Here is a 50,717-nt window from a genome sequence, read left to right on the forward strand (position 1 = left end):
GAAGGCCTCGGACGGGGTCATCTTCTGTTTGCCCTGCACGACATGGCGGGCGTCTTGGTTCTCTGGGGTGCTCATCGGGGTCCTCCTCGGCGATCGCCGAAACGTTTTATGGTACGAATGGTCTCGTTTTTAGAAACCTGAGCAAAATCTAGCTTCCTACCCACAATGTCGTCAACACATATCTCGAAAAACGGTACGATTTGATCAATTATAAGAAATATGTATAGACTAGGGTCAGCCCCCTGGCATATTTCACCGCCAGACCTTCATGGACCAAAACGGGTCAGACCCAACGGCAACCTTGCCGAGGAGGCAGCAATGACTGACTTGATGAACGCCAAACCCGATGTGATGCGCTCGGCACGTGAGCTTTTCGGCATTGATAGCGACCTGCAGGTGCCTGCCTTCAGTAAACGCGATGAGTACGTGCCCGAGATCGATGAGGTGTATCGCTTCAATCCAGACGTCACGCTTGCGATTCTGGCCGGCTTTACCCGCAATCGCCGTGTGATGGTCCAAGGGCTGCATGGAACCGGGAAGTCGACCCATATCGAGCAAGTAGCCGCTCGCCTCAACTGGCCTTGCCTGAGGGTCAACTTGGATGGCCATATCAGCCGTCTCGACCTGGTGGGAAAGGACGCTATTGTGATACGCGACGGGATGCAGGTGACCGAATTCCAAGAGGGCATCGTGCCCTGGTCACTTCAGCGGCCGGTCGCGCTGATCTTCGACGAGTACGACGCCGGGCGACCAGACGTCATGTTCGTTATCCAGCGCATCCTCGAGCGGGACGGCCACTTCACCCTGCTCGACCAGAACCGGGTAATCCATCCCCACCCGCATTTCCGCCTGTTCTCCACCGCCAACACCGTGGGGCTAGGTAACCTGACCGGGCTCTACCAGGGCACGCAGGTGCTCAACCACGCCCAGATCGACCGCTGGAACATTGTCGCCAAGCTCGGCTACCTACCTCGCGATGAGGAGGCGGCGATCGTGCTTGGCCGGGTGCCCACCAAGGATAACGAGAAGGGCCGCCAGCTAATCGCCTCAATGGTCGCGGTCGCCAACCTGACCCGCCAGGGTTTCGCCGCCGGAGACCTGTCGACTTTGATGTCACCTCGCACGGTGATTACCTGGGCAGAGAACTGCGAGATTTTTCGCAATCCGGCGCTGGCCTTCCGCCTGTCTTTCCTCAACAAGTGCGACGAGGCCGAACGGCCTCTGGTCGCCGAATACTACCAGCGCTGCTTCGGCGAAGAGCTCGACGAATCCTGGATGCTTGAGGCGAATCCGTCATGACCGCAAGCGCACAGCAGCAGGCTCGCCGGCAGCAACGGATTGAGGAGCTGTGCGCGGCCAGCCTGCGTGCGATGACCGGCCACCTCGATCTGCACTATCGCGGGCGGCGCCTCTACCAGGGCGAAGCGCGCCTGCCGACCCATGCACCGCACCTGCGAATTGATCCCGGCCAGGACGACTTCGCCGACTGCCGCGCCGTCGCCGACGGCATTGCGCTGCGCCTGCTGCACTCTGATGCGAGCCTCCACCGCCAATGCTGCCCGAAAGACCCGGTCGAGCGGCTGGTCTTCGAACTGCTCGAGCAGTTGCGAGTGGAGACCCGCACGCCCGACGTCATGCCGGGCATGGCCGACAACCTGCTACATCGCTTTGAGCGCTGGTCGCGCGACTTCTACCGCTCCGGCCTCACCGAAGGCAGCATTGGCCTACTGCTCTATACCGTGGCCCAGATGTGTTGGTCGCGGCTGCACGCCCGCCCGGTGTTGGAGGAGACCGAGGACTACATCGAGGGCACCCGCGCCTCCTTGGTGGGCGAGCTAGGCACTGCCCTGCATGGCCTACGCCGCCAGCGTCTCGATCAGGCCGCCTACGCCGAGCATGCTCTGGCGATCGCCCGCATCGTCGGCGAACGGGTGCGTGCCGAACGAGCCCAGACCGAAGGAGACGACGAGGCCGCCGTACAAAAAGATGAGGTCACCGACGCCTTTGCCCTGCTACTCGATTTCGAAGACAGCAACGGAGACGATGGAGAAATCGCCGCTGCCAACACCGGGCGCAGCAAGGTCTTCGAGGACAGTGCCCAGGCCTATCATGTCTTCACCACCCGCTTCGACCGCGAGGTCGCGGCCGGCAGCCTGGTACGCCGAGCCCTGCTGCGCGAGTATCGAGAACGGCTCGATCAGGCGACCGTCGAGCGAGGCATCAACCTGCCTCGCCTGGCCCGTCGCCTCGGCAGCGTGCTCTGGGAGCCACGTCCCGACGGCTGGGCTTTCGGCGAGGAGGAGGGCCGTATCGACGGGCGTCGCCTCGCCCAGCTAGTCAGTTCGCCCACCGAGCGCCGCCTGTTCTATCGCGAGCAGGTCAAGCTGGGCACCGACTGTGCCGTGAGCCTGCTGATCGACTGCTCAGGCTCGATGAAGCACCACATCATGCCCGTGACGATGATGGCCGAGAGCCTGATTCGCGCCCTGGAAATGATTGGGGCGAGTACCGAACTGCTAGGCTTCACCACAGGCGCCTGGAACGGCGGCCGCACCTACCAGGTGTGGACGCGCGGTGGGCGCCCCCGCAGGCCGGGGCGCCTCAACGAGGTCTGCCATATGGTGTTCAAGGACGCCGAGCACAGCTGGCGACGTGCCCGCACCGACATCGCCGCCCTGCTCAAGCCCGACCTGTTCCGCGAGGGCATCGACGGCGAGGCGGTGGAGTGGGCCTGCGAGCGCCTGCTCGCGCGCCCCGAGACCCGACGCCTGCTGATGGTAATCTCCGATGGCTGCCCTGCCGACAGCGCCACCAACCTGGCTAACGACGCCTACTACCTGGACAACCACCTCAAGGAGGTGGTCGCCCGCCGCACCCGGGAGGGCCAGGTGGAAATCCTGGGCCTGGGCGTGGGCCTGGACCTCAGCCCCTTCTACCGTCGCTGCCTGGCCACCGATATGGCCCAAGCACTGGACACCCACCTGTTCGACGAGATCGTCGAGCTGATCGGCGGCCGTCACCGACGCTGATGATCGCACCACTAGGCACAACATTGCGTGCCACTTCCGAGGAGACCGCTATGGCCAAGACCCGCCTGGTACACCAGTTCGGTATGGGCAGCTCGATCCGCAGCCGCAACTATACGGAGGCCGCGGCTCGCGCCATTCGCGATGCCCTGTGGCACAACTCGCTGAACGTTGCCGACGCCTTCGGCTTTCCCAAGGCGGCCATGCTGATCGACGTCGAGATCGGCGTGCAACAGCCCGAGGCCGTGGATACCGCGGCCCTGCTAAGCATCTTTCCGTACGGCCAGCCGCGAGTCTCGGTGGTCAGGGGCGGGCTCGACGTGGACAAGCCCGGCGGCGGGGGCACCACGGTGATCGCCAATGCCGCCGTCATCGTCTCCTTCGAGATGGAGCGGAACCATGACTGAACGACGCATCATCCTCGAAATGGGCACCGGCAACGACCTCTACGGCGAGGACTACACCAAGGCGGCCTGCCGCGCCGTGCAGGACGCCCTGCACCACTCCTCCATCGTACTGTTCAAGTCACTGGGCATCGACCACCGCGAGATGCGCGTGCAGGTCACCATCGGTGTGCAGCAACCCGATCGTGTCGACGTAGACGTGGTCACGGCCGAACTGCCCCGCGGCCGGGCCGAGGTCAACATCGTGCACGGCGGGCTCAACGTCCACGACACGGACAACGACACCACCCATGTAATTGCCACGGCGGCAATCGCGGCTCTGCTGCCGATCGATCCCGCCCAATGGCGGCTAAACAAGATGGCGAGGCCTGATCGTCCGATGGGCTGACGCCGCCGGTTTCCGCCTCCGCCATTCATTGCCGGCCACAGGTCCCATTATTATCTCCCGACTGGCCCCAACGGTTAGTGAACCAGCCCTGCTAGGGTCATAACTAGTGACAAGCAATAGACGGAAACGCCGGGGCCAGAGGCAAGCGTCCCGTGCCCACGGTTTTCCCGATAACAACCACAAGGCATTCGTGAGCGTCCCATGTCCAAGCGCGTTTCTCTGCCACGCCGAGCTCGGCTCCTGGCCGGGTCGCTGGCCCTGCTGCTGAGCGCGGCCTCCAGCGCCCAGGCGGCCAGTATCGACCAGGCCGTTGAGACCCTCATCGCCCCCGTCTCGCAGTTCACCTCCGCGTTGATCTTCTTCACCCTGCCCCTGTTCGGCGCCGAGCTGCCGCTGGTGGTGCTGTGGCTCATCGCCGGCGCGGTGTTCTGCACCGTCTATTTCAACTTCATCAACGTGCGTGGCCTAGGCCATGCGTTCAGGCTGGTGCGTGGCGACTATGCCGACCCCAAGGACAAGGGGGAGGTCTCGCACTTCCAGGCACTGGCCACCGCGGTCTCCGGGACCGTGGGGATCGGCAACATCGGGGGGGTCGCCATCGCAATCTCGCTGGGCGGCCCCGGCGTGCTGTTCTGGATGGTGCTGGCCGGCTTCCTGGGCATGTCGACCAAGTTCGTCGAATGTGCCCTGGCCACCCATTACCGCCGCCAGAATGCCGACGGCAGCGTCTCCGGCGGGCCGATGTTCTATCTCGCCCATGGCCTGGCCGAACGCGGCCTGCCGCGCCTGGGGCGCGCCCTGGGTAAGTTCTACGCGGTGGGGATCGTGATCGGTTGCCTGGGGATCGGCAACATGTTCCAGTCCAACCAGGCCTTCATGCAGTTCGTCAATGTCACCGGCGGCGCCGAGGCCAGCTGGTTTGCCGACAAGGGCTGGCTATTCGGCCTGATCATGGCCGCGCTGATCGGCATCGTAATCATCGGCGGCATCAAGTCGATCGCCCGGGTCACCGAGAAGGTGGTGCCCGTCATGGCCCTGCTCTACTGCAGCATGGCACTGCTGGTTCTCGCCATGAACGCCGAGGCCATCCCCTACGCCATCGGTGCCATCTTCCAGGGCGCCTTCACCGCCGAAGGGGTCGCCGGCGGTACCCTGGGCGCCATCATCATCGGCTTCCAGCGGGCGGTATTCTCCAACGAGGCCGGTATCGGCTCATCGGCCATCGCCCATGCCGCGGTGCGCACTCGACAGCCGATGACCGAAGGCTATGTTTCGCTGCTCGAGCCCCTGGTCGACACCATCATCATCTGCAGTCTGACCGGCCTGGTAATCGTCACCACGCTCTACTATGACCCGGCCCTCACCAATGGTTCTAGCGGCATCGAGATGACCTCACGGGCCTTCGAGCGCAACGTGGCCTGGTTTCCGCTGCCGCTGTCGGTGGCGGCCCTGCTGTTCGCCTTCTCCACCGCCATCTCCTGGTCCTACTATGGCCTCAAGGGCTGGAGCTACCTGTTCGGGGAGGGGCGACTGGGACGCAACCTGTTCAAAGGGCTGTTCTGTACCTTCATCGTGATCGGCTCGATGATCCAACTGCAGTCAATGCTCGACCTCTCCGATGCCCTGGTATTCGTGATCTGCGTGCCCAACATCCTCGGCATTTACCTGCTGGCACCGGTGATCAAGCGGGAGCTGAAGCGCTACCACCGAAAACTGGCCAGCGGCGAGATCCTCGATCATCGCGCTCGCGCATCGCTGTCGCCGACCACTACCACATCAACGAAGGCCTCTGACCCGGCCAATGGCTGAATCCACTGGCCAGGAGCCTCAAGCCAGGACATTTCAAGAGAAGGCTCCCATGACCAGGTCGTTGCGGAACGCCGTCAGCACGGCTAAGGCGATACGGCAGCCCGAGGTGGCAGCGTCCCCACTCCCTTTAGCGCTTGTTTCGCTCGCCAACATATAACCGTACAATCTATTAATTCTTCTATTTATTCCTTTTCATCGATCATTGGCTCTTTATACTGCGGAGATAACCTGTATGACATGGGAGGCTCGACGTCTCCCAACCTGTCTTCCAGTATCTGGTATCTGGTAGCCGGAGGCACGAGCCATGATCGAACCACAACGGACAATCAGCCGTAGTCAGTTGGAAGAGCGGATCGCCTACCTGCAGGTGACACTCGCGGCGCTGACCGCGCAGTTGGAGAGCCAGCGCCAACTCGATAAGGCCGCAGGAACAGAATCCGTCCACTCACCTCTAGACACTCCCTCACCAGACCCGATCGAAATTCCCTTGCCGATCGCGGCCGGCTGATTCACCGTCGACTGGCATACGACCGCGCCGAAAAGGCACGACCTTAGCTTCTCGTGCCTTGCGTTCGGGTTTTTTATGGGCCGGACGAGTCGCTGCCCAAGCGACGCGAAAGACTCGCCAGTGCCTCGTCCGTCGAGGTAAAGCAGTTCGTCTCGGTGAGCGTCTCGCAATAGCGGGTCTGGCGCAGCAGCGTCAGCGCCGACGGCTTGAAGCTGCAGAAGTACAGCTCGCCGCCCAGCGCCCTCAGCCGATCGACCTCGCGGGCCAGCAGTTCCGCACCGGCAAAGTCGATGAAATTGACCCCCTGACCAACCAGCACAATGTGCCGATAACCATCGGCGGTCTGCTGGTGCAGCGTCCATTGCACATGATCCACGGCGCCGAAATACAGCGATCCCTCGAGTCTGAGTACCTGCACCTGGCCATCGGGTAGCCGACCGGGAGCGGCCGGCACCGCGTACGGCGCGCCGGCGCACGACTCGGGAGCGAGCGGCACCAGCGGCGGCTGCGCGGTGCGCTTGAGGTAGAGGACGAGCGACAGCAGTACACCCAGGTAGATGGCGAACTCCAGGGCCAGCAACAAGGTCGAGGCGAAGGTCACCCCCAGGATAGCTGTCTCGCTGCGGCTGATACTCACCAGGTCACGGATCTCGTGCCAGTCGATCAGGTTCCAAGCGATCAGTAACACGATGCCCGCCATGGCCGGCATCGGCAGGTGTCGGGTAATGCCCGGTGCCAGCAGCAGGGTCCCAACCAGGATGACCGAGGCGAACACTGCCGCCAGCGGCGTGCGAGCCCCGGCATCGTAGTTGGCACCGCTGCGGGTGAAGGAGCCGGACCCGGCATAACAGGAGAAGAAACTGCCCACCACGTTGGACAGCCCCTGCCCCACGAACTCCTGATTGCCGTCGATGCGCTGGTGAGAGCGCATGGCCACGGCCCGGGCGATGGAGACCGCCTCGATCAGCGCGATGATGGCCACGGCCAGGGCCCCGGGGGCCAGCTCGCGCAGGGCCTCGAGGGACAGGATCGGCATCGAGGGCGGCGGCAGTTGAGCGGGCATGGCGCCCACCATGGGCACACCACGCTCGGCTCCGCCGATCCCCCAGGCAAAGAGGCCACCCACCGCCATGGCGAGCAACATGTAGGGCCAGCGCGGACAAAAGCGCCGAATCAGGAGTGCACTGCCCAGGGTCACCAGGCCGACGGGCAGTACGGCGAAATTGGTCTCAGGCAGAGCCTTGGCGACGTCGATCAGGGACGGGATGAATGCCTGGCCCGAGGGCAGCTCGAGCCCGAGGAGATGCCGCAGCTGGCTGGTGGCGATGAGCACCGCGGCACCGGCGGTGAAGCCGATCACCACCGTATGAGAAATGAAGTTCACCAGCGTCCCGAGACGCACCAGCCCCAGCGCCAGTTGGATGAGCCCCGTCAGCAGGGTCAAGGTAATCACATAGGGGATGAACTCGGGGCTGTCCGGAGAGACCACGCCGGAGACCACACTGAACACGACGATAGAGATCGCCGCAGTGGGCCCTGATACAAGATGCCGCGACGAACCGAACAGGCCGGCCACGATGGCCGTGACAATCGCCGTATAGAGCCCGTACTGGGGCGGCAGACCCGCAATCAAGGCATAGGCCACCCCTTGCGGCAGCACGATCACCGCCCCGGTCAGACCGGCCAACAGGTCGGCGCGCAGGGAGGTTCGATCCACCCCGGGGAGCCAGGTCAGAAAGGGGAAGAGTCGCGGCAGCCGCGGAGAGGAGGTGCGTTTCATGAGGCCTCCCATTCCCGGCTCAGCACTGTCAGCACTGCTGGCGACCGTAATATAGATTAACCACGTGACGCGCCTCGGCGAAGAACAGCCAGCGCTCCGCCAGTAATCCGACGATCACCACCAAGGGCGCCAGAAGCGCCACCATGGCGATATCTGTCCTCAGGAGTACCACCAGCATCAGGAATGGCAGGATGAAGCCACAGAGATGAACGACCAGACGTAGTCGCAGGATCCGTTCAGCCGCCGCCTGGAAGCTGAATTCACGGTTGAGGAAACTGTCGCTGCTCTGGCCCGGCTCGAGCATCTTGATACGCGAGCGCGTGATGCCCAGCGCGGTATTGATGGTGGGCCCCTGGGGCTTGCCGATCCAGAAGTAATAGACGCCCTTGGCGATCCCCGCGATCACCAGCAGCACCAGCGCCATCGTTGCCACGGTTTCCGCGCTCCCCCCGAATGCCACTGTCAGGGCGGTCAGAATAACCGCCCCGGAGGCGAGCCCGAGCAGCAGGTAGTTGGCAGGCACCAGTGGGCTGTTCCACTGAGGGATGGTGCGCAGGCTGGCGTAGATCATCCCGGTGGTGAATACCGTGGCGAGCGCCAGCAGCATCGCCAGGGTGCCGGCGATCGCCGACCACCAGGCCAGCTCGCCTCCGAAGAGCCACAGCCCCAGCGCGTAGAGCATCACGCACGGGTAGAACAGCACCGAGAAGACCGCCTCGCGCGACAGCCAGGAGGTGCGGAAGCGGAAGAAGGCACGCCAGGCATTCTTGGGGTTGGCGAGGTGCAGCGTGGACGCCAGCAGCCCCAGGGTGGCCAGCACGATGCCGACGAGGATCGCCGCCAGGGTGCCGGAGCCTTCCATGCCCGGCACGCCACCCAGCAGGTGAAGCGAGATCGTGAGCATGACCAGACCGAAGCCGGCGCCGGACGCGACGGTAAAGAAGATGACGGACAATGCAGGATGCATGTAACTCTCCTGTTAGCGCGAGACGCTCTTGCCGATCCAGCTCTTGAAGCGCTCGGTCAGCGATGGCAGGGGGGTACCCGACGTGGTCTCCGCATGGGGCTTGTGGCGTGGCGGCAGGTAGTGATTGACCGGGTTGTAGCCGAGTTCGGACATGGGTTGGTAACCATTACGTTCCCGCACCAACCGGCTGACCTCGGAGTCCGGGTCATCGAAGTCGCCGAACACCCGCGCACTGGTGGGGCAGGTAAGCACGCAGGCCGGCTGCCGATCGGCCTCGGGCAGCAACTCGTCATAGATGCGATCCACGCACAGGGTGCATTTCTTCATTGTCCCGACGGCCTCGTCCAGCTCGCGTGCGCCATAGGGACACGCCCAGGCACAGAGGTTGCAGCCCATGCACTTGTCCTGGTCGACCAGCACGATGCCGTCCTCCTCGCGCTTGAAGGAGGCGCCGGTGGGACACACCGTGACGCAATCCGCCGTTTCGCAGTGCATGCACGACATGGGCATGTTGATGGTCTTGTTGTTGGGGTAGGTGTCCACCTCGTAGGTACGCACCCGGTTGAAGGCGACGCCACTGGGTTCCTTACCGTAAGGCTGGTAGTCGGTCAGCGGGCCCAAGGTCCCTGAGGTGTTCCACTGCTTACAGGCCACCACGCAGGCGTGGCAGCCCACACAGGTGTCCGTATCGATGACCAGGCCGAGTTTCATGTCTACCTCCGCTTGATGATGTCCAGGAGAGAGCGACGCAGGGGCACCGCTTCATGGGTCTGATAGCGAAGCTGATCGGGTGGGGACGTGGCGCCGGGCAGCGGCTTCACGGTGGCGAAATGCGGCCAGCTGCTGCCCGCCTCGTCCGGCTCGGCCGGGGTGATGCTCACTTGGAGGTCGTACCAGGCGGCCTGGCCGGTGACCGGGTCGGAGTTGGTCAGGCGCCGCTCGTCATCGGCGGCCGGCAGCAGCTCCGAGATCAGGTGGTTCATCAGGAAGCCGCGCTGCGATTCGGGGGCATCCGCTGACAGGCCCCAGGCCCCGCTCTGCTTGCCGATCGCGTTCCAGGTCCACACCGTGTCCTCCTGGCAGCCCTCCATCAGCTTAACCTGCACCCGAATACGGCCGTGATGCGATTCGACCCATACCCAGCTCTTGTCCTCGATCCCGAGGCGCTCGCCGCGGCCGCGGTTCATGAACAGGAAGTTTTCCGCGGTGATCTGGCGCAGCCAGGCATTCTGCGAGTCCCAGGAGTGATACATGTGCATCGGGCGCTGGTTGATGGCATGGAAGGGGTAACGTTCCCGCTCCACGCGCTGTTCCTCCAGCGGCACGTAGTACTGGGGCAGCGGATCGAAGTACTGTACCAGGCGCTCGCGGTCTACCGTCTCGGGCGGCAGCGGGCCGGCGTAGAGCCCCTGCCCGGCCAGGCGGAACTTCTGCAGTACCTCGGAGTAGAGCTCCATGACGATAGGCTCGCTAGAGGGGTTGAACCCCACCTCCTTGGCCCACTCCAGGTAGTCACGGTTGGCGAAGCGGTAGAAGCGCATGTGCTCTGGCAGGTGGTACTGGAAGAACCCGCCGTTTTCCTTGTACTTCTCCCACTGCTGCGGGTTCGGCGCCCCGCGCAGGTGCTGGGTGCCGTCCTCGCCACGCCAGCCGGCGAGGAAGCCGATACCGGGGGCCTTCTCCCAGCGGGTGATGAAATCGGTGTAACCGCGATACTTAGGCTGGCCCTGCTCATCGACAAAGGCCGGAAAGCCCAGCCGCCCGGCCAGATCCACCATGACCTCCTGCCAGGGCCGCACGTTGCGGTCCGGCGCCAGCACCGGCACTCGCACGGCGTCGCACGGCGAGTCCGGCTCGGAGATCGGCCGGTCGAGCATGGAGATGGCGTCATGACGTTCCAGATAGGTGGTATCCGGCAGCACCAGGTCGGCGAAATTCACCGTCTCTGAGTGGAAGGCATCCACCACCACCAAAAACGGCAGTTTGTAGTCGCCGTTGGCATCCTTGGCCCGCAACATGTCCTGCACGCTGTTGGTGTTCATGGTCGAGTTCCAGGCCATGTTGGCCATGAACAGGATCAAGGTGTCGATGGGGTAAGGGTCGCCGTTGACCGCGTTGGTGATGACCATGTGCATCAGTCCGTGATTCGCCAGCGGCGCCTCCCACGAATAGGCCTTGTCGATACGCAGCGGGCGGCCGTGGGCATCGATGACCAGGTCCTCGGGCGCCGTGGGAAAGCCCAGCGGCGGTGCCTTCAGGGGGGTATTCGGCGCCGTGTCGCGTGCGGGCTTGACGGGAGGCGGCGTATGCCGGGGAAATGGCGCCTTGGCCCGATGCCCTCCCGGCACGTCGATTGTGCCCAGGAAGACCTGCAGCAGATGCAGCGCCCGGCAGGTCTGAAAGCCGTTGGAGTGGGCCGAGATGCCGCGCATGGCGTGCATGGCCACGGGCCGGCCAATGAAGCGGTCATGCTTGCGCCCGGCCCAGTCGGTCCACTCGCACTCGATTTCGATGGTCTCCTTGAAGGCCACGTGGGCCATCTCGAGCGCCAGGCGCTCGATGGTGTCCGCAGACAGACCGCACACCTCCGCCGCCCTCGCCGGGGCATACTGCGGATCGAGATACTTCTCGGCGATCAGCGTCATCACGGTGCGCGCCCGGCGTCCATCGGGCAGGGTGTACTCGCCGAACAGCGCCGCCTCGACCTCTGGCATCATGCCATTGACGGACACTTCCTGGGCGGTGTCCCAGACAAGCGGCTGGCCCTCGTCGTCGCGGGCGATCAGGCCATCATCGGCATGGCCGGGATTGTCGATCACCAGGAACGGTGCATTGGTGTAGCGCCCCAGGTACTCCCAGTCCACCAGGTCACGGCTGAGCAGTACATGGCACATGGAGAGCGCGAGCATGCCGTCGGTCCCGGGTCGGATCGGTACCCACTCATCGGCGACGGCCTGGTAGCCGGTGCGCACGGGGTTGACCGCGACGAACTTGGCCCCGCGGCGCTTGAGTTTCTCGATGCCGATCTTGATCGGATTGGAGGCATGATCCTCGGCCACCCCCCACAGCATGAAGTACTTGGCCCGATCCCAGTCGGGATCGCCGAACTCCCAGAATGACTGGCCGATGCTGTAGAGCCCGGCGGCGGCCATGTTCACCGAGCAGAAGCCGCCGTGGGCTGCCCAGTTGATGGTGCCGAACTGCTGCGCCCACAGACCAGTGAGGGCCTGCATCTGATCGCGGCCGGTGAAGAAAGCCAGTTTCTTCGGGTCGGTGGCGCGGATCTCGCGCAGCCGCTCGGTGAGGACATCCAGTGCCTCGTCCCAGGATACCTCGACGAACTCACCGTCACCGCGTTCGGTTCCCGGCTTGCGCATCAAGGGGTTGCGCAGCTTGGCCGGAGACATCTGCTTCATGATCCCGGCATTGCCTTTGGCGCAGAGCACGCCCTTGTTGATGGGGTGGTCGGGATTGCCGCGGATGAAGCGCACCTGGTTGGCCTCCACGGTCACTTCGATGCCGCAGCGACAGGCGCACATGTAGCAGGTGGTATGGCGCTTCTCCTGGGCCGAATGGTCTTCAAAGTAGGGCAGCTCCCGAGTAGTGGAGGCTGATTCCGTGCTTGACACAGCACCATTCGGCGCGAAAAGCATTTGGAGAACCTTGTTCTTCACGGGCTAGCCTCCTTCGAACTGCCATCCGGTCCAGACCACAACACCTGGCAGTCAGTGCGTCTTGAAAATTGGAATAAATTTACCTCCTTTTAGAGACTAGCTTCGACTAATCTATATATACAGTTCATGGAAGTTAATCTCGCATAACCCAAGGTTATATAATGAATCTGCACCTTCTCCGGATATTCGTCAGCGTGGTCGAGGCCGGCAGCTTTTCCCGTGCCGCTGAGGCACTGGAGATAAGCCAACCTGCAGTATCCAAGGCGGTACGCGAGCTCGAGTCACAACTGGAAACCCCTTTACTGGACCGCCAGGGTCGCTCCTTCAAGCCAAGTGAGCCTGGCCATGCGCTCTACGATTATGGAAGGAGCATCTTTGCGCTGGAGAGGGAGGCACAGGAGACACTCGCGGCCTTCTACGGCCTGGAGCGCGGACGCCTCACGATCGGCGCCAGCACAACCATCGCTACCTACTGGCTGCCCCCCCTGATCGCCGAATTCCATGCTCGCCACCCTCATATCGAGATCCGCCTGATCAGCGAGAATACGAAGCAGATTGTCGAGCTGCTCATCGACTGCCGGCTGGATGTCGCCCTGGTCGAAGGCCAGGTATCAGATTCGCGGGTAGAGGCGCGCAACTGGTTCAAGGAAGACATGGTGGTCATTGCAGCTGATTCGCCCGAGCGGGCCATGCGGAACCCGGTCATTGATGCCCAGACCGTCTGGGTGGTTCGCGAGCACGGCTCGGGCAGCCGGGAAGCGACCGAGGCGCTCCTCAGCGAGCTGGATATCCGGCCTCCACACACAATCGAGGTGGGAAGCAATGAGGCCATCGTCCAGACGGTCTCATCAGGAATCGGGCTCGGCCTGGTTCCACGTATCTGTGCCCGAGATCAATTGAGACTCGGCCAAGTGAAGCAGGTAGATATCGGTAGGCCGGCGATTGAACGCCAGCTTTACCGCGTGCGACTACCGCACCGCACGATCAGTCAGGCAGGGATTGCTTTCGAGGCGATGCTTTCGCAACGGGCCTCGGACCATTGACCCCCAAGGCATTTCGTTTCGCAGGTCTCAGACAGGAAACAGGAACACCGGGCGGCGTGATTTGAGCGTCACCTTCCTTGCCACCGAACCGATGATCATGTCATTTACGCCTGCGTAACGACGCGAACCCAAGGCAATGCAATCTGCATCGATGCGATCGGCTTCGGCGAGGATGGTGCGCCCTGGGCGTCCGGTCAGCACCCGGATTTCTGCTACTCGGGCATTCATCGCTTCCTCCGACTCCAGGGTCGAGCGCGAGAACTGCTCCAAGCGTCGCTTTATCTCGCTGATCGCCTGGTCGAGGGTGGATTCACGATACCCACCCAGCACGGAGCTTGAAATATATCGCTCGGCAATATTATTGCGCAGGATCGATGGCTCCTCGATGACATGCACGATATGAATATCGGCTCCATACTGATCGGCTATGCTTGCCGCGCAGCGGAATACATCGGGCCCGCGCGGCCCCAGGTCGGTGGCATACAGAAGTCGGTTGATCTTGAAAGACATAATATGAACTCCAGAGGTTCCGGGAAGGCGGGCTTCCCGGACCGGGTTGCTATCCTGTCAAAGCGAGCAAGCCGCTAGGCCCGTCTCGCCGCTGGTTCCTGTTGTTGTTCGCTCAGTTCGCCCAGCATGTCAGCTATCTTCAGTCGCTGTACCTTGCCCGACGGCCCTCGAGGAAGCCACTGCACCGCATGGATCGCACGTGGCGTCTTAAACCTGCCGATTTCCCCGTCACAAAGCTCCTTGAGTTCGGCTTCGCTGGCGCTCTGGCCGCTCTTGAAAACGACACAGGCCATGATCTGCTGCCCGTACTGGTCGTCTTTCTGAGCGTAGGCGGCGGCTTCCAGCACGGCGGGGTGCTTGAGCAAGGCATCATCGATCTCTCGCGGCGCGATATTTTCGCCCCCCTTGATGATCAGTTCCTTGAGCCGTCCAGTGATATAAAAGAATCCATCATCGTCCTGATAGCCAAGATCCCCGGTGTGCAGCCACCCGTCAGAGGACAAAGCCTCAGCAGTTGCCTCGGGGTTCTTGTAGTACTCCTTCATGACATTGTCGCCACGCACCATGAGTTCGCCGATTTCGCCACGCGGGGCCTCCGTACCATCGGGCAACACGACCTTGACCTCATTGCGATAGGCAATCCCGGGAGAGCCGTACTGGATCTGGAAAGGGGGCAGCGGGTTGGAGAGAATCTGGGCGGCCGTTTCAGTCAGCCCCATGGTCTCGACCAGCGGAATGCCGAACTCTTTTTCGAACTCTTGATGGCTTGAGGCCGGCAGTGCCGACGATGCCGAGCGGCCGAAGCGCAGCTGCTCGAAGCCGGGCGTCGCTGGGATCGGCTCCTTGGTGGCGTTACCCCTCTCCAGTAGGTAAGCCACTATGGTGGGAACCACACTGAACCAGGTGCACTGATAGCCGCGAATCCATTGCCAGAATGAGCTGGTACTGAAGCGGTGCGGCATGATAACGCTGCCACCGCTGATCAGCGGTGCGATCACCGTCACGATCTCGGCATTTATGTGATAGAGCGGGAGAACACAGAGTGCTCGGTCCTCGGCCGAGAGGGCATGAGCCTCGACCGTGTTCCTGCCTCCCGCCACCACGTTGCCATGACTGAGCAGCACGCCCTTGGGCTTTCCAGTGGTTCCCGAAGTATACATCAACAACGCATTCGCTTCGGGCTCGAGGGACTGGAGTTGAGCCCCCTCGCCCTGCTCTCCTGATGGCCACTCGGGCCCTCGGTCGGGACACGCGGGAATCACACTGATCTTTCGCTGTACCTTGCCTGCCAGTGAGGCCGCTCGCTCCTCATGTTGACTGGAAGCGAATAACACATTGGCATCACAGTGATCCAGCACGTATTCGAGCTGGCTGTCACCGGCAATGGCATTGAGCGGGACAGCGACACGGCCGCTGGCCATTACAGCCAGCAGCAGTGTGGCTGTCCACAGCCCATTATCCATGAGCATGGCCACATGCTGCCCTCGCTGGCACCCCATGTCATCTAGGTGGGCGGATACCTGCTTGACGCTTGAGTGCAGCTCCGCGTAGGTCAATTGCTCACCACTTTCCGGAGCGATGAGGAACGCCTTCTCACCACATGCGTCTGCCTGGGATTGGATCAGATTCAGAACCGTCATTTATTATCTCCCGTCGCTTGCCTTGGATAGGCGTCAGGTACCGGCAAGGCCGTGTTTGTTCAGGTAATCACCGAACAGGTCGTCCATGGTGGGTTCGTTGCTGGGAATCGTGCGAGCGATCCGGGTGATATTGAGGTAGTGGCGATAGTTCATGTTGTCTGAGATGCTGTTCTGGCCCCATGTCCCGCACCCCATGGAAAGCGAGAACGGCAGGCCATTATCGAAGTTGCCACCGTTGGCGAAGGCGTGTGCCTGGTTGACGATCACTCGGCACACAGGCATTTCCAGTCCCAGACGCTGTACATGCGCGTCATCCTGCGTATGGATCCCGCAGGAGTGGCCCTTGCCTTGGTGGTCGAGCAGGCGGCGAGTCTGGTCAAAGGCCGCTTCGAAGTCCTTGGCTCGGTACACGGCCAGCACCGGAGAGAGCTTTTCTCCCGAAAAGGGATATTCCTCGCCCACGTGCTGCTCCTCGACCATAAAGAAGGTTGCGGATTGTAGTTCAGAGCGGCTCAGGCCGACACGCTGGGCAATTTCCGGCGCCTTGCGCGCAATGATGTGACGACTGAGATTTCCGTTCTCCCACATGGCAGCCTCGAGCTGCTGCTTCTCGGCCGACGTCAGCATCACCCCGCCACTGCGCTCTAGCGCCGCGATGGCATCGTCATAGACAGCATCGAGGATCACCAGGCTATTCTCCGACGAGCAGCTAGTGGCATTGTCAAACGTTTTCGAGGCGGTAATCTTGCGTGCCGCATCATCAAGCTCTGCGCTCTCATCAATGATCACGGGCACGTTGCCTGCGCCGACGCCCACCGCCGGCGTTCCACTGGAATACGCCGACCTGACATTGTTCTGAGAGCCCGTGACCACGATCAGATCCACCTGACTCATCAGCTCATAGGTGGTCGCCTTGCTGACCGGGGTCGGTAGCTGCTGGACCAGATCACGTGGCGCCCCGACTCGATCGAGTTCGGCATGAATGAATTCCAAGAGCAGAGTGCATGCTGCCTGCCCCTTGGGTGAGGGAGCCAAGATGATGGCATTACGCCCCTTGAGCGCATTGATCGTCTTGTTGGTGGGTGTTGCCGCTGGGTTGGTCGAGGGCACCACTGCCCCAACCACTCCGACAGGGCGAGCAATCTCCACCAGGCCCAGCTCAGGCAGTTCCTGGATCACGCCAACGCTCTTTGCACCCTGCAGGTCGCGTAAAAGCCCCATCGTCTTGCGTCGATTCTTGGTGATCTTGTCATCCACGTTGCCGAGCCCGGTGGTTTCCACGGCAAGCTCGGAAATCTGGCGATTCCTGTCAGGCTGGACCAGCGCCCAACCCACGGCAGTCACCACCTCATCGACCCGTGCCTGGTCATAACTTTCATACTCGGCTTGAGCAATGCGGGCGCGTTCCACTAGAGACGCCACGGCAGCTCTAGCATCAGGTGTGTCCTGAAGTTGGGTGACTTTCGTGCTGCTTGGCATAATCCTCTCCTTACCTAAGTAACTTAGATATATGAGTTGGCACACATTAATCCCCGTGCTTCCTTGCATGGCACAGTGTCAGGTCAATGTACGGCCCGCTCAGTCGTACTAGCCGGAAATGCAACAGCGGCTTGGCTGTCGCATTCTCGGCTCAGCGGTAGATCAATCTTCTGCAGCCTCTTCGAGCTCCTCGGGGTCCAAGCCGGCGAAGAGCTCCTCAAGGTAATCGTGACGTTCCTGCCACATCTCGCGCAGCTCTTCACGCCCCATGACCCGCATGGGAGAGCCGCCGTCCTTCAACTGGGCCTGGACCTCTTCATCGTTGAACATTTCGACCGCTCCTTCCGAGAGCTTCTCAAGGATCTCTTCGGATACCCCAGAGCGAGTCATCAAGCCGCGGAAGTTGACGCTGGAGTCATCGATGTCGTAGCCGGCTTCCTGGAAAGTCGGAACGTCGGGGAGAAAATCCTCATCGCGCTCAAGATCGGCGATGCCGAGAATCTTCAGCCGGTCCTGGCTGCGGTAGGCATCCGACAGGTTGTTAAAACCCGCCATGACCTGTCCGCCCTGTACGAAGCGAAGCGCATCGACCCCGCCGGAGGTGGGCACATACCGGAGCTCAATGCCAGCTTCATTTTCCAACTGCAGGGTGGCGATATGGTGGCCGACGAACAGACCCGCGCCAGAGACAGTGACGCGCCCCGGGTTTTCCCTGGCATACTCGACAAGATCATCGATGGTATCGAAGGGGCTGTCGCGGCCAACGATAAGTACTGCGGGGTCCACCCCCCAGTTGGCAATGGGTTCCAGGTTGTCGAGGTTATAATGCGTGTCGTACATCTGCGACTGGGCAATGAAGTGCGGCACATTATATGCGGCAATGTCATAGCCTTCATCGCGGCCATTTTGCACCAGATAGTTCCAGCCTACCTGGCCACCCGCTCCTGGCCGGTTGACGATCACCATTGGCTCGCCGAGGTACTCCTCCGCTTTGGAGGTTGCGATGCGCGCCTGAAAGTCAGTGGCACCTCCTGCCGAGTAGGAAACAATCACATTGATGGGGTTATTCGGATAATCCTCTGCCGCCCAGGCGGCGCCGCTGGCAACAGCCAGCGTACCCGCTACCATGCCGGCCAGAAGGGGGGTATTGAGGAGTTGGCGCTTGTTGTTCATGTCAGTGCTCCTTGAGGGTGGGGTTGTTATTTTCTTTGTTAAACCAGGATTCCGCTGGGAACCTGGACTCGGAGTACAGTTACGAAGATCAGGTAAAGCACTCCCAGGAAGAGTGCCGCAATGGCGGCACCGCGAATGGCCCCGTGCCAACTAAATCGCTGCGGGGTGTAAATCTGCGTGATGAGGAAGAATGCCAGGAAGGAGGTTGTAAAGAAGCCCAGCCATCCCATGACCAGTAGGAAGCCAAACAGAATCAGCAACAACGGCCAGATCCCGCCCCACGGGATCGGTTCTTCGTCGACGGTGGTAATCGGCTGACGAGGCACCAGCGCCAGCAGGACGAGAATGGCGGCACACAACACGGCACCAATGGCCGCCAGCTGCGGAAATTCGTACCCCGGCACGCTGGGCATGAAGGAGACGGTTGCCAGGCCGACCGCTACCAGCAGGGCACCCAGAGCAGTCAAGCGGTGCTTACGATGGCTCGTCATGACTTCACCTCCACAGTACGTCCGGACGACTGGCCACGCTGACGCGAACGCACCTTAAACTCAGCGACGATGCTGTAACCGATGGAAAGAACACAGAGCGCAACCAGGAATATATTGATGCCGCCCGTGAAGAAGTACTGGAAGGTGCCGTCCATAGCCTGGCCAAGCATTTGCCCTTGGAGAAAGTTGGTTTCGGCAATCGGCCCCAGAATAATACCGAGCACGACAGGACCGGGGCCGAAACCGAAGCGCATGGCAAAGTACATGGCACAACCCATCGTCATCATTATCATCACGTCAGAAACACTGTTCTGAACGCTGTAGGTGCCAAAGACTGCCAGCACCGCTACCGCAGCAGCCATATGATGCTTGGGTATGCGAATGACATATTTACTGAAACGGCTGATGTAGAGCCCGAACACCACCATCAGGACTTGGCTTACCAGCAACGCGCCCATGAAGGTCCACGCTATCGAGGCGTGTTGGGTGAACAGGTCCGGTCCGGGGAAAAGCCCCTGGATCAACAACCCGCCCAGCAGTACGGCAGCTGTCGGGCTTCCGGGAATCCCCAGCGACAGCATGGGCACCAGTGATGCCCCAACCATGGAGTTGTTGGCACTCTCCGAGGTTATCACGCCTTCCGGCTCGCCCTTGCCGAACGCTTCAGGGTTCTTGCTGAACTTCTTGTTCTGGTCATAGGCGATCAGCCCGGCAATTTGCCCACCGGCGCCGGGAATCAGTCCGACCAGTGTGCCTACGATACTTCCGATACTCAGCGCGCGAACCTTGGACAAGTTATACACCACTGACGTCCAGACTAGACGCTGCTCCATGCCGAAGGCCTCCTTGCCACGCCCGCGGCGAGATTCTTCCACCATCTGGAAGACTTGGGGAATGGCAAAGAGTCCAATCAGCGCTGGAATAATGGTGACGCCACCCTGCAGGTGCTCAGTGAAAACGAAGCGTTCGGTGCCTGCCACGGGATTGAAGCCGATCAACGAAATCCAGACCCCGACGGCACCGGCAAGCAGGCCCTTGAGCACCGAGGTACTTCCCAACGAGCCAATCACCGTAATCCCGAGGATCGCGATCCAGAACAGCTCGGATGGACCGAAACGCAGGGCGAAGCCTGCCAGCAACGGGGTGAAGAAGATCAGCACCAGCACCCCGATCACGCCTCCCACGCCGGAACTGATGAAGCAGTAATGGAGCGCTTCCGTTGCGCGACCGTTCCTGGCCATGGGATGGCCGTCGAGCATGGTCGCTATGTTGGCTGGCGCGCCGGGTATGTTTACCAGGATGGCGCTCACGGCACCTCCCGCCACCGTTGCGGTATACAACACCCCAAGCAGAATCAGCCCGGAAGTGGCATCCATCTGGAAGGTAAAGGGAATGAGCAAGGCTACCGCCATGGTAGGGCTGAGACCTGGGGTAGCCCCGAGCAGCAGCCCAACCACAGTCCCGGCGATGAGTATCGTCAGGTTCCAGCCGCTCAGTACCTGTGGTAGGTATTGGATTAACTCCACGAGACTACTCCTCCTCTGCTAGCCCAATCCGCGTCGGGCGTTACTTGTTATATGAGGAACTGCCGATTGCAAGTCATGTACATAACCTATCTAACGTACTAGACTAGAGATCAGGGGACTGTCAACGACAGGCATGCTAACTCTTACAGGGGGAGTGCAGGACAAGACATCAGTCAAGCAGGCCGCGTAAAAGGCAAGAGCATGTTTTTACGTATTTAATGTCATAATTTCGGCCAGCCGCTCGACCTGGCCGACGGATACAAAATGAGACACAAATTCTGATGAAAGGACGAGTATCCCATCACCCGCAAGGGATCTGTGTTGTACGGTAATATGTATCCACACGATGGCAGCACGCCCGTCACTGCGGCATGAGCGCCTCAACGGGAACCGAAGACCATGCAGCTGGATGCTAAACGTGAGGAAAACGCCGTGTATATGGAGACACCCCCCGAGGCCGATCGGTTGAACCTGTTCACTTCAACTCCACTCGAGGCGATCAAGGGCAAGCCGCTCTACCGCGTCGTCGAAGATCACATTCGGACCCTTATCAATACCGGCCGACTTGTCCCCGGTGACCTAATTCCCTCTGAATCACAGCTTGCAAAGGCCTTGGGAGTCAGCCCCGGTACCGTAAAGAAAGCCATTACCAACCTCGTCTGGGAGCGGTTGCTGTTCAGACACCAGGGGAAAGGGACCTACGTCTCTCGAATCGACTTCGAGAAAAGCTTGTTTCGATTTTTCTCATATGGTGATGCCGAAGGTCGCTCGATCCGCATTCAGAAAACAACGACCGCTCGCTGCCGGCAACCCGGTCCCAAAGATATTTGCAGACGACTTGGCGTAGCAGAAGGCTCGGAACTTGTCTACATTGAGCGCTTGGGCTCGATAGGAGACCAGCCCATTCTGGTCGAATATTCTTGGTGGCCAGCCACCGTAGTACCAGGACTTGAAAATGAAAACATCCACATCCCGGATTTCCTCTATGCCTTGGTGCTTGACCAATACGGTGTACCGATCTTGCGGGCCCAGGAAACACTCACCGCCGATGCCGCTGATGCCAAAACAGCCAAGATGATCGGTATTGCTGAAGGGACGCCGGTCGTCGTCCTCAAGCGTACGACATACACGACGGGGGATCGGATCGTGGAGGTGAGGACCACCAAGGGCAGAGCCGATCGTTTCAGTTACAAAACTGAAATTCCTTAGCGTATTTTCTGGCAAGGGGGTGAAGCCAATATACGTCCCGTTGGTCATACATTGCGCTGAAGCTTGGAGCCGGTGATCTCCCCAAGCACTGAGCGCAAGATTCGCCGTCGTCGGTGTTCCGACCCTGCCTTCAAGGTCAAAATCGTGTCGGCCTGCCTGCAGGGCGATGCCCCAATTGCCCAGGTCGTGCTGCAGCCTGGAGTGAACATCAACTTCGTCCGTGAGGCCAAGCGCAAAGCTGGTAAATTATATTCCGTTGGCCGGGGTTCTAGTATGCCCCAGCTCGGTATCGAAGTATTACTCTACGATAAAAGTAGCGCTTAGCAGTTTTCCCTTCCGCAAGCAGACAAGGAATTTGGTTGACGCGCGCCTAACATACAGCGAGTTGAAAAACTCTACTCATTTGAGCATTACAAACTATCTAAGCGCTGGGTTAGCCATTCACAGAGAAATGGCGAGTCCTCTCCGATGAAGTCCAGTTCGCTCTCGTCTTTAAACCAGTTTTCAATCTCCCGGCTGGTTAACCGCCCCGCCGCACACTGCCGTGCCAGTACGCTACCGTCGTCCAGGCGAACGACGCCATTAAAGCGCAGGATCTGCTTGGGCATCTCATGTAATAACGCACTCACCTCATTCATAACCATGGCAGACTCGCGCTTCCAGCTGAGCGTCTCGAGCCCCAGGGCATTGATGCTCGTCGCCGTGGAGAGACCTGAACGCACGGGGCGAAACTTAGGCGCCTCGCTCCAGCGAACAGCCGCTTCTCCTCGTCGGGGCTCAGGCGCCGATCTCGCCCCTCCCCCGGGCTGGGCTTGCGGATGTTCTGGACGGGGTTGTAGGTCAGGCCCAGGCCCCATCCCTGGATAGCGACAGTGCAAAGATGGCCGAGCAGGGCGAGTTCCAGGCGCACGGTATTGGGGCTGATGGGCTGCCCCCCTGCGTCCCAGGCTGTTGAGCCGCGTGTCGCGGTAGCTGGCGATAAGTTCCGGCGTTAGTGCCGCAAGGGAGTACTTCCCCAACTGCTCGATCAGCGTGTTCGCCTTGTGGCGTTCGCACTTCTGGGTGCTGGGCTTCTTGGTGGGGGTGATGTCGGCCAGGTAGCGCTTGAGTGCCGCTTCCAGCGTCATCCGCTCCGAGGCGCTGCGCTGGGTATAGACACCGCGCACCATCTCGTCTTCGGTGCGGCGTGCCCAGTCCTGGGCGTCGCGCTTGGTGCGGAAGGTCTTGGCGGTAGTGGGCCAGCCGGTCTTGCGGATGACGACTTTCCAGCTACCAGAGGGGGTCTTGACGATGCTGGCCATGTAAATCTCCAGGGGGCTGAAGGATCGGCACTGTACCGAAACTGTACCCTTGGAACATGGGACTCACCAGGGAGAATTGCTAACGCCCTGATTTTAATGGTGGGCCCAGCTGGACTCGAACCAGCGACCAAGGGATTATGAGTCCCCTGCTCTAACCAACTGAGCTATAGGCCCTGCATTGCGCCGCCGTATGATAGCGAAAGGCACTGGGCGAGGCCAGAGGCCGATGTGTTGGATTTACCGTTCGGGCACTTCCCGGCGTTCGGCGTGTCTCGGGAAGAGTGCCATCGCCAGGAGACGCTCCGCCCATGAAACGCCTTTCCTCTGCTTTATCGCTGACTGCCCTGGGTGCCTCCACCCTGCTGCTCGCCCTGCCGGCATTGGCCTGGGAGCTCGAGCCGGAGCGCTCGCGTGTGTCGGCCACGGTGATGCAGATCACCCCCGACGGCCCCGTTCCCCGCCAGCACGAGGTGCGTCGGCTGGTCGGCAGTGCCGACGAGGACGGCACCCTGCGCCTACCGCTGAGCCTCAACCAGAGCGATGTGATCGAGCGGCTCGGGTCATTGCCGCCGTGGCTTTCAGGGCTGACCCAACGCCCCCTGGCCACGCTGACCACTCAATTTCCGCCGGAGCGATTGGAACGCCTGGCGGTGGGCGAGTCGCTGGTGGAAACCCTGACGCTCAAGGTTGAGTCGGGCAATGCCATGCGGGAGGAGTCGCTGCCGGTGCGCTTCACCAAGACGGCCCAAGGCCAGGTGCAGGTGACCAATGCCGAACGCGTGGCGCTGGACGGTCGCACCCTGATGGCCGACCCCACCCTGCGCTCCGTGCTGCTGTTGCTCGGCTACGAGCAGATCGGCGACGAGGTGCCGGTCACCCTCGACGCGATGCTGGTGCAACCAGAGACTTGATGTCTCTTAGTCGGTAGCGAGCCCTGCTCAGACAATCGCCTCGCTAGCCGCCAGGGCACCCGTCTGCACCTTCCACTGCGCGGCGTAGCGGCCGCCCTTCTCGAGCAGTTCGTCGTGGGTGCCGCGTTCGGCGACCCGCCCGCCCTCGATCACCACGATCTCGTCGGCATGCACGATGGTCGAGAGCCGGTGGGCGATCATGATGACCGTACGGCCGTGGCCGATCTTGGCCAGCGAGCGCTGGATGGCCGCCTCGGTCTCGTTGTCCACGGCGCTGGTGGCCTCGTCGAGTACCAGGATCGGTGGATCCTTGAGCAGCGCTCGGGCCAGCGAGAGGCGCTGGCGCTGCCCACCGGAGAGTCGCACGCCGCGTTCGCCCACCTGGGTGTCGAGCCCCTGGGGCAGCGCCTGGATGAATTCCCACGCCTCGGCGGTGCGCGCCGCCGCGACCACTTCCGCCTCGCTCGCCTCCGGGCGGCCGTAGGCGATGTTATCGCGCACCGTGCCCTCGAAGAGATAGACGTCCTGGCTCACCAGGCCGATGGCCTGACGCAGGGAGTGCAGGCTCACATCGGCGATCGGCTGGCCGTCGATGCGGACCTGTCCGGCCTCGGGGTCGTAGAAGCGCAGCAGTAGCTTCATCAGGGTCGACTTGCCGGACCCGGTTGCTCCCACCAGCGCCAGGGTGTTGCCGGCGGGTACCGTCAGGCTCACCCCCTCGACGCCGACGCCACTGGCCTCGTAATGAAAGCTCACGTCCTCGAAGCTCACCTCGCCGCGTACCGGGCCGGCGAGCGGCCGGTCGCTCCGATCGCGCACGGTGATCGGCACCGCCAGCAGGTCGAGGATGCGCCGGGTGCTGGCCATGGCGCGCTCGAACAGGTCGATCACCTCGGCCAGCCCCGTTAGCGGCCACAGCAGGCGCTGGGTGAGGAACACCAGCACGCCGTAGGCGCCGACGTTGAGGTCGCCGCGCAGCGCCATCATGCCGCCCACCGTGAAGGTGGCGAGAAAGCCGGCGAGAATCGCCATGCGAATCACCGGAATGAACGCCGAGCTGACGCGAATGGCACGGCGGTTGGCCTCGACGTAGGCCTCGCTGACCTGGCGCAGGCGCTCGGCCTCGCGCGCCTCGCTGGTGAAGCTCTTGATGGTAGCGATGCCGGAGAGGTTGTTGGAAAGCCGGCTGGCGAGATCGCCCACCTTCTCGCGCACGTCGGCGTAGAGCGGCCCCGCCTTGCGCTGGAAATAGAAGGCGCCCCAGATGATCAGCGGGATCGGGGTGAAGGCGAGCAGCGCGATCAGCGGCGAGATGAAGAAGAACACGGCCCCCACCGCGACCACGGTGACGCCGACCTGCACCAGCGAATTGGCGCCGCCGTCGAGGAAGCGCTCGAGCTGGTTCACGTCGTCGTTCATGGTCGCCACGAGCTGCCCCGAGCTCTTCGACTCGAAATAGGCCATGTCCAGGCGCTGGGCGTGCTCGTAGGTGTCCAGGCGCATGTCGGCCTGCAGGCGCTGGGCCAGGTTGCGCCACAGGATCTGGTAGAGATATTCGAACAGCGACTCGCCGGCCCAGATGAAGAAGGTCAGCACCGCCAGGACGAATATCTGCTCCTGCGCGGTCTCGAAGCCCGCCCGGGCGACAAAGCTGCGCTCCTGGTTGACCACCACGTCGATCGCCACGCCGATGAGGATCTCGGGAGCGATGTCGAACAGCTTGTTGATGATCGAGCAGGTCGTTGCCGCGACGATGCGACGACGATAGCCACGGGCATAGCGCAGCAGGCGCACCAGGGCCTGGAAACTGTTGGCGGAAGCGTTGGCAGACATGAGGAATCCCTTTCGAACAAGAGTCGCAGCTTACCGGGTCAGGCGGCTGACACCAAGACGAAGCCGGGCCGCCCGAGATGATTGGGGGCCCGGCTCGTGTCGTGCCGCTATGCCTGGGGCTTGATCAGAAGGCCACGTTGAGGCTCAGCCACACGCGACGACCGTCTTCCACGTAGCCGTATTCGTCGTAATCGATCTCTTCGTCGAAGAGATTGTAGATCCCGGCGTTGACCTTGGTGGTGGGAGTCAGCTGAAAGCCGATGCCCGCGTCCACGAAGGTGTAGGACGGCGCCACGATGTCGCTCTGGGAAGGGCCGGTGTTGGGCTGGCTCTCCTCGCCGCGATAGGTCACCTTGGTCCACTGGCTGAGCCGGCCGGTGACCTGCCAGTCGAGCGACAGTGAAGCCTGGTGCCTGGGCAGCTGGGTCAACGGTTCGCCCTGGTACTCGCCGCTCTTCTGCTCGGAGTCGGTAAAGGTGTAGCTGCCGGTCAGGTCGAGCGCATCGCCCAGCGGTGTGGTCAACGAAAGCTCGACGCCCCGGGTCACCGCCTCGTCGACGTTGATCCGATAGGTAGGATCGCTTCCGAACTGGTTGGGCCCGGCGTCACAGATATCGACGGGACAGGCCACACGCGTGATCTTGTCCTTGAAGTCGTTGTGGAACAGGGTCACGCCACCGTTCAGGCCGCTGGCATCGCCATACAGCAGGGCCAATTCCTTGTTAAGCGAGGTCTCCGGTTCGAGATCGGGGTTGCCGTAGACATCGCCGCCGCGGCTGGTCTGCCCCCAGTCCGCGGTGATCTCGCGCAGGTTGGGCGAACGGAAGCCGGTCGAGACACCGCCCTTGAGGGTCCACACGGGCGACAGATTCCACACGCTATAGAGGCGCGGACTGACGTGGCTGCCGTAGTTCTCGTCGTCATCCAGACGCACGCCGCCGGTCAGCGACCAGGTTGGGGTCAGCCACCATTCGTCTTCGGCGAACAGCGCCCATTGGCTGTTCTCCACGTGGGTGCGATCGGAGATCTGGTTGGTGGTGGCGTCGTCGAGCGACTCCTCTTCGTAGTCCGCACCCAGGGTCAGCATATGATCGCCCAGCGGCAGCACGAGGCTGGTCCGGGCCGTGGTATTGGTGATCTCGATCTCGCGGGCGCGGTTCTCGCTCACTTCGCGCTGCACGTAGGTCTCGCTGGTGCCCACGCTCCAGCGGCCTGTGTGGGAGAGTGCGAGCTGCTCATGGGTGTATTCGCCGAAACTGTCGGAGCAGCCACCGCGGCAGCCTTCGGTCGGTGCTGTGCGGCCCATCAGCGAGCGTCGTTCCTGATGGGTGCGCCCGGCTTCGAGGGCGAAGTCGTGGTTGTCATTCGGCGTGAAGGTCAGGCGCCCGGTCAGGCTCTGCAACTGCTTGTCCTCGTAGCCATAGAGGACATCGTCCTCATCGCGCTGCGAGGCGCGACCGTAGAGCTGCAGCCCCAGGCGGTCCTGCACCAGCGGACCGCTGAGGTAGAAATTGCCCTGGCGGCTGTCGCCCGAGTCGTCGCTCTGCTGCAGCACTGTGTCGAGCTGCACCTCGCCATGCCACTCCCGCGCGACCTTGCGTGTGATGACGTTGATGACCCCGCCGATGGCATCTGAGCCGTACAGCGTTGACATGGGCCCACGGATCACCTCGATGCGCTCGATCGAGGCAAGCGGCGGCATCCAGTCCTGCTCGAAGCCGGCGCTACCGTTGGGACGTGTCTCGCGAGTGTTGCGCACGCGCCCGTCGACCATCAGCAGCGTGTACTGGGAGGGCATGCCGCGAATGGTGATATCGGCACCGTTGTCGCCCGCCCCGCCACCGGTCACGATCACGCCCGGCACGTCGCGCAGCGCATCGGTCACGTCTTGATAGTGACGAGCCTGCAGCTGCTCGCGGGTGATCACGCTGATCGAGGCGGGAGCATTCTGCAGCTGCTGCTCGTATCCCGCCGCGGTCACCACCACGGTACCGAGCTGCTGGGTTTCCTGGGCGACACTCGGCGAGGCGGCCACGGAGAACAGGGTTCCCACGACAAGGGGGCGGCAGGCATGTAACGCGACAAGTCGAGACGGCGACACGGGATTCTCCTCACACTCGGGATAATGATAATGAATCTCATTGTTACACGTTAGTCACCATCATGTCCCGAACGGTGCGTTGCGCTTGAGGCAACGACTCGTACGGCTCGGCTCATGGTCCAGGCCGCTTTCAGCGAGCCGGCCGGTTGCTTCCCCGGCCCTGGATTCAGGACAATAGCCGTTCACCTGATCAAGGAAGTGCGATGCTCGCCGAACTCTTCGCCGTCATGGCGCCGGTACTGTCCGGTGCCGGGCTCGGTTTCACCTGGATTCGCCTGGGTCATCCCTATCCCGTCGAGTTCGTCACCCGTCTGGTCTTCAATATCGGTACCCCCGCTCTGGTGCTGGCCTCTCTCGCCGGCGCCGAAATCGACGCCGGCACCTTCGGGCGCACCATGCTGGCCACCGCCCTGGTGATTCTCAGCATGGCCGCCGCCACCTTCGTCGTGTCTCGCCTGTTGCGTCGCGACTGGCGTGTCCTGCTGGCGCCGATGATGTACCCCAACACCGGCAACATGGGGCTTCCCGTGGTGCTGTATGCCTTCGGCAGCGCCGGTTTCGCCTATGGCATCACCGTGATGGTGACCGTCTCGCTGTTCCAGTTCACCCTCGGCGCCATCATGGCTAGCAGCAGCGGCAACCCCCTGCGCACTCTGGTCAGGACACCGACGGTTTACGCTATCCTGATAGCGTTGACCCTGCTGCTGACCGAGACCGAGCTGCCGCTCTGGCTGGCCAACAGTGTCGACCTGATCTCCGGTTTCACCGTGCCGCTGATGCTGATCACTCTGGGCGTGTCGCTAGCCAGCATCCAGGTGAAGAACCTGCGGTCGGGAATCGGCTTCAGTCTGCTGCGCACGCCGGTGGCGGTTCTGCTGGCATGGGGGGTCGGGACCCTGCTGGGCCTGCCGCCCCTGGCGCACAGCATCCTCATCCTGCAGATGAGCATGCCGGTCGCCGTGTTCAACTACTTGTTCGCGCAGCGCGCCAGGCGGGAACCGGCTTACGTCGCCAGCCTGGTCTTCTGCTCGACGCTGCTGGCATTGATCTATCTGCCGGTACTGCTGGCCGTATTGATGTAGCATGATTTGATGTAGCGCTAACTTATGTATAGGGAGCTCAAGCGCACCGAAGGGTGACAGGAACACCCCAACCGCAAGCGGGTCACAACCTGGGGGCGGATCGCAAAGCAAGGGAGGAGCAGATGGACGTTGCAAGCAAGCGGCTGGCGATGTCGCTGCCGGCTCGTGTCGCCTGGGTCTTGGCGGGTCTCGGTGGAGTGTCCACCGGCGCCTACTCGGCGGAGGTAGTGGAAGAGCGCATTGCCACCGAACATCTCGACCTGCGCCTGGAGCGCGTCGCCTCCGGATTGGAACATCCCTGGGCCATGGCGATGCTGCCCGACGGCCGCTTCCTGGTCAGCGAGCGTCCCGGTCGGCTGGTACTGATCGGCAACGATGGCGAGCCGACCCAACTGGAGGGCATTCCCGAGGTCAACGCCCGAACGCAGGGCGGGTTGCTCGATGTCAGCCTTCACCCTCGCTACGGCGATGGCGAGCACGACTGGATCTATTTCACCTGGAGCAAACCCGGCGACGGCGGCACCGCCACGGCTCTGAGCCGTGCCCGGCTCGGAGACGCTCGGCTGGAAGACCTTGAGACGCTGTTCGAGCAGAACCGCTATTCCGATCCTGGCCGTCATTACGGTTCGCGCCTCGCCTGGCTGGAGGACGGCACCCTGGCGATGAGCATCGGCGACCGCGGCGACAGCGAACGCGCCCAGGACGGCGGGGATCACGCCGGCAGTGTGTTGCGCCTGACCGATGACGGCGAAGTGCCGGACGACAACCCTTTCGTCGACGACAATGCCGTTGCCGACGAAATCTATTCCATGGGCAACCGCAACCCCCAGGGACTGGCGGTCGCCAGCGACGGCACCCTCTGGGCGACGGAACACGGCCCTCGCACCGGCGACGAACTCAATCGCATCGAGCCCGGGGAGAACTACGGCTGGCCGGAAGTCTCGCTGGGATTCGCCTACTCGAGCGATAAACGCATGGGACGCGACAGCGCACCGGGCATGCGCGACCCCGCCTACGTCTTCGAGGGTCGCTTCGCTCCTGCCGGCCTGGCTCAGGTCACCTCAGAGGCCTTCACGGGCTGGCAGGGCGACTTGTTGGCGGGCGGCTTGCTGAGCGAGCGACTCCTGCGCCTGTCCCTCGAGAACGGCCAGGTGGTCGATAGCGAAGTCATCCTGGACGGGGAAATCGGCCGCATTCGCGACGTTCGCCAGGGCTGGGACGATGCCATCTATCTGCTCAGCGACGATACGCAGGGCAGCCTCTATCGGCTGAGTCCGGTGCAATGAACCAGGAGCGGCGCCGGCCTGCCCGGCGCCGGCTATCGTCGAACGCCGCCCGCGAGCTGCCATGCGCCTACGCAATCTGATACTCACTACCGTCATCGCTCCGCTGTTCCTCGTGCTGCTGGTCTTCAGTCTGGTCGCCATCAAGTCGCTCGAGGACAATGTGCGCTCCCGGCTGGAGCGGGAGGTGCAGGTCATCACCAACGTGATCGGCACCACCCTGAGCCATGCGCTGTCCCGCAACGCCACCGAGCCGTTGGAGGAGTCGCTCTATTCCGCCTTCTCCTTCCACCGGATCTACGGCGCGTACGTCTTCGATGCCCAGGGCCGCGAGATCTACGGCCTCGGGCTCGGGCAGGCGCTGTTCAGCCCCGAAACCATTCGAGAGGTGGCCGAGCATGGCGAGATGCGCGCCGCCTACCGTGAGCATGACGGTTGGCACTACTACTCGGCCCTGAAACCGCTCACCTCGGCGACCGGCGAGGTGCAAGGCGTGCTCCAGGTCAACCGGCTCAATACCGGCATCGAGAAGTACACCGGCTTCCTCAGCCTGCTGGCCCTGTTGGCCTTCGTCGTCGCGGCTGCCGGCATCGTGCTGGGGATCTGGTGGGGGTTCCGTCGCCATATCGAACGGCCGCTGGAGCGTCTTCTTGCCGTCATGCAGCGCGTCGAGGCCGGCGATCGCGGCCAGCGTGCCGAAGCGCAGGGCCCTCAGGAGTACGAGCGCCTGGCGGTGGCGCTCAACGGCATGCTCGATGCCATGGCCGAGAAGGATGCCGATATCGAGGCACGCCGGCGCAAGGAGATCGAGCTGGAAAAGCGGCTGCGCAAGTCAAAGAAACTGGCCGAACTGGGAGTACTGGCCGCGGGGGTGGCGCACGAGATCGGCGCACCGCTGACCGTGATCAACGGCCAGGCCCAGCGTCTGGCCCGTCGCGATACGCTGAGTGACGACGATCGGGCCAAGCTGGGGCGCATCCGCGGCGAAGTGGAGCGCATCGTGGAGATCGTGCGCCAGCTGATGGAGCTGGGGCGTCGCCACAACGTGGAGAAGGAGCCGCTGGATCTTCACGAGCTGCTGGAGACGGCACGCGAACTGGTGGAGGAGGATCTCGAGCAGCGCGCCATTCGCCTGGAGCTCGACCTGCCCTCCTCCGCTTCGCCGCTACTGGCCAACGGACAGCAGTTGATCCAGGTCCTGACCAATCTGATGCGCAATGCCGCCCAGGCCGAGGGGGTTGGTCGGGTGCGGATCCGGGCTCGTGAGAGCGAGGATTGGCTGTCGCTGTGGGTGGAGGATGACGGCTCGGGTATCAGCGATGCGGACAAGCCGAAGGTATTCGACCCCTTCTTCACCACCAAGCCCGTGGGCCAAGGCAGCGGCCTTGGGCTATCCATGGTTCACCGAATCATCAACGATCACGGCGGTACCGTCGGGGTGTTCGATAGCGAGCTGGGCGGAGCCGGCTTCGAAATCGGACTTCCCCGGCGCGATACCGACGAAGGAGGAACCGCGTGACAGGAAGCCACTCTGATTCACTGCCGATACTGATCGTCGAGGACGACGCCGCCATCCTGGAGCTGCTGGAGGAGGAACTCCAGGAAGCGGGTTACAGGACCCTGGGAGCCGGAAGCGCCGAGGATGCCGTTGCCACGCTGAGCCATACCGAAGTGTCGCTGATCATCAGCGATGTGCGCCTTCCGGGCATGAGCGGCATGCAGCTGCTGGAACAACTGCGCAGCGAAGGCAGCCACGTGGGTTTCATCGTCATCACCGCCTTCGGCACTATCGACCAGGCGGTCGAGGCCCTCAAGATAGGCGCCGACGATTTCCTGACCAAGCCGCTGGATCTGGAGGGCGTGGGCGAGGCGGTCTTTCGTGTCCTGGAGAATCGCCGCCTGGCCGAGCGCTTTCAACAGGCGTCGCCGACCGGCCACTTCCATGGCATCGTCGGCGAAAGTGAAGGCATGCAGTCACTTTTCCATGACGCCGCGAGGCTGGCCAAGAGCGATGCGCCGATACTGGTCCTCGGTGAGAGCGGCACCGGCAAGGAGCTCCTGGCCCGCGCCATTCATGCCGAGAGCCCCCGCGCCGAATGCCCCTTCGTGGCCGTCAACTGTGCCAGCATTCCCTCCGAACTGATGGAGAGTGAATTCTTCGGCCACGTGAAGGGTGCTTTCACCGGGGCCAACGAATCGCGTCAGGGGCTTTTCCAAGCCGCAAACGGTGGCAGCCTGTTCCTCGATGAGATCGGTGAGATGTCCCCCGGCTTGCAGGCCAAGCTGCTGCGCGCCCTGCAGGAAAAGATGGTCAAGGCGGTCGGTGCCGAGAAGGAGGAGTCGGTGAACGTTCGCATCATCGCCGCGACGCATCGCGAACTGGAACAAGAGATCGAGAGCGGCAACTTCCGTAGCGACCTCTTCTACCGGCTGGAGACCTTCTCGCTGCGCATCCCGCCACTGCGCGAGCGCCAAGGCGACATCGAGCGGCTGATCTCGGCCATGATCGACAAGCACGCCAGCAGCCAGGGCAAGAGCATCGAACGCATCGAACCGACAGCACTCCAGGCCCTGCTCGACTATCCCTATCCCGGTAACGTTCGTGAACTGGAAAATGCCATCATGCGCGCCGTGACCCTGGCCGAGGACGGCCTACTCAGCTATGCCGACCTGCCCGAGCGCATCCGTCAGCATGGCCAAGAGCAGCGCAACATTCGCCCCACCGAGGGCAACGCGCTGGTCGCGCCGACACAGCAAAGCTGGCCGAGCCTGGAAGAGGTCGAAAAGCGCTACATCCAAAAGGTGCTGGAAGCCACCGGAGGGAACAAGCGACGCACCGCTGATATCCTGGGTATCGCCAGGCGAACGCTATACCGACGCCTCGAGGAAGATTGATTCGCCAGGTGCTTTCGCGAACCGTCTTCGAGCTGGCGAAGGGTGCACGAAAAAAGCCCCCGTGGGAGCTCGGGGGCCAAGTACGCCATGCAATCCAACTGGCGGAGCAAGGGGGGAGGGTGGCGGCCGCCAGCGGATTACGCTGCGTCATACTTTGTGCGCGTCCTTGCGCGAATGTCCTGAGGCCCCGGCTGGGCCGGGGCCAGTGGGCGGAGAGTTACGACTCGCCGTTATCCTCTTCCGGATAGTCCCACTCTTCTTCCTCGTTCTCGAATTCCTCTTCGCCCGGCATGGGCTCGGTGCCATCACCGAAGCCGGACTCGCCTTCAGCACCTTGAGTGCCCGGCTGCGGCTCGGTACCCGGTGAGAAGGCGCCCTCTTCCTCAGTGGTGGCGTCGAAGCCAGGATCTGCCGGATCGTTGGAGTCCGGAGTGGCTTCATGACCCGGTGCTGCTTCTGTTCCGGATTGTGAGTCGCTGCCAGGCTGAGTGACGCCCGGTGACGTTTCCATGCCTTGCGAGGATCCAGCACCCGGGTTGAGGTTATCGTCGCTGGCACCGTTCACGCCCGGCGCTGCCGGATCGTTACGGTTGGGCGAAGCATCCTGACCCGGTGCTTCCTCGGTACCCATACCCTGTGAAGTCTGACCACCGGTCGTCGTACCGGTACCGCCCCCCGGATTGAGGGAATCGTCGGTATTACCGTTCACGCCAGGCGCTGCCGGGTCGTTCCGGTTCGGCGAAGCATCCTGTCCGGGCGCCGCCTCAGGCATGGTCTCCGAAGTATTCGACTCGTACTGATACTCGTCCTGCTGCGTCTGCTGGGCCAGGACCAGCGGGCTTGCGGTCAGCCCCATGGTCACACCAAGTACGCCAAGCGTCTTCAGAAATTCCTTGGACATCATAATTTCCACCTCCTGAGATTCTCGTCTTGCGACGAATGTAGAGGGCTTCCTGCCCTCGCCTGCCGCCTCATCACGGCGGCAGCATAAGATCGGTCGAAGCGGATAGTTACCGCTGCTCCTCGTCTGCAGGAGCTGATGCTCCTTCATCCTCGGTCAGGGCCCCCGTATCCGAAGCACTGCCTTCCTGATTGCCTTCCATGGTGTTTTGCTGCCCCTCAGGTACCGGCTCCTGCTCGGCTTCGGGGAGCGATTCTTCCTGCTCATTCTGCTCGGTCAGCGCATCTCCTTCCGGCGCCTCTTCAACACCGCTCACGGGCTCCGCTGCACCGTCTCCGCTCGCGGTACCGGTCTGGTCGATGCCCGGGTCGGTTGTTGCATCCTCCATGGGCGACGTCTGCTCTTCCGTGACGGGCCGTTCTTCTTCCACTGGGGGAAGATCCTCTTCGTCATCGCCGCATCCGGCAAGCGACAACGTACCCAGCGCAAGAGCCACTGCAGAGGCCAGAGCCGTCAGCCTCCATGCCGGACGGGAATTTGCATGCTTGTCATGGCTCATGTGAAGTCTCCCTTTAAGTGATTCATCCTTTCCCCTATCTCGTTGCATAGCCTGTGCCAGCCTTGCCAAAGAGAAGAAAAAAATTGCAAATACAAAAAGTTAGGGAGATTTTGCGGACAAGAAGGGAAGCGGAGTACGCGGGCCGGAGGTGGTGCAATCTGACACATGGGCCGCTCTGCCACAGCATTTTGTCGCCGGCTCCCGCCGTAACGACGCAGGGAGACATGCTCGATGTCTCCCTGTGAAAGCGGGCCCTGCCGAGTTGCTAGCCGGGACTGATACCCCGCAGGCGCTCGCTGCGACGACGTAACAACTCCAGCGTCGTAAGCAGCAGCATCGAGAGCAGAACCAGCAGGGTAGCCACGGCCAGAATTGTCGGGCTGATCTGCTCACGGATGCCCGACCACATCTGAATCGGCATGGTGCGTTGCTCCGGCCCGGCCAGGAACAGCACCACCACCACCTCGTCGAAGGAGGTGATGAAGGCGAACAGCGCACCGGAAACGACGCCAGGCGTCACCAACGGCAGCACCACCTTGAAGAAGGTGCGCGTGGGATTGGCGCCCAGGCTATGGGCCGCCCGGATCAGGGTGGTATCAAAGCTCGACAGGGTCGCGGTCACGGTAATCACCACGAAGGGGATGCCGAGCACCGTATGAGCCAGTACCACGCCCAGGTAGGTCTGGGCCAGATTGACCTTGGAGAAGAAGAAGAACATGGCCGCGGCGGAAATGATCAGCGGCACGATCATGGGTGAGATCAGCAATGCCATGATCGCGCTGCGTGCCGGCATGTGGCGGCTCGATAGTCCCAGTGCCGCTACGGTTCCCAGTATCGTGGCCAGAAAGGTCGAGGCGATGCCGACGATGAAACTGTTCTTGATCGCATTGAGCCAAGCGCTAGACGTGAAGAAGTCCTCGTACCAGCGCAGCGAGTACCCGGCCGGATCGAGCGTCAGCATTTCCTGGGAGAAGGTGAAGTAGGGCTGAGCGTTGAACGACAGCGGGATGATGATCAGTAGCGGCCCCACCAGGAACAGGAAGATGAGCGCACATAGGCCGAGGAAGACATAGTGCCAGATGCGTTCGCCGCGGGTGGCGTAGGAAGGTATGGCCATCGGTTACCCCAGCTTGACCTTGTCGACGCCGATCAGGCGGTTGAATGCGAGATAGCAGACCACGACCACGAACAACAGGATCGAGGCAATGGCGGCCGCCAGGCCCCAGTTCAGCGATGTCTGCATGTGGTAGGCGATGGTGTTGGTGATGAAGCGTCCCGACTGACCGCCCACCAGCGCCGGGGTGATGTAGTAGCCGATGGAGAGTATGAAGACCAGTATGCCACCAGCGGCGATGCCCGGGATCGTCAACGGGAAGTAGACCCGGCGAAAACAGGTGAACGGCCGCCCTCCCAGCGAGCGAGCCGCCCGCATGTAACTCGGCGGAATGGTCTTCATGACCGAATAGAGCGGCAAAATCATGAACGGCAGCAGAATATGCGTCATGGCCACGATGGTGCCGGTCTTGTTGTGGATCATCTGCCAACGCGCCTCATCGGCGATCACACCGAGCCCCACCAGGAGATCGTTGAGCACCCCCTGGGATTGCAGAATCGCGATCCAGGTGGTGGTGCGCACCAGCAGGGAAGTCCAGAACGGAAGCAGCACCAGAATCATCAACAGGTTGGAGTGGCGCAGCGGCAAGCTAGTCAGCAGGAAAGCGATCGGGTAGCCGAGCAACAGCGTCAGCGCCGTGATGACCAGACTCATCCACAGCGTGCGCCAGAACAGAGAGACATGAATCTCGAGGTGCTCCGGCACCTTGACGATCTCGCCTTCGGGCGAGAGCTGACGGTCCACCGCGGCCAGGTAGTAGGAGAGCGTCCATGGCGTGGCCTCGCGCTGAATGACCTGCCAGGTGTCCAGCTCACCCCAGGTGTCGTTGGCCGCGATCATCGCTTCCTTGTAAGGCGGCTCCATGGTGCGCAGGCGACGTGCCGTGCGGCTGATGGTCGAGCGCATGCCCGACTTCTCGTAGTTGAGGCGGCTCGACAGCAACCCCAGATTGCGCGCTTCCTGGCCTTCTCGCAGATCCTCGGCGAGGGCCGCAAACACCTCCTCGCCGGGCAGTGACTCGCCGTCCCACCCTTCAAGCGCGGTAACCGTGCGCGAAAGCTGGGTCGAGACCTCGGGGTTGTCGACGCTGCGCCACAACATGTCGAAGATGGGCATGACGAAAGCCACGACCAGGAACAGCAACAGCGGCGATACCAGCAGGAAAGCCTTGACCCGCGAGCGTCGCACGGCTCGCCGCAAGCTGGTCTTCAGCGGCACGCCATCGGCGGTGGTCAAGGGAATAGCGGAAGACTCGGACACACGACCTCTCCATGCAGCGACCGGATAGAGCGGTAAGGCAACCGGAAGACCGCCACCCGGTCCCTCCGGGTGACGGTCGCTCCGTTACTGGGCCAGCCAGGCGTCGAAACGCTGGGTCAGCTCGTCGCTGTAATCGGCCCAGAACTCGTCATCCTTCTGAATGGCCGTCTTGAAGTTGGGGGGAAAGGTCGGCATGTGCGGCATCATGTCGATACCGGTCTCGGCATGGTTCGACACCATGTCCGATGAAGAGTAGCGCGCCGGTCCGTAGGAGATGTACTGGGCCTGATCGGCGAGTCGCTGGGTATCGGTGGCGAAGTACAGGTAGTCCCGAACCTTGTCGAGCTTCCCGGTAGGCACCACCCAGCCGTCCAGCTCGAACACCTGGGCGTCCCAGATGATCTCGAAGGGCTGATCCTCGCTCACCATGGCGTCGAAGATACGGCCGTTGTAGGCCGAGGCGAAGGCCACCTCCTTGTCCGCCAGCAACTGAGGCGGCTGGGCGCCCTCCTCCCACCAGATCACCTCGTCCTTGATCGTGTCGAGCTTGGCGAAGGCGCGTTGAACCCCCTCCTCCGTCTCGAGCATGTCATAGACCTCGTCGATCGCGACACCATCGGCTACCAGCGCCCATTCCAGGTTGTTGATCGGCTTGCGCATCAAGGCGCGCTTGCCGGGGTAGTTCTCGAGATCGAAGACGTCATGGATAGTGCTGGGCTGGGCGTCGTCGGGAAACATCTCGGAATTGAAGGCGACGATATTCGAATAGACGATGGAAGCTACGAAGCACTCCCCCAGCGCACCGTCGACGAAGTCCTCGCTGGGTGGCGTGCCGTCAGGCGCGTCGGCCAGCAGCTCATCGTGATCCAGCGGCTCGATCAGGCCCTCGGCACAGGCGATCATGGCATCGGCCGGCAGCATGTCGACCAGGTCCCAGGTCACGTTTCCGGCTTGGGACTGAGCGCGCAGGCCGGCCAGGGCGTTACCGCTGCGGTCGATATTGATGATCTCGTCGCCGGTCTGCTCCATCCACGGCTCGTGATAGGCCTTCTGCTGGCTCATGCTGTAGGCGCCGCCCCAGGAGACGATGTTGAGCGTCTGCTGTGCCTGGGCCAGGCTCGACAGTCCCACCAGCGAAACGCCTGCCACGGCGCTCGCGAGCAGCCTGCGCCCCGCGAATTTCCCCGCATGATTATCGTTATATGGCATGGTTCTTCTCCGCTCGTTGTGCTTGTTGGTATGGGCAGCAGTGTCGGCTGTCAGGCGTCCAGGGCCCGGCAGTCGCGACTGGACCAGCCGACCTCGACGGTCTGGCCCGGCCTTAGCGAAGGGAACCCCTTCGCATTGGGCGTCTTGATGATGAACTCGTCATTGCCGCAAACCTCGAGACGGGTTCGCAGATGATCCCCGAGGTAAATCACCTCCTTCACCTCGGCCTGAAAATGGTTGTCGAAGGACGCCTCGTCGCCCTCGCCCACGATTCCGACTCGCTCGGGGCGCAGCGAAAGCGTCGTACGCGCGCCGATGCCGCCGGCCGCCACCGGCCGGGCGGCCACCGTCTCGCCGCTGTCGAGGCGGACTTCGCAGCGATCGCCGATCGACTCGATCACTTCACCATGAAGCCGGTTGTTCTCGCCGATGAAGTTGGCGACGAAGGCGTTCTCGGGCGCTTCATAGAGCGTTTCGGGGCTGGCGAGCTGCTGCACCACGCCGTCGTTGAACACAGCGATGCGGTCCGACATGGTCAACGCTTCGGTCTGGTCGTGGGTCACGTAGATCATGGTCACGCCCAACTCGGCGTGGATGCGTTTTATCTCGTACTGCATCTCTTCGCGAAGGTTCTTGTCGAGCGCTCCGAGCGGCTCGTCCATCAGCACCAGCTTCGGCTCGAAGACCAGCGCGCGAGCCAGCGCCACGCGCTGCTGCTGACCACCGGAGAGCTGCGCCGGGCGGCGATCGCCAAAATCCTCGAGTCGCACCATGGCCAGCGCCTTTGCCACTTTGCGCTTGATCTCATCCCTCGAAAGATGGCGCACCTGAAGGGGAAAGGCGAGGTTCTCGGCCACCGACATGTGCGGGAAGAGAGCGTAATTCTGAAATACCATGCCGATGCCGCGCTTGTGCGGGGGCAGGTCGTTGATCGGTTCGCCCTGGAGCAGGATCTGTCCGTGGGTGGGGGTCTCGAACCCTGCCATCATCATCAAGCAGGTGGTCTTGCCGGAGCCGGAGGGGCCCAGCAGCGTCACGAACTCCCCGCGTCGGACGTCGAGATTGAATCCCTTCACTACCAGTTCGACGCCGTCATAACTCTTCTGGACGTCGATGAAACGCGCGAAGCAGGCATCCGCTACGGCTGTCGCCTCTCCTGCGTCGTCTTGTTTTTCTCGTTGCAGGCTTTCGTTCATTCAGCGTTCCCATATCGGCCATCGACATGACGAAGCCTGATTGCCTCGTCTCAACGTGATCCGGCCGTGTTTCTTGTCAGTATGTAAAGACCGTATCCCTACGCCGCCGGGGCTGCAATCCTCGCTGGGTCCAAATACCGTTGAATGAGAAAAAGACAGCGAACAAAAATAGCGGTAACGCCCCGTTACATTATCCGAATCGCAGAAAGGATTGTGCGTGTCGTATCGCGGCAAGACTGTGCTTGAGCGGCTCGGCAGTTCGGCTCATTTCGTGTACAATATTTGTTCACCATTCAGGCCGGGGGCAAACCTCCCGGCCTGAGCCGTTACGCTGGCATGATTCACCAAAGTCGCCACACTTCTAGTGGAAACGAGATCGTTTGGGAGCAAGGCGATGGAAACGTTCGACCTGGCATCTCGACGATCGCAGGATTCACGCGAAGAAGGGAGAGCACGACATGTACAAGAAGCTCATGGTGCCTGTGGACCTGGCCCATATCGAGGTGCTCGAGCCTGCGCTGCAAGTGGCCGCCGATCTGGCCCGGCTCTATGCCGCCGAGGTCTGCTATGTGGGAGTTACGTCCACCACACCCAGCAGCGTTGCCCGGACCCCTGAAGAGTATCAGCACAAGCTCGACGACTTTGCACGGCAGCGGGCCGCAGAACATGGATGTCCCATCAGTGCCCGAACCTTGAGCAGTGCGGATCCGGCCGCCGATCTGGATGACCTGCTGCTTCAGGCAATCGGGGATGTCGGTGCCGACCTGGTGGTCATGGCAACGCATCCACCGAAACATCTGGGCGCCATTCTGCCGTCCCATGGCGGCAAGATCGCCACTCATACCGATATTTCGGTCTTTCTCATCAGACCCACCGAGGGCTGATCGAACCCACACCGCCATCGATGTCACGCAATGGGAGAGCGCAACGTGGAAAACGATCCTCGCGACGAGCGCCCAGGGGAGGCTGACACCTCCTCTGAAGGCGTGCCGGCTCCAGAGGGACCGGCCAACCTGATCGATACCGACTACGTCATCGGACAGGACAACCTGGCCACCAGCAAGCTGGGCTTCAGCATCGACCTGCATGGCAAGGTCTTCACCATCTCGGCCTTGGTCACGGTATTCTTCGTGGTCCTCACCCTGGCCCTACAGGCCGAAGTGGAGCCGCTGTTCAATGCCCTGCGCGACTGGCTGACCGGCAACCTCGCCTGGTTCTTCCTGCTCGCCGGCAACATTTTCGTTCTGCTCTGTCTGGGGCTGATCGTGTCGCCGCTGGGCAAGGTGCGTATCGGCGGCATGCATGCCAAACCGGACTTCAGTTATACCGGCTGGTTCGCCATGCTGTTCGCCGCAGGCATGGGCATTGGCTTGATGTTCTATGGCGTCTCGGAGCCGATGTCGCATTTCGGCGCGGCGCTCGGAGGCACTTCCGTCGAGGATGGTGTACGTACCGATTGGGCGCCGCTAGGCGCCGCTGCGGGCGATCCGGAAGCGGCCGCACGCCTGGGCATGGCCGCTACCATCTATCATTGGGGGCTCCACCCCTGGGCCATCTACGCCGTGGTCGCGCTGGCACTCGCCATCTTTTCGTTCAACAAGGGCCTACCGCTGACCATGCGCTCGATCTTCTACCCGCTGCTGGGCGAGCGGGTCTGGGGCTGGCCGGGTCATGTCGTCGATATCCTGGCGGTATTCGCCACCCTCTTCGGTCTGGCCACTTCGCTGGGCCTGGGGGCGTCCCAGGCGGCGGCCGGGTTGGGCTATCTTTTCGGCGTTCCCGAGGCGGACGCCACCATGGTGCTGTTGATCATGGGCATCACCGCGGTGGCCATCGTGTCGATTCTCGCCGGGGTGGACAAAGGCGTGCGTCGGCTCTCGGAAATCAACATGGGGCTGGCGGTGCTGCTGCTGCTGTTCGTCATTCTGGTCGGCCCGACCCTGCTGATCCTGACCGGCTTCTTCCAGAACCTCGGTGGCTACCTGGTGAACCTCCCCGCGCTGTCGAATCCCTTCGGTCGCGAGGATGCCAACTTCTCCCAAGGCTGGACCGCCTTCTACTGGGCATGGTGGATTTCCTGGTCGCCCTTCGTCGGCATGTTCATCGCTCGTGTCAGCCGCGGGCGCAGCGTGCGGGAATTCCTGATTGCCGTACTGCTGGTGCCGTCGCTGGTCTCGGTGCTGTGGATGACCGCTTTCGGCGGCACCGCGATCGATCAATTCGTCAATGCCGACTTCGAGGGGGTACGCGACGCGGCGCTCGAGCTGCAGCTGTTCGTGATGCTCGGTGAGCTGCCGCTCACTGCCATCACCTCCTTCGTGGGCATCGTACTGGTCGTGGTGTTCTTCATCACCTCGTCGGACTCCGGCTCACTGGTCATCGACACCATTACTGCCGGCGGCAAGGTCGATGCCCCCAAGCCGCAGCGAGTGTTCTGGGCCATCATCGAGGGTGTCATCGCCATCGCTCTGCTGCTAGGGGGCGGACTGGCCGCTCTGCAGGCCATGGCCGTCTCCACCGGTCTGCCTTTCACGCTGGTATTGCTGGTAGGCTGCTATGCCATCGTCAAGGGGCTGATGAGCGAGCCGCGAGGCTGACGCCTACCCTTCCCGCCCATCCAGGCGGCGCTTGCGCCGCCTGGTTGCATGCCGCACCTCATGATGGGCTCGCGCTTCACCGGGTCACAGTGAGCGAAAGCCATGATTTTGCTTTCGTCAAGTCCCCATCAATGACGTCGGGCCACTAGCAACGTGCAGTCGCTTCGGGCATATTCCGTAAAGCTCACTATAACTATGCTTAAGGAGCCGTTCTCCGCCCATGATGGCCCCCGAAGACGCCTTTCGTCTGCTCGCCGATGGCTTGGGCAAGGCCGGCACCCCCCATGCGCTCGATCATCTGGTCGAACGTCTTGCGACGATATTCGAAGGGGACCATGTGCTGATCGGCAAGTTGCTGTCAGACCATGCCTCCATCCGCACCGTTGCCTTCTGGTCGCGCGGCTCTCTCCAGCCCACTTCAGTCTATGAGCTTGCCGGTACGCCGTGCGAGCATGTACTGAGCGATCAGGTCTGCGAGTTCTCCGAAAGTGTTCGTCAACGCTTTCCCCACAGTTCGATGCTGCAGGAACTGGGAGTGGAGAGCTACGTGGGTATCCCGCTGCGCGCTCCCGAAGGACATCTCGTCGGCCTGCTGGCCGTCCTTTCGGGCCATGCGTTGAACATGGCGGACTACGCCCCGGAAGTGTTGCGTATCGCCGCTGCCCAGGCGGGTGCCGAGATGGCACGCCGAGCCGAGGAAGAAAAGCGCCGCAGCAGCGACTATCGCATCCAGCAACTGATCTACTGGGACAGCGTCACCGGGCTGCCTAATCGGCGTTACTTCATGGAGCGCCTGGAGGAAGCCTGCGAGCAGGCCCGCCTGCGAGACAGCTGCCTCGGCCTGCTCTACCTCGACCTGCAGCGCTTCCGTCAGATCAACGATACCCAGGGGCATGAGTTCGGCGATCTGATGCTGGCCGAGATCGCCGGGCGCTTCGGTGCCCAGGCCGAGCCAGGCGAGTTCGTCGCCCGCCTGGGCGGCGATGAATTCATGGTCTTGCTGACCGACACCCGGCCGGCCGCCATGGCCCATGCCATCGAACGCTACCGCAACAGTCTCCTGCCACCGATCCAGCTTGCCGAGCGCAGTTTTTCCGTCTCGGCCAGCGTTGGTGCCGCGCTCTTTCCCCGCGATGCCGATACCGCCCAATCGCTGTTCCAGCACGCCAGCATCGCCCTCAACCATGCCAAGCGTGACAACAGCCGCACCCGCTTCTTCAATGCCACCATGGCCGACGAACTGCACCAGCACGAGGTGCTGGAAGTGCGCTTCAGCGAGGCATTGTCCCAGGGACGGCTATCGCTTGCCTTCCAACCCCAGTTCAGCCTCAAGACCGGCAAGCTGATCGGCGCGGAGGCGCTGTGCCGTTGGCACGACGATATCCTCGGGCACGTCAGTCCCGGCGTATTCATTCCCCTGGCGGAAGAGCATGGATTGATACGACAGCTCGGCGAATGGGTGCTGGATGCCGCCTGCCAGCAGCTGCAGACCTGGGAGCATCAAGGCAAGCCGTTCCCTGGAAGGCTCTGCGTCAACGTTTCCGCCCAGCAGATGGACGATCCGCGCCTAGCGGAACACATCCAGCGTATCGCCACTCGCATTCCGCCCGGCAAGCTCGGCCTGGAGCTCACCGAGAGCGGCCTGATGCGCAACCCCGAGCAGACCGTGCGCATCACCCGGGCGCTATGCAATGCGGGCTTCAGTCTGGCCATCGACGACTTCGGTACCGGCTACTCGTCGCTCACCTATCTGAAGCGCTTCGCCGCCGATACCCTCAAGATCGACATGTCCTTCGTCAAGGACATGCTCAAGAGCAGCCACGACCATGCCATCGTCGCCACTATCATTGCCATGGCCCAGACCTTGGGTATGTTGACCGTGGCCGAAGGGGTCGAGGAAGCCGAACAGGCCGAGGCCCTGCGTGCGCTGGGCTGCACCGGTGTACAGGGTTTCCATTTCGGCCGGCCGGTGGATGGCGATACCTTCGCTGAACTCTGGCTGTAAGTCTGGCTGCAAAGCCAACCTTCCCAAGCCGACGTAACAGGTGCGACGCGCACTGACCTTTTTCGTCCCATCTAGCTCCACAGCTCGTGCACGGGCACCGTTCGCCGGTAGTGATGCGCTATCTGCGCCTGGAGCAGTTCAGCCGTGGCCAGCGCATCGACCAGTGCATGGTGTCCATGGTAATCCGGCAGGCCATAGCGTCGCCGCGAATCGGGTAGGCGTATCGACACCGGCGGACGGCGCATCCAGCGGCGCAGACGCGCCCATGGAGAAAGTCGATGCCGACGTGCCTCCAGCGACATGGTATCGACCATCGGGAAGCGTGCGCCCTCGCCCAGCCGTGCCCGTATCGCCGCGTCGAGGAAGGGCCTCTCGATATGGCGATAGTGCACTACCACCAGTCGCCCGGCCAAGGTCTCCAGCAGCTCCGGCAGGATCTCGGCCAGATCCGGCGCCGCCTCGACTTCGGCATGCGTAATGCGATGCAGGGTAATGGATTCGCGCGACAGCGGCCGACTGGGCCGCACGATCCAGTGGCGTCGCCGTGCCAGGGGAATCCGATCCAGCGTGAAAGGTACGGCGCCGATGCTGACGATGGCATGGCGCTGCACGTCCAGACCGGTGGTCTCGAGATCCAGCGCTACCAGCGGCGCCTCGCCAATGGGCGTGTCCGGTGCCGGGCAGCCGGCAGCGAAGAAGCGCTGGAGCAAAGGGCTCTGCGTCTCGGCCGCGCGCTGCTTCAGGTACGTCGGCCATTCTCGTCCCTCGACTCGCCGCGCCAGACGATGCGATAGCATGGGTTCAGCGCTCCCGGCCGCTGTGCGGCGGGATCGGATAGCGGTACTTGAGGAATTTCTGGGCGTGGCTCAACACTTGGAAGGCATCCTTGAGATGGTGCCGTTCACTGTCGGCGACGTTCTCCGGCTCAATGTTGTTATCGGGTACGTACTCATGCTGGAGGTCGTAGACCTGATGGCGAATCCGCACCATCGACAGCAGCTCCATGGCATAGCGAAGCTTGCCGCCCGCGCCCGGGGCCAGCAGTTGGGTCTTGTCGATATCGTCGAGCCGCTCGAAGCTGTTCTGCGCACTCGAGCCACAGGCCAGGGCGTGGACGCGAATCAGGTCGACCATGGGCGCGGTGCCCCGGCGCTTGATATTGATCGAGTTATTATGCTTTCCGTCCTTCTCCATCACGAAAGTACGAAATACCCCTAGAGGAGGCGTGCGGTTCAGGGCGTTGCGCGCCAAGGCCGCCAGGAACCGGGGGCTTTGCGGCGCCTTGCGCGCGAGCAGATCCTGAAGTTGCTCGACATAGGCCTCTTCGCCATAGGCACTATCAAGGTCGAAGAAAATCGAGCTATGCAGCAGTCTCTCCGGTGTGGGCGAATCGATCCATTCGTCGAAATAGCGCTTCCACACGGAGAGAGGCTGGCGCCAGCGGGGGTTCGTGGCCATGACTTCGCCCTTGCAGTAGGGATAGCCACAGGCGTCCAGGCCATCGCAGACGCGCTGGGCCAGGTCGGCGAAATAGGCGTCGTGGCGCGTCGGTTCGAAATCGTCGGACAGGACCAGCGCATTGTCCTGGTCGGTAACGACGGTCTGCTCGTTGCGCGCCATGGAGCCGTTGACCATGAAGCAGTAGCCCACCGGCGGCGGTCCCAGCGCCTCCTCCGCCAGTTCCAACAGGCGACGCACGAAGCTGCGTCCGATACTCGACAGCGCACTGCCGACCATCTGCGAGTCGGCCCCCTCCTCCACCATGCGCACGAAGGCGGCTCTGACGTCCGGCGCCAGCCGGGCCAGCCCTTCGACGCTCGACTGGTTGAAGATGTTGCTGACCAGATAAAGGCTGCTGTGGGTCTCGTAGCGGATGATGTCGGAGAGATGCAGGACGCCCACCGGTCGACGGCGGTAGAGCACCGGAAGATGGTGAATGTTATTGCGCAGCATGCACAGCATCGCTTCATGCACCGATTCGTCCGACTGGATGGTTATCGGTCGGTTGCCGATCAGCTCCCCCACCGGCGTGTCGGGCGGCAAGCCCTCGGCCACGATGCGCGTGCGAAAATCGCTGTCGGTGAGAATCCCGCGCAGTCGCCAGGCACGATCCTCGCTGTCGGTAAAGGTATGGCGGGGATCGCCGTCGGGTGCGTCGAGGATAAGAGCCGCCGTGGCCTGCGCCTCGCTGATTTGCCGTGCCGCCTGTTGCACCGTCGTGGAGGCCTCGATCAAGACCGGGTAGCGCGTCAAGAGCTTGCGTACCCGGGTAATGATCATGTCGTTGGCCTTACGGTGCTCCTCTACCGCCGCTTCCAGGCGTGGCCGCTCCAGCTCCACGAAGTCGGCGAAATGCTCGTCGGCCTCGCAAAGATGCTGGAAGACGTCTTTGGGAATGAAGTAGAGCAGCGTATCCTCGAGGGCGATGGCGGGAAAGCGCACCCGATTGTTTCGCAGCAGGCTGAATTGACCGAAGATATCGCCCTCACCCAAGCGGTTGTAGAGCTCCCCCGTGCGACGCCGGATCTCCACGGCGCCGCTGCGGATATAGCACAGCTCGTGCAGCTCCTGGTCGAGGTGGAGTATGTCCGTCCCGGCCTGGAAGTAGCTCACCTCGACGCGGCCGGCCACTTCGTCGAGCAAGGCATCATCGAGGACATCGAAGGGCGGAAAGCGCCCCATGTGCTGGCGTATCTCGAGTATTTCCGTGTCCATGCGCTTGCCCGGTTCCCACAATCCCTGTCAGTGTGTAAACGCCCGAAGGCGGTGTAAAGCCCCAACGTGAACAGGGGCCACCCGAAGGCGGCCCCTGTCAGACGCTACATTACTGGATGCCGGATCAGGATGACTGCTCGGCCATCTGCTGAACGCGCTGCATCAGCTCCGGATCCTGCTGGATGGCATGACCGATGGCGTTGAAAGTATCCACGTCGAGGCCGTTGTCCTCGACTACCTCGACCATCTTGTCGTTGGCCTCCATGCGCACTTCCTGCTGGGTCTGCTCATCCTCCGCCGCGTGCAGACGTTCGGTATATTCCTGAGAGATCACGGCGATGTCCTGGGAGGCATCCGCAAACTGCTGCAGCTGATCGTCGGAGAAGTCCTGAGCAGGTGCCTGTGCCTGCGACTGACCGGCCGCCGGGTCCTGGGCAGGGTCCTGCTGGGCATGCGCCTGTGCGGTCATCAGACCGGCAGTCAGCAGAGCAGCCGAAAACAGAGCAGTCATCCGTTGCATGAAATACCTCCAAGGGGGTGTTGCGGTGTATGTACGAAGTCTGACGAAGGGGTGTCAGCAGAGTTCAGATTTTTGTGTTACGAATTGTTAAGAAAGGTGACCGTGAACGCGCTTCGCAAAATGTTAACCTGCTAGCGTTTGCCCGCTACGAAGCGGTATCGTCGATGATTCGACAGAGCATAAGGACATCCCTGAGATGACGACGACCGCCACTTCCCGTCTCGACGCCGTGCTACTGGCCGGCATGCCGGTGCTGTTCGTGGCGCTGTGGAGTACCGGCTTCATCGGTGCGAAGTTCGGCCTGCCCCATGCCGAGCCGTTCACCTTCCTCTTCGTACGCTTCGTCTTGACCTTGGCGCTGCTGATCCCGCTGGTGCAGCTGCTGGGCAGTGGCTGGCCCAAAGGAAATGCGCTGCGAGCGCATATCGCAGTATCGGGTCTGTTGGTGCATGGCGCCTATCTCGGAGGGGTCTTCTACAGCATCTCACTGGGCATGCCCGCCGGCCTTGCCGCTCTGCTGGTCGGACTTCAGCCGCTGTTGACCGCCACCCTGGCGGGCCCTCTGCTGGGAGAGCGCATCACCCCGATCCAATGGCTTGGGCTGGCGTTGGGGCTGGCCGGTATCGCACTGGTACTCGGTAGCAAACTCGACCCGGGCACGAACCTGTTCCAGGGCTTCGGCCTCGGCGCGCTCGCCTGCGTGCTGGTCGCCCTGGCCGGCATTACCCTGGGCACGCTCTATCAGAAGCGCTTCTGCACCGGCATGCCGCTGCTCTCGGGCACGGCAGTGCAGTATCTCGCAGCCGGGATACTGCTCGGTCTCGGCGCGCTGTTGTTCGAGGACCGTCATATTGAATGGACCCCGACCTTCATTCTGACGCTGGCCTGGCTGGTCCTGGTACTGTCGATCGCCGCGATTCTGCTGCTGATGGCACTGATCCGACGCGGCGAGGCGTCTCGCGTCGCGAGCCTGTTCTACCTGGTGCCGCCGGTCACGGCGCTGCAGGCGTGGTGGCTGTTCGACGAACGCCTGCCCGTGGTGGCCCTGGTCGGCATGGCCATTACCATCCTCGGTGTCGTCATGGCGGCACGCGGCCAGGCTCGCAGTTGACACGCCGGCTCACTCGGCGCCAAGGCGTTCGAGATAGCGCGCACCGCCAAGGTTGCGCATCTGCTGACGTATCCATTGGCTGCGCCGTTCGACATGAGGGCCGGGGCGGGTCGCATCCCAGTGGCGCGGATTGGGCAGGATCGCCGCCAGCCGGCTGGCATGAACCTCGCTCACACGGTCGGCCGACACGCCGAAGTAGTGCTGTCCCGCAGCCTCCAGCCCGAACACACCATGGTCCCACTCGACGATATTGAGATAGACCTCGAGGATGCGCTGCTTGGGCCACAGCGCCTCGATCAGCACGGTAAACCAGGCTTCGAGCCCCTTGCGTAGCCAGCTCCGCCCAGTCCAGAGGAACAGGTTCTTGGCCGTCTGCTGGCTGATCGTGCTGGCCCCGCGCAACTTCGCCCCGTTGCGGCTCGCCTCCCAGGCGCGGCGCATCTCGTCCACGTCGAACCCACGATGTACGGGGAAGCGTTGATCCTCGGCGGCGATCACCGCCAGCTTGGCGTGGTCGGAAAGTTCTGCCCACGGTCGCCATTGGTGGCGTATGGGGAGCGATTCACCGGCCAGCCAGGATTCGACCTTGCGCTCGAGCATAACCGTCGAACCGTAGACGGGTACGTGGCGCAACAGCATCACCAGCAGGATCGAGACAATGACGAAGGCGGCCCCGAACAGGGCCGCCCAGCGTAGTGCGCGATGAAGCCAGAAGCGGATCATTCGCCTCCTTGTCAGGGGGTTCGCTCAGCGCTTGAAGAGGTGCTCGGCATGATAGCGAAGATGGTCCTCGATGAAGCTGGCAATGAAAAAATAGCTGTGATCATAACCCGGCTGGCGGCGCAGCGTCAGGGGGTGATCATGCTCACGGCATACCGCCTCCAGCCGTTCGGGCTTGAGTTGCTCCTCGAGAAAGTCGTCGGCCTCGCCCTGATCGATGAACAGATGCTGGCTCGAGGCACCCTTGGCTACCAGTTCACAGGCATCGTATTGCGTCCACTCCCCCGGATCGTCGCCCAGATAACCACGGAAGGCCTTGCGCCCCCAAGGGCACTGGCTGGGATTGACGATCGGCGAGAAGGCCGACACCGAACGATAGTGGCCGGGGCGCCGAAGCGCCAGCGTCAGCGCACCATGGCCGCCCATGGAGTGGCCGCTGATCGACTCCCGTCCATTGACCGGGAAGTGCTGGCGCACCACCGACGGCAGCTCCTCCGCGACGTAATCGTACATGCGATAGTGCCGCTTCCAGGGTTCCTGCGTGGCGTTGACATAGAAGCCGGCCCCCGAACCGAAGTCGTAGCTGTCGTGCTCTCCCGGCAGGTCGGTGCCGCGCGGGCTGGTATCGGGGCAGACGATGGCGATACCCAGCTCGGCGGCGACACGCTGAGCCCCCGCCTTCTGCATGAAGTTCTCGTCGCTGCAGGTCAGGCCCGATAGCCACCACAGCAGGGGCACTCGCTCGGTCTCGGCCTGCGGGGGCAGATAGATGGCGAAAATCATCTCGCAATCGAGCGCCCGCGAACGGTGCCGATAACGCTTGTGCCAGCCGCCAAAACTCTTGTTTGCCGAAACCGGCTCGAGATGTTCGGTCATGGTCATGGGCTCTTCTCCCTCGATCCCTGGGCAGCGGCGCGCTGACCGCCGATTGAGACATTATGGCTGATTTCGCACTGTTCGTGCCGCGCGTCGTATGTGGACCGCCCCTTCGCGCGTTGAATCGTCAACAACACTACAAAGGGGCGCGTCTCACTCGCGCTGCGTCGGGCACCTATCAATAGTGCAGTACGGTGCGAATGCTCTTGCCCGCGTGCAGCAGCTCGAACGCCTCGTTGATTCGCTCGAACGGCATGTCGTGGGTGATGAACTCGTCGATCTTGATCTCGCCGTTCATGTAGCGCTCCACGTAGCCGGGCAGCTCGCTTCTGCCCTTCACCCCGCCGAACGCCGAGCCACGCCACACCCGCCCGGTGATCAGCTGGAACGGCCGCGTCGAGATCTCCTCGCCGGCCCCGGCCACGCCGATGATCACCGACTCGCCCCAGCCCTTGTGGCAGCACTCCAGCGCCTGGCGCATCACGTTGACGTTGCCGATGCACTCGAAGGAGTAGTCCACCCCGCCGTCGGTCAGCTCGACGATGACCTGCTGGATCGGGTCGCTGTACTCCTTGGGGTTGACGAAGTCGGTGGCACCGAACTGGCGCGCCAGCTCGAACTTGTCGGGGTTGACGTCGATGGCGATGATCCGACTGGCCTTGGCCATCGTCGCGCCCTGGATCACCGCCAGGCCGATGGCGCCGAGGCCGAATACCGCCACCGTCGAGCCCGGCTCCACCTTGGCGGTGTTGAGCACCGCGCCGATGCCGGTGGTCACGCCACAGCCGAGCAGGCAGATCTTGTCCAGCGGCGCCTCGGGCGAGACCACCGCCAGCGAGACCTCGGGCAGCACGGTGTACTCGCTGAAGGTGGAGCAGCCCATGTAGTGATGCAGCGGCTG

At 62.4% G+C, this 50,717-nt stretch carries 42 protein-coding genes and 1 tRNA gene; 17 read left to right on the plus strand and 26 right to left on the minus strand.

Annotated features, from left to right (window positions below):
- Nucleotides 1-318: 318 nt before the first annotated feature.
- The 6 genes from CYJ07_RS17860 (at nt 319) to CYJ07_RS17885 (ending at nt 6,135) form a co-directional block, all read left to right on the plus strand.
- On the plus strand, nt 319-1,299 hold the full coding sequence (locus CYJ07_RS17860; protein ID WP_104205076.1) for an AAA family ATPase: 981 nt from the start codon (nt 319-321) through the stop codon (nt 1,297-1,299).
- The gene (locus CYJ07_RS17865) at nt 1,296-3,029 is read left to right on the plus strand and encodes a cobaltochelatase CobT-related protein (protein ID WP_104205077.1); all 1,734 of its coding nucleotides are present in this window, start codon (nt 1,296-1,298) and stop codon (nt 3,027-3,029) included. Before CYJ07_RS17860 ends, CYJ07_RS17865 begins: the two co-directional genes overlap by 4 nt.
- A gap of 50 nt (nt 3,030-3,079) precedes the next feature.
- Nucleotides 3,080-3,433 carry a Lin0512 family protein gene (locus tag CYJ07_RS17870; RefSeq protein WP_104205078.1) on the plus strand — a complete coding sequence of 118 codons (354 nt, stop codon included), beginning with the start codon at nt 3,080-3,082 and terminating at the stop codon, nt 3,431-3,433.
- Complete coding sequence (locus tag CYJ07_RS17875; RefSeq protein WP_104205079.1) at nt 3,426-3,818, plus strand: Lin0512 family protein; 393 nt, start codon at nt 3,426-3,428, stop codon at nt 3,816-3,818. The genes CYJ07_RS17870 and CYJ07_RS17875 overlap by 8 nt, the downstream gene beginning before the upstream one ends.
- Before the next feature lie 201 nt (nt 3,819-4,019).
- A complete protein-coding gene (locus CYJ07_RS17880; RefSeq protein ID WP_104205080.1) occupies nt 4,020-5,627 on the plus strand; it encodes an alanine/glycine:cation symporter family protein in 1,608 nt (535 codons plus the stop codon).
- A 304-nt stretch (nt 5,628-5,931) separates the two neighbouring features.
- On the plus strand, nt 5,932-6,135 hold the full coding sequence (locus tag CYJ07_RS17885) for a hypothetical protein (protein ID WP_104205081.1): 204 nt from the start codon (nt 5,932-5,934) through the stop codon (nt 6,133-6,135).
- Between the two features lie 73 nt (nt 6,136-6,208).
- On the opposite strand, the gene CYJ07_RS17890 is transcribed toward CYJ07_RS17885, so the two are convergent.
- From CYJ07_RS17890 to CYJ07_RS17905, 4 genes are read right to left on the minus strand one after another with little or no spacing between them, the layout of a single operon-like run.
- The gene (locus tag CYJ07_RS17890) at nt 6,209-7,915 is read right to left on the minus strand and encodes a SulP family inorganic anion transporter (protein ID WP_197038422.1); all 1,707 of its coding nucleotides are present in this window, start codon (nt 7,913-7,915) and stop codon (nt 6,209-6,211) included.
- A gap of 28 nt (nt 7,916-7,943) precedes the next feature.
- On the minus strand, nt 7,944-8,882 hold the full coding sequence (locus CYJ07_RS17895) for a dimethyl sulfoxide reductase anchor subunit family protein (RefSeq protein ID WP_104205083.1): 939 nt from the start codon (nt 8,880-8,882) through the stop codon (nt 7,944-7,946).
- A gap of 12 nt (nt 8,883-8,894) precedes the next feature.
- Complete coding sequence (locus CYJ07_RS17900) at nt 8,895-9,593, minus strand: 4Fe-4S dicluster domain-containing protein (protein WP_104205084.1); 699 nt, start codon at nt 9,591-9,593, stop codon at nt 8,895-8,897.
- Nucleotides 9,594-9,595: 2 nt separating this feature from the next.
- The gene (locus CYJ07_RS17905; protein WP_231489683.1) at nt 9,596-12,511 is read right to left on the minus strand and encodes a molybdopterin oxidoreductase family protein; all 2,916 of its coding nucleotides are present in this window, start codon (nt 12,509-12,511) and stop codon (nt 9,596-9,598) included.
- Nucleotides 12,512-12,717: 206 nt separating this feature from the next.
- Here CYJ07_RS17905 and CYJ07_RS17910 point away from each other — a divergent pair, with 206 nt between their 5' ends.
- On the plus strand, nt 12,718-13,599 hold the full coding sequence (locus CYJ07_RS17910; protein WP_104205086.1) for a LysR family transcriptional regulator: 882 nt from the start codon (nt 12,718-12,720) through the stop codon (nt 13,597-13,599).
- 27 nt (nt 13,600-13,626) lie between these two features.
- On the opposite strand, the gene CYJ07_RS17915 is transcribed toward CYJ07_RS17910, so the two are convergent.
- From CYJ07_RS17915 to CYJ07_RS17940, 6 genes are all read right to left on the minus strand, one after another.
- The gene (locus CYJ07_RS17915) at nt 13,627-14,109 is read right to left on the minus strand and encodes a universal stress protein (protein ID WP_104205087.1); all 483 of its coding nucleotides are present in this window, start codon (nt 14,107-14,109) and stop codon (nt 13,627-13,629) included.
- Between the two features lie 74 nt (nt 14,110-14,183).
- Nucleotides 14,184-15,749: an AMP-binding protein gene (locus CYJ07_RS17920; protein WP_104205088.1), complete on the minus strand. Its 1,566-nt coding sequence runs from the start codon at nt 15,747-15,749 to the stop codon at nt 14,184-14,186.
- Nucleotides 15,750-15,782: 33 nt separating this feature from the next.
- Nucleotides 15,783-17,228, minus strand: a complete 1,446-nt coding sequence (gene sauS / locus CYJ07_RS17925; RefSeq protein ID WP_104205089.1) for an acylating sulfoacetaldehyde dehydrogenase — start codon at nt 17,226-17,228, stop codon at nt 15,783-15,785.
- Nucleotides 17,229-17,390: 162 nt separating this feature from the next.
- Complete coding sequence (locus CYJ07_RS17930; protein WP_104205090.1) at nt 17,391-18,401, minus strand: tripartite tricarboxylate transporter substrate binding protein; 1,011 nt, start codon at nt 18,399-18,401, stop codon at nt 17,391-17,393.
- A gap of 38 nt (nt 18,402-18,439) precedes the next feature.
- The gene (locus CYJ07_RS17935; protein ID WP_104205091.1) at nt 18,440-18,892 is read right to left on the minus strand and encodes a tripartite tricarboxylate transporter TctB family protein; all 453 of its coding nucleotides are present in this window, start codon (nt 18,890-18,892) and stop codon (nt 18,440-18,442) included.
- A complete protein-coding gene (locus CYJ07_RS17940; protein ID WP_104205092.1) occupies nt 18,889-20,418 on the minus strand; it encodes a tripartite tricarboxylate transporter permease in 1,530 nt (509 codons plus the stop codon). Before CYJ07_RS17940 ends, CYJ07_RS17935 begins: the two co-directional genes overlap by 4 nt.
- A gap of 399 nt (nt 20,419-20,817) precedes the next feature.
- Here CYJ07_RS17940 and CYJ07_RS17945 point away from each other — a divergent pair, with 399 nt between their 5' ends.
- Nucleotides 20,818-21,627 (plus strand): GntR family transcriptional regulator, encoded by an 810-nt coding sequence (locus CYJ07_RS17945; protein ID WP_197038423.1) that lies wholly within the window; start codon nt 20,818-20,820, stop codon nt 21,625-21,627.
- Between the two features lie 410 nt (nt 21,628-22,037).
- On the opposite strand, the gene CYJ07_RS20670 is transcribed toward CYJ07_RS17945, so the two are convergent.
- Nucleotides 22,038-22,928 carry a GTP-binding protein gene (locus CYJ07_RS20670; RefSeq protein WP_231489684.1) on the minus strand — a complete coding sequence of 297 codons (891 nt, stop codon included), beginning with the start codon at nt 22,926-22,928 and terminating at the stop codon, nt 22,038-22,040.
- Nucleotides 22,929-23,025: 97 nt separating this feature from the next.
- A tRNA-Ile gene (locus CYJ07_RS17960) sits at nt 23,026-23,102 on the minus strand.
- Between the two features lie 134 nt (nt 23,103-23,236).
- Here CYJ07_RS17960 and CYJ07_RS17965 point away from each other — a divergent pair.
- The gene (locus CYJ07_RS17965) at nt 23,237-23,839 is read left to right on the plus strand and encodes a hypothetical protein (protein ID WP_104205094.1); all 603 of its coding nucleotides are present in this window, start codon (nt 23,237-23,239) and stop codon (nt 23,837-23,839) included.
- 27 nt (nt 23,840-23,866) lie between these two features.
- Here CYJ07_RS17965 and CYJ07_RS17970 read toward each other — a convergent pair whose 3' ends face one another.
- Both CYJ07_RS17970 and CYJ07_RS17975 read right to left on the minus strand, forming a co-directional pair.
- Entirely contained in the window at nt 23,867-25,672 is a 1,806-nt protein-coding gene (locus CYJ07_RS17970; protein ID WP_104205095.1) for an ABC transporter ATP-binding protein, read from the minus strand.
- 124 nt (nt 25,673-25,796) lie between these two features.
- Nucleotides 25,797-27,707 carry a ligand-gated channel protein gene (locus CYJ07_RS17975; RefSeq protein ID WP_422666980.1) on the minus strand — a complete coding sequence of 637 codons (1,911 nt, stop codon included), beginning with the start codon at nt 27,705-27,707 and terminating at the stop codon, nt 25,797-25,799.
- A gap of 269 nt (nt 27,708-27,976) precedes the next feature.
- On the opposite strand from CYJ07_RS17975, the gene CYJ07_RS17980 reads away from it, so the two are divergent.
- The 4 genes from CYJ07_RS17980 (at nt 27,977) to CYJ07_RS17995 (ending at nt 33,033) form a co-directional block, all read left to right on the plus strand.
- Complete coding sequence (locus CYJ07_RS17980) at nt 27,977-28,855, plus strand: AEC family transporter (protein ID WP_104205097.1); 879 nt, start codon at nt 27,977-27,979, stop codon at nt 28,853-28,855.
- A 122-nt stretch (nt 28,856-28,977) separates the two neighbouring features.
- Entirely contained in the window at nt 28,978-30,141 is a 1,164-nt protein-coding gene (locus CYJ07_RS17985; RefSeq protein ID WP_104205098.1) for a PQQ-dependent sugar dehydrogenase, read from the plus strand.
- 61 nt (nt 30,142-30,202) lie between these two features.
- Nucleotides 30,203-31,657, plus strand: coding sequence for a sensor histidine kinase (locus CYJ07_RS17990; RefSeq protein WP_104205099.1), 1,455 nt, complete (start codon nt 30,203-30,205; stop codon nt 31,655-31,657).
- Nucleotides 31,654-33,033 (plus strand): sigma-54-dependent transcriptional regulator, encoded by a 1,380-nt coding sequence (locus tag CYJ07_RS17995; protein WP_104205100.1) that lies wholly within the window; start codon nt 31,654-31,656, stop codon nt 33,031-33,033. The genes CYJ07_RS17990 and CYJ07_RS17995 overlap by 4 nt, the downstream gene beginning before the upstream one ends.
- A 217-nt stretch (nt 33,034-33,250) precedes the next feature.
- Here CYJ07_RS17995 and CYJ07_RS18000 read toward each other — a convergent pair whose 3' ends face one another.
- From CYJ07_RS18000 to CYJ07_RS18025, 6 genes are all read right to left on the minus strand, one after another.
- Nucleotides 33,251-33,937 (minus strand): hypothetical protein, encoded by a 687-nt coding sequence (locus CYJ07_RS18000; protein WP_104205101.1) that lies wholly within the window; start codon nt 33,935-33,937, stop codon nt 33,251-33,253.
- A gap of 106 nt (nt 33,938-34,043) precedes the next feature.
- Nucleotides 34,044-34,493 carry a hypothetical protein gene (locus CYJ07_RS20490; RefSeq protein WP_197038424.1) on the minus strand — a complete coding sequence of 150 codons (450 nt, stop codon included), beginning with the start codon at nt 34,491-34,493 and terminating at the stop codon, nt 34,044-34,046.
- A 265-nt stretch (nt 34,494-34,758) separates the two neighbouring features.
- Nucleotides 34,759-35,610 carry an ABC transporter permease gene (locus CYJ07_RS18010; protein WP_104205102.1) on the minus strand — a complete coding sequence of 284 codons (852 nt, stop codon included), beginning with the start codon at nt 35,608-35,610 and terminating at the stop codon, nt 34,759-34,761.
- Between the two features lie 3 nt (nt 35,611-35,613).
- Nucleotides 35,614-36,867, minus strand: a complete 1,254-nt coding sequence (locus tag CYJ07_RS18015) for an ABC transporter permease (protein ID WP_104205103.1) — start codon at nt 36,865-36,867, stop codon at nt 35,614-35,616.
- Nucleotides 36,868-36,951: 84 nt separating this feature from the next.
- Entirely contained in the window at nt 36,952-38,076 is a 1,125-nt protein-coding gene (locus CYJ07_RS18020; protein ID WP_104205104.1) for an extracellular solute-binding protein, read from the minus strand.
- A gap of 50 nt (nt 38,077-38,126) precedes the next feature.
- Nucleotides 38,127-39,272 carry an ABC transporter ATP-binding protein gene (locus CYJ07_RS18025; protein ID WP_104205105.1) on the minus strand — a complete coding sequence of 382 codons (1,146 nt, stop codon included), beginning with the start codon at nt 39,270-39,272 and terminating at the stop codon, nt 38,127-38,129.
- A gap of 458 nt (nt 39,273-39,730) precedes the next feature.
- Here CYJ07_RS18025 and CYJ07_RS18030 point away from each other — a divergent pair, with 458 nt between their 5' ends.
- The 3 genes from CYJ07_RS18030 (at nt 39,731) to CYJ07_RS18040 (ending at nt 43,874) form a co-directional block, all read left to right on the plus strand.
- Entirely contained in the window at nt 39,731-40,156 is a 426-nt protein-coding gene (locus tag CYJ07_RS18030; protein WP_104205106.1) for a universal stress protein, read from the plus strand.
- 30 nt (nt 40,157-40,186) lie between these two features.
- Complete coding sequence (locus CYJ07_RS18035; protein ID WP_104205107.1) at nt 40,187-41,869, plus strand: BCCT family transporter; 1,683 nt, start codon at nt 40,187-40,189, stop codon at nt 41,867-41,869.
- Between the two features lie 220 nt (nt 41,870-42,089).
- Nucleotides 42,090-43,874: a putative bifunctional diguanylate cyclase/phosphodiesterase gene (locus tag CYJ07_RS18040; protein WP_104205108.1), complete on the plus strand. Its 1,785-nt coding sequence runs from the start codon at nt 42,090-42,092 to the stop codon at nt 43,872-43,874.
- A gap of 71 nt (nt 43,875-43,945) precedes the next feature.
- Here the strand turns inward: CYJ07_RS18040 and CYJ07_RS18045 are convergent, their stop codons facing one another.
- The 3 genes from CYJ07_RS18045 to CYJ07_RS18055 form a co-directional block, all read right to left on the minus strand.
- Nucleotides 43,946-44,671: a 3'-5' exonuclease gene (locus tag CYJ07_RS18045; RefSeq protein ID WP_104205109.1), complete on the minus strand. Its 726-nt coding sequence runs from the start codon at nt 44,669-44,671 to the stop codon at nt 43,946-43,948.
- 4 nt (nt 44,672-44,675) lie between these two features.
- The gene (locus CYJ07_RS18050; protein WP_104205110.1) at nt 44,676-46,589 is read right to left on the minus strand and encodes a DUF294 nucleotidyltransferase-like domain-containing protein; all 1,914 of its coding nucleotides are present in this window, start codon (nt 46,587-46,589) and stop codon (nt 44,676-44,678) included.
- A gap of 124 nt (nt 46,590-46,713) precedes the next feature.
- Nucleotides 46,714-47,109 (minus strand): DUF4168 domain-containing protein, encoded by a 396-nt coding sequence (locus CYJ07_RS18055; RefSeq protein ID WP_104205111.1) that lies wholly within the window; start codon nt 47,107-47,109, stop codon nt 46,714-46,716.
- Between the two features lie 196 nt (nt 47,110-47,305).
- Here CYJ07_RS18055 and CYJ07_RS18060 point away from each other — a divergent pair, with 196 nt between their 5' ends.
- The gene (locus CYJ07_RS18060; protein WP_104205112.1) at nt 47,306-48,220 is read left to right on the plus strand and encodes a DMT family transporter; all 915 of its coding nucleotides are present in this window, start codon (nt 47,306-47,308) and stop codon (nt 48,218-48,220) included.
- Nucleotides 48,221-48,229: 9 nt separating this feature from the next.
- On the opposite strand, the gene mtgA is transcribed toward CYJ07_RS18060, so the two are convergent.
- From mtgA to CYJ07_RS18075, 3 genes are all read right to left on the minus strand, one after another.
- Nucleotides 48,230-48,943, minus strand: coding sequence for a monofunctional biosynthetic peptidoglycan transglycosylase (gene mtgA / locus CYJ07_RS18065; RefSeq protein WP_104205113.1), 714 nt, complete (start codon nt 48,941-48,943; stop codon nt 48,230-48,232).
- 24 nt (nt 48,944-48,967) lie between these two features.
- Nucleotides 48,968-49,822: an S-formylglutathione hydrolase gene (fghA, locus tag CYJ07_RS18070; protein ID WP_104205114.1), complete on the minus strand. Its 855-nt coding sequence runs from the start codon at nt 49,820-49,822 to the stop codon at nt 48,968-48,970.
- 172 nt (nt 49,823-49,994) lie between these two features.
- Nucleotides 49,995-50,717, minus strand: a 723-nt coding sequence (locus CYJ07_RS18075) for a zinc-binding dehydrogenase (RefSeq protein ID WP_156085522.1), incomplete at its 5' end; no start/stop codon positions are given.

Source organism: Billgrantia saliphila, from assembly GCF_002930105.1.
In the GTDB taxonomy this organism is placed as follows: Bacteria; Pseudomonadota; Gammaproteobacteria; order Pseudomonadales; family Halomonadaceae; genus Halomonas; species Halomonas saliphila.

Excerpts from the sequence above, each read along its gene's own strand:
- CYJ07_RS17860 (WP_104205076.1), top strand. The coding sequence starts at position 319 with ATGACTGACTTGATGAACGCCAAACCCGATGTGATGCGCTCGGCACGT.
- CYJ07_RS17865 (WP_104205077.1), top strand. The coding sequence starts at position 1,296 with ATGACCGCAAGCGCACAGCAGCAGGCTCGCCGGCAGCAACGGATTGAG.
- CYJ07_RS17870 (WP_104205078.1), top strand. The coding sequence starts at position 3,080 with ATGGCCAAGACCCGCCTGGTACACCAGTTCGGTATGGGCAGCTCGATC.
- CYJ07_RS17875 (WP_104205079.1), top strand. The coding sequence starts at position 3,426 with ATGACTGAACGACGCATCATCCTCGAAATGGGCACCGGCAACGACCTC.
- CYJ07_RS17880 (WP_104205080.1), top strand. The coding sequence starts at position 4,020 with ATGTCCAAGCGCGTTTCTCTGCCACGCCGAGCTCGGCTCCTGGCCGGG.
- CYJ07_RS17885 (WP_104205081.1), top strand. The coding sequence starts at position 5,932 with ATGATCGAACCACAACGGACAATCAGCCGTAGTCAGTTGGAAGAGCGG.
- CYJ07_RS17890 (WP_197038422.1), bottom strand. The coding sequence starts at position 7,915 with ATGAAACGCACCTCCTCTCCGCGGCTGCCGCGACTCTTCCCCTTTCTG.
- CYJ07_RS17895 (WP_104205083.1), bottom strand. The coding sequence starts at position 8,882 with ATGCATCCTGCATTGTCCGTCATCTTCTTTACCGTCGCGTCCGGCGCC.
- CYJ07_RS17900 (WP_104205084.1), bottom strand. The coding sequence starts at position 9,593 with ATGAAACTCGGCCTGGTCATCGATACGGACACCTGTGTGGGCTGCCAC.
- CYJ07_RS17910 (WP_104205086.1), top strand. The coding sequence starts at position 12,718 with ATGAATCTGCACCTTCTCCGGATATTCGTCAGCGTGGTCGAGGCCGGC.
- CYJ07_RS17915 (WP_104205087.1), bottom strand. The coding sequence starts at position 14,109 with ATGTCTTTCAAGATCAACCGACTTCTGTATGCCACCGACCTGGGGCCG.
- CYJ07_RS17920 (WP_104205088.1), bottom strand. The coding sequence starts at position 15,749 with ATGACGGTTCTGAATCTGATCCAATCCCAGGCAGACGCATGTGGTGAG.
- sauS (WP_104205089.1), bottom strand. The coding sequence starts at position 17,228 with ATGCCAAGCAGCACGAAAGTCACCCAACTTCAGGACACACCTGATGCT.
- CYJ07_RS17930 (WP_104205090.1), bottom strand. The coding sequence starts at position 18,401 with ATGAACAACAAGCGCCAACTCCTCAATACCCCCCTTCTGGCCGGCATG.
- CYJ07_RS17935 (WP_104205091.1), bottom strand. The coding sequence starts at position 18,892 with ATGACGAGCCATCGTAAGCACCGCTTGACTGCTCTGGGTGCCCTGCTG.
- CYJ07_RS17945 (WP_197038423.1), top strand. The coding sequence starts at position 20,818 with ATGCAGCTGGATGCTAAACGTGAGGAAAACGCCGTGTATATGGAGACA.
- CYJ07_RS20670 (WP_231489684.1), bottom strand. The coding sequence starts at position 22,928 with ATGGCCAGCATCGTCAAGACCCCCTCTGGTAGCTGGAAAGTCGTCATC.
- CYJ07_RS17965 (WP_104205094.1), top strand. The coding sequence starts at position 23,237 with ATGAAACGCCTTTCCTCTGCTTTATCGCTGACTGCCCTGGGTGCCTCC.
- CYJ07_RS17970 (WP_104205095.1), bottom strand. The coding sequence starts at position 25,672 with ATGTCTGCCAACGCTTCCGCCAACAGTTTCCAGGCCCTGGTGCGCCTG.
- CYJ07_RS17980 (WP_104205097.1), top strand. The coding sequence starts at position 27,977 with ATGCTCGCCGAACTCTTCGCCGTCATGGCGCCGGTACTGTCCGGTGCC.
- CYJ07_RS17985 (WP_104205098.1), top strand. The coding sequence starts at position 28,978 with ATGGACGTTGCAAGCAAGCGGCTGGCGATGTCGCTGCCGGCTCGTGTC.
- CYJ07_RS17990 (WP_104205099.1), top strand. The coding sequence starts at position 30,203 with ATGCGCCTACGCAATCTGATACTCACTACCGTCATCGCTCCGCTGTTC.
- CYJ07_RS18000 (WP_104205101.1), bottom strand. The coding sequence starts at position 33,937 with ATGATGTCCAAGGAATTTCTGAAGACGCTTGGCGTACTTGGTGTGACC.
- CYJ07_RS20490 (WP_197038424.1), bottom strand. The coding sequence starts at position 34,493 with ATGAGCCATGACAAGCATGCAAATTCCCGTCCGGCATGGAGGCTGACG.
- CYJ07_RS18010 (WP_104205102.1), bottom strand. The coding sequence starts at position 35,610 with ATGGCCATACCTTCCTACGCCACCCGCGGCGAACGCATCTGGCACTAT.
- CYJ07_RS18020 (WP_104205104.1), bottom strand. The coding sequence starts at position 38,076 with ATGCCATATAACGATAATCATGCGGGGAAATTCGCGGGGCGCAGGCTG.
- CYJ07_RS18025 (WP_104205105.1), bottom strand. The coding sequence starts at position 39,272 with ATGAACGAAAGCCTGCAACGAGAAAAACAAGACGACGCAGGAGAGGCG.
- CYJ07_RS18030 (WP_104205106.1), top strand. The coding sequence starts at position 39,731 with ATGTACAAGAAGCTCATGGTGCCTGTGGACCTGGCCCATATCGAGGTG.
- CYJ07_RS18035 (WP_104205107.1), top strand. The coding sequence starts at position 40,187 with ATGGGAGAGCGCAACGTGGAAAACGATCCTCGCGACGAGCGCCCAGGG.
- CYJ07_RS18040 (WP_104205108.1), top strand. The coding sequence starts at position 42,090 with ATGATGGCCCCCGAAGACGCCTTTCGTCTGCTCGCCGATGGCTTGGGC.
- CYJ07_RS18045 (WP_104205109.1), bottom strand. The coding sequence starts at position 44,671 with ATGCTATCGCATCGTCTGGCGCGGCGAGTCGAGGGACGAGAATGGCCG.
- CYJ07_RS18050 (WP_104205110.1), bottom strand. The coding sequence starts at position 46,589 with ATGGACACGGAAATACTCGAGATACGCCAGCACATGGGGCGCTTTCCG.
- CYJ07_RS18055 (WP_104205111.1), bottom strand. The coding sequence starts at position 47,109 with ATGCAACGGATGACTGCTCTGTTTTCGGCTGCTCTGCTGACTGCCGGT.
- CYJ07_RS18060 (WP_104205112.1), top strand. The coding sequence starts at position 47,306 with ATGACGACGACCGCCACTTCCCGTCTCGACGCCGTGCTACTGGCCGGC.
- mtgA (WP_104205113.1), bottom strand. The coding sequence starts at position 48,943 with ATGATCCGCTTCTGGCTTCATCGCGCACTACGCTGGGCGGCCCTGTTC.
- fghA (WP_104205114.1), bottom strand. The coding sequence starts at position 49,822 with ATGACCATGACCGAACATCTCGAGCCGGTTTCGGCAAACAAGAGTTTT.